General features: G+C 65.9%; 47 protein-coding genes (1 of these 47 only partly in view). 20 read left to right on the top strand and 27 right to left on the bottom strand.

Annotation, left to right across the window (positions count from 1 at the left end; translation table 11 throughout):
• On the bottom strand, window positions 1-1,181 hold the 5' portion of the coding sequence (locus ACEE23_RS08275) for an acyl-CoA carboxylase subunit beta (RefSeq protein ID WP_448872056.1). The gene continues 355 nt to the left of window position 1, outside the view; 1,181 of the gene's 1,536 nt are visible here — the first part of the coding sequence; the start codon lies at window positions 1,179-1,181; its stop codon lies beyond the left edge, outside the window.
• A gap of 428 nt (window positions 1,182-1,609) precedes the next feature.
• On the opposite strand from ACEE23_RS08275, the gene ACEE23_RS08270 reads away from it, so the two are divergent.
• Window positions 1,610-2,077 carry an LppP/LprE family lipoprotein gene (locus ACEE23_RS08270; RefSeq protein ID WP_448873573.1) on the top strand — a complete coding sequence of 156 codons (468 nt, stop codon included), beginning with the start codon at window positions 1,610-1,612 and terminating at the stop codon, window positions 2,075-2,077.
• 59 nt (window positions 2,078-2,136) lie between these two features.
• On the opposite strand, the gene ACEE23_RS08265 is transcribed toward ACEE23_RS08270, so the two are convergent.
• Window positions 2,137-3,753: an acyl-CoA carboxylase subunit beta gene (locus ACEE23_RS08265; protein ID WP_368520103.1), complete on the bottom strand. Its 1,617-nt coding sequence runs from the start codon at window positions 3,751-3,753 to the stop codon at window positions 2,137-2,139.
• A 459-nt stretch (window positions 3,754-4,212) separates the two neighbouring features.
• On the opposite strand from ACEE23_RS08265, the gene ACEE23_RS08260 reads away from it, so the two are divergent.
• The 3 genes from ACEE23_RS08260 to ACEE23_RS08250 are packed head-to-tail and all read left to right on the top strand — an operon-like array spanning window position 4,213 to window position 6,637.
• Window positions 4,213-5,397: a hypothetical protein gene (locus ACEE23_RS08260; protein ID WP_409338188.1), complete on the top strand. Its 1,185-nt coding sequence runs from the start codon at window positions 4,213-4,215 to the stop codon at window positions 5,395-5,397.
• Between the two features lie 41 nt (window positions 5,398-5,438).
• Window positions 5,439-6,041: a hypothetical protein gene (locus ACEE23_RS08255; protein ID WP_368521602.1), complete on the top strand. Its 603-nt coding sequence runs from the start codon at window positions 5,439-5,441 to the stop codon at window positions 6,039-6,041.
• 2 nt (window positions 6,042-6,043) lie between these two features.
• Window positions 6,044-6,637, top strand: a complete 594-nt coding sequence (locus tag ACEE23_RS08250) for a hypothetical protein (protein WP_368520105.1) — start codon at window positions 6,044-6,046, stop codon at window positions 6,635-6,637.
• A 2-nt stretch (window positions 6,638-6,639) separates the two neighbouring features.
• Here ACEE23_RS08250 and treS read toward each other — a convergent pair whose 3' ends face one another.
• The 5 genes from treS to ACEE23_RS08225 form a co-directional block, all read right to left on the bottom strand.
• Window positions 6,640-8,142, bottom strand: coding sequence for a maltose alpha-D-glucosyltransferase (gene treS, locus ACEE23_RS08245; RefSeq protein WP_368520106.1), 1,503 nt, complete (start codon window positions 8,140-8,142; stop codon window positions 6,640-6,642).
• Complete coding sequence (locus ACEE23_RS08240; protein ID WP_368520246.1) at window positions 8,139-8,423, bottom strand: hypothetical protein; 285 nt, start codon at window positions 8,421-8,423, stop codon at window positions 8,139-8,141. The genes treS and ACEE23_RS08240 overlap by 4 nt, the downstream gene beginning before the upstream one ends.
• Window positions 8,424-8,431: 8 nt before the next feature.
• Complete coding sequence (locus tag ACEE23_RS08235; RefSeq protein ID WP_368520107.1) at window positions 8,432-9,271, bottom strand: carbohydrate ABC transporter permease; 840 nt, start codon at window positions 9,269-9,271, stop codon at window positions 8,432-8,434.
• Window positions 9,271-10,332 carry a carbohydrate ABC transporter permease gene (locus ACEE23_RS08230; RefSeq protein ID WP_368520233.1) on the bottom strand — a complete coding sequence of 354 codons (1,062 nt, stop codon included), beginning with the start codon at window positions 10,330-10,332 and terminating at the stop codon, window positions 9,271-9,273. Before ACEE23_RS08230 ends, ACEE23_RS08235 begins: the two co-directional genes overlap by 1 nt.
• Window positions 10,333-10,646: 314 nt before the next feature.
• Window positions 10,647-11,924, bottom strand: coding sequence for an ABC transporter substrate-binding protein (locus tag ACEE23_RS08225; RefSeq protein ID WP_368520234.1), 1,278 nt, complete (start codon window positions 11,922-11,924; stop codon window positions 10,647-10,649).
• 195 nt (window positions 11,925-12,119) lie between these two features.
• On the opposite strand from ACEE23_RS08225, the gene ACEE23_RS08220 reads away from it, so the two are divergent.
• The 4 genes from ACEE23_RS08220 to purE all read left to right on the top strand — a co-directional run bounded on the left by ACEE23_RS08220 (window position 12,120) and on the right by purE (window position 15,650).
• Window positions 12,120-13,139: a biotin--[acetyl-CoA-carboxylase] ligase gene (locus tag ACEE23_RS08220; protein WP_368520108.1), complete on the top strand. Its 1,020-nt coding sequence runs from the start codon at window positions 12,120-12,122 to the stop codon at window positions 13,137-13,139.
• A gap of 54 nt (window positions 13,140-13,193) precedes the next feature.
• Window positions 13,194-13,664, top strand: a complete 471-nt coding sequence (locus tag ACEE23_RS08215) for a hypothetical protein (protein WP_368521601.1) — start codon at window positions 13,194-13,196, stop codon at window positions 13,662-13,664.
• An 88-nt stretch (window positions 13,665-13,752) separates the two neighbouring features.
• A complete protein-coding gene (locus ACEE23_RS08210; protein WP_448872060.1) occupies window positions 13,753-14,961 on the top strand; it encodes a 5-(carboxyamino)imidazole ribonucleotide synthase in 1,209 nt (402 codons plus the stop codon).
• Window positions 14,962-15,128: 167 nt separating this feature from the next.
• Window positions 15,129-15,650 carry a 5-(carboxyamino)imidazole ribonucleotide mutase gene (gene purE / locus ACEE23_RS08205; RefSeq protein WP_368520111.1) on the top strand — a complete coding sequence of 174 codons (522 nt, stop codon included), beginning with the start codon at window positions 15,129-15,131 and terminating at the stop codon, window positions 15,648-15,650.
• Between the two features lie 127 nt (window positions 15,651-15,777).
• Here the strand turns inward: purE and ACEE23_RS08200 are convergent, their stop codons facing one another.
• Complete coding sequence (locus ACEE23_RS08200; RefSeq protein ID WP_448872062.1) at window positions 15,778-17,337, bottom strand: DUF222 domain-containing protein; 1,560 nt, start codon at window positions 17,335-17,337, stop codon at window positions 15,778-15,780.
• 199 nt (window positions 17,338-17,536) lie between these two features.
• On the opposite strand from ACEE23_RS08200, the gene ACEE23_RS08195 reads away from it, so the two are divergent.
• Complete coding sequence (locus ACEE23_RS08195) at window positions 17,537-18,061, top strand: YdcF family protein (RefSeq protein WP_368520113.1); 525 nt, start codon at window positions 17,537-17,539, stop codon at window positions 18,059-18,061.
• A gap of 79 nt (window positions 18,062-18,140) precedes the next feature.
• On the opposite strand, the gene ACEE23_RS08190 is transcribed toward ACEE23_RS08195, so the two are convergent.
• A complete protein-coding gene (locus tag ACEE23_RS08190) occupies window positions 18,141-19,442 on the bottom strand; it encodes an RNase H family protein (protein WP_368520114.1) in 1,302 nt (433 codons plus the stop codon).
• Between the two features lie 449 nt (window positions 19,443-19,891).
• On the opposite strand from ACEE23_RS08190, the gene ACEE23_RS08185 reads away from it, so the two are divergent.
• Together ACEE23_RS08185 and ACEE23_RS08180 are read left to right on the top strand one after the other, a co-directional pair.
• The gene (locus ACEE23_RS08185; RefSeq protein WP_448872092.1) at window positions 19,892-21,055 is read left to right on the top strand and encodes an NRAMP family divalent metal transporter; all 1,164 of its coding nucleotides are present in this window, start codon (window positions 19,892-19,894) and stop codon (window positions 21,053-21,055) included.
• Window positions 21,056-21,139: 84 nt separating this feature from the next.
• Entirely contained in the window at window positions 21,140-21,943 is an 804-nt protein-coding gene (locus tag ACEE23_RS08180) for a putative hydro-lyase (protein ID WP_368520115.1), read from the top strand.
• A gap of 22 nt (window positions 21,944-21,965) precedes the next feature.
• Here ACEE23_RS08180 and ACEE23_RS08175 read toward each other — a convergent pair whose 3' ends face one another.
• The 4 genes from ACEE23_RS08175 to ACEE23_RS08160 form a co-directional block, all read right to left on the bottom strand.
• Window positions 21,966-22,580: a GntR family transcriptional regulator gene (locus ACEE23_RS08175; protein WP_368520116.1), complete on the bottom strand. Its 615-nt coding sequence runs from the start codon at window positions 22,578-22,580 to the stop codon at window positions 21,966-21,968.
• A 119-nt stretch (window positions 22,581-22,699) separates the two neighbouring features.
• Window positions 22,700-24,430, bottom strand: coding sequence for an acetyl/propionyl/methylcrotonyl-CoA carboxylase subunit alpha (locus ACEE23_RS08170; protein ID WP_448872065.1), 1,731 nt, complete (start codon window positions 24,428-24,430; stop codon window positions 22,700-22,702).
• A gap of 2 nt (window positions 24,431-24,432) precedes the next feature.
• Window positions 24,433-25,986 (bottom strand): 5-oxoprolinase subunit B/C family protein, encoded by a 1,554-nt coding sequence (locus ACEE23_RS08165; RefSeq protein ID WP_448872067.1) that lies wholly within the window; start codon window positions 25,984-25,986, stop codon window positions 24,433-24,435.
• Window positions 25,979-26,746, bottom strand: coding sequence for a LamB/YcsF family protein (locus ACEE23_RS08160; RefSeq protein WP_368520119.1), 768 nt, complete (start codon window positions 26,744-26,746; stop codon window positions 25,979-25,981). The genes ACEE23_RS08165 and ACEE23_RS08160 overlap by 8 nt, the downstream gene beginning before the upstream one ends.
• Window positions 26,747-26,908: 162 nt before the next feature.
• Here ACEE23_RS08160 and ACEE23_RS08155 point away from each other — a divergent pair, with 162 nt between their 5' ends.
• On the top strand, window positions 26,909-27,946 hold the full coding sequence (locus ACEE23_RS08155; protein ID WP_448872069.1) for a thermonuclease family protein: 1,038 nt from the start codon (window positions 26,909-26,911) through the stop codon (window positions 27,944-27,946).
• Window positions 27,947-27,952: 6 nt separating this feature from the next.
• Here the strand turns inward: ACEE23_RS08155 and ACEE23_RS08150 are convergent, their stop codons facing one another.
• Window positions 27,953-29,245, bottom strand: coding sequence for an Nramp family divalent metal transporter (locus tag ACEE23_RS08150; RefSeq protein ID WP_368521595.1), 1,293 nt, complete (start codon window positions 29,243-29,245; stop codon window positions 27,953-27,955).
• Between the two features lie 249 nt (window positions 29,246-29,494).
• Between ACEE23_RS08150 and dcm the strand changes: the two genes are divergently transcribed.
• Window positions 29,495-31,444, top strand: a complete 1,950-nt coding sequence (gene dcm, locus ACEE23_RS08145) for a DNA (cytosine-5-)-methyltransferase (protein WP_368521594.1) — start codon at window positions 29,495-29,497, stop codon at window positions 31,442-31,444.
• On the opposite strand, the gene ACEE23_RS08140 is transcribed toward dcm, so the two are convergent.
• Genes ACEE23_RS08140 through ACEE23_RS08115 form a run of 6 tightly spaced genes read right to left on the bottom strand, consistent with a single transcriptional unit; the run spans window position 31,441 to window position 40,134 of the window.
• Complete coding sequence (locus ACEE23_RS08140) at window positions 31,441-32,724, bottom strand: ATP-binding protein (protein WP_368521593.1); 1,284 nt, start codon at window positions 32,722-32,724, stop codon at window positions 31,441-31,443. The two genes, dcm and ACEE23_RS08140, sit on opposite strands and share 4 nt — an antisense overlap.
• A gap of 19 nt (window positions 32,725-32,743) precedes the next feature.
• Window positions 32,744-33,505, bottom strand: a complete 762-nt coding sequence (locus tag ACEE23_RS08135) for a hypothetical protein (protein WP_368521592.1) — start codon at window positions 33,503-33,505, stop codon at window positions 32,744-32,746.
• On the bottom strand, window positions 33,505-34,410 hold the full coding sequence (locus tag ACEE23_RS08130) for a hypothetical protein (RefSeq protein WP_368521591.1): 906 nt from the start codon (window positions 34,408-34,410) through the stop codon (window positions 33,505-33,507). The genes ACEE23_RS08135 and ACEE23_RS08130 overlap by 1 nt, the downstream gene beginning before the upstream one ends.
• Window positions 34,394-36,385 (bottom strand): hypothetical protein, encoded by a 1,992-nt coding sequence (locus ACEE23_RS08125; RefSeq protein ID WP_448872072.1) that lies wholly within the window; start codon window positions 36,383-36,385, stop codon window positions 34,394-34,396. Before ACEE23_RS08125 ends, ACEE23_RS08130 begins: the two co-directional genes overlap by 17 nt.
• Complete coding sequence (locus ACEE23_RS08120; RefSeq protein ID WP_448872074.1) at window positions 36,385-37,356, bottom strand: PD-(D/E)XK motif protein; 972 nt, start codon at window positions 37,354-37,356, stop codon at window positions 36,385-36,387. Before ACEE23_RS08120 ends, ACEE23_RS08125 begins: the two co-directional genes overlap by 1 nt.
• Window positions 37,357-40,134, bottom strand: a complete 2,778-nt coding sequence (locus ACEE23_RS08115) for a Z1 domain-containing protein (protein WP_368521588.1) — start codon at window positions 40,132-40,134, stop codon at window positions 37,357-37,359.
• A 226-nt stretch (window positions 40,135-40,360) separates the two neighbouring features.
• On the opposite strand from ACEE23_RS08115, the gene ACEE23_RS08110 reads away from it, so the two are divergent.
• Window positions 40,361-41,161 (top strand): (S)-acetoin forming diacetyl reductase, encoded by an 801-nt coding sequence (locus ACEE23_RS08110; protein WP_368521587.1) that lies wholly within the window; start codon window positions 40,361-40,363, stop codon window positions 41,159-41,161.
• Here the strand turns inward: ACEE23_RS08110 and rbsD are convergent.
• The 6 genes from rbsD to ACEE23_RS08080 form a co-directional block, all read right to left on the bottom strand.
• The gene (gene rbsD, locus ACEE23_RS08105) at window positions 41,158-41,532 is read right to left on the bottom strand and encodes a D-ribose pyranase (protein ID WP_070769273.1); all 375 of its coding nucleotides are present in this window, start codon (window positions 41,530-41,532) and stop codon (window positions 41,158-41,160) included. The genes ACEE23_RS08110 and rbsD overlap by 4 nt on opposite strands.
• 3 nt (window positions 41,533-41,535) lie before the next feature.
• A complete protein-coding gene (locus ACEE23_RS08100; RefSeq protein ID WP_368520125.1) occupies window positions 41,536-42,480 on the bottom strand; it encodes a ribokinase in 945 nt (314 codons plus the stop codon).
• Window positions 42,480-43,415 carry a D-ribose ABC transporter substrate-binding protein gene (locus tag ACEE23_RS08095; RefSeq protein WP_368520126.1) on the bottom strand — a complete coding sequence of 312 codons (936 nt, stop codon included), beginning with the start codon at window positions 43,413-43,415 and terminating at the stop codon, window positions 42,480-42,482. The genes ACEE23_RS08100 and ACEE23_RS08095 overlap by 1 nt, the downstream gene beginning before the upstream one ends.
• A 75-nt stretch (window positions 43,416-43,490) precedes the next feature.
• A complete protein-coding gene (locus ACEE23_RS08090) occupies window positions 43,491-44,405 on the bottom strand; it encodes an ABC transporter permease (RefSeq protein WP_448872094.1) in 915 nt (304 codons plus the stop codon).
• Window positions 44,406-44,482: 77 nt separating this feature from the next.
• A complete protein-coding gene (locus tag ACEE23_RS08085) occupies window positions 44,483-46,015 on the bottom strand; it encodes a sugar ABC transporter ATP-binding protein (RefSeq protein ID WP_448872077.1) in 1,533 nt (510 codons plus the stop codon).
• Window positions 46,012-47,022 carry a LacI family DNA-binding transcriptional regulator gene (locus ACEE23_RS08080; RefSeq protein WP_448872079.1) on the bottom strand — a complete coding sequence of 337 codons (1,011 nt, stop codon included), beginning with the start codon at window positions 47,020-47,022 and terminating at the stop codon, window positions 46,012-46,014. The genes ACEE23_RS08085 and ACEE23_RS08080 overlap by 4 nt, the downstream gene beginning before the upstream one ends.
• A gap of 167 nt (window positions 47,023-47,189) precedes the next feature.
• Here ACEE23_RS08080 and ACEE23_RS08075 point away from each other — a divergent pair, with 167 nt between their 5' ends.
• A complete protein-coding gene (locus ACEE23_RS08075) occupies window positions 47,190-47,720 on the top strand; it encodes a gluconokinase (protein ID WP_448872081.1) in 531 nt (176 codons plus the stop codon).
• A gap of 79 nt (window positions 47,721-47,799) precedes the next feature.
• Here ACEE23_RS08075 and ACEE23_RS08070 read toward each other — a convergent pair whose 3' ends face one another.
• Entirely contained in the window at window positions 47,800-49,194 is a 1,395-nt protein-coding gene (locus tag ACEE23_RS08070) for a GntP family permease (RefSeq protein ID WP_448872096.1), read from the bottom strand.
• A 263-nt stretch (window positions 49,195-49,457) separates the two neighbouring features.
• Between ACEE23_RS08070 and ACEE23_RS08065 the strand changes: the two genes are divergently transcribed.
• From ACEE23_RS08065 to ACEE23_RS08045, 5 genes are all read left to right on the top strand, one after another.
• Window positions 49,458-50,342 carry a PTS sugar transporter subunit IIA gene (locus ACEE23_RS08065; protein ID WP_368520130.1) on the top strand — a complete coding sequence of 295 codons (885 nt, stop codon included), beginning with the start codon at window positions 49,458-49,460 and terminating at the stop codon, window positions 50,340-50,342.
• Between the two features lie 4 nt (window positions 50,343-50,346).
• The gene (locus ACEE23_RS08060; RefSeq protein WP_448872083.1) at window positions 50,347-51,909 is read left to right on the top strand and encodes a PTS ascorbate transporter subunit IIC; all 1,563 of its coding nucleotides are present in this window, start codon (window positions 50,347-50,349) and stop codon (window positions 51,907-51,909) included.
• A 59-nt stretch (window positions 51,910-51,968) separates the two neighbouring features.
• Window positions 51,969-54,731, top strand: a complete 2,763-nt coding sequence (locus ACEE23_RS08055; RefSeq protein WP_448872085.1) for an FAD-binding and (Fe-S)-binding domain-containing protein — start codon at window positions 51,969-51,971, stop codon at window positions 54,729-54,731.
• A 61-nt stretch (window positions 54,732-54,792) separates the two neighbouring features.
• Window positions 54,793-55,980 (top strand): amidohydrolase, encoded by a 1,188-nt coding sequence (locus ACEE23_RS08050; protein ID WP_448872087.1) that lies wholly within the window; start codon window positions 54,793-54,795, stop codon window positions 55,978-55,980.
• 80 nt (window positions 55,981-56,060) lie between these two features.
• Window positions 56,061-57,071 carry an HNH endonuclease signature motif containing protein gene (locus ACEE23_RS08045; RefSeq protein ID WP_448872089.1) on the top strand — a complete coding sequence of 337 codons (1,011 nt, stop codon included), beginning with the start codon at window positions 56,061-56,063 and terminating at the stop codon, window positions 57,069-57,071.
• Window positions 57,072-57,486 lie beyond the last annotated feature (415 nt).

The following is a 57,486-nucleotide window of genomic DNA, read 5'->3' as shown; positions in this document are numbered from 1 at the left end:
TCGGCGAAGGCGAAGGCCAGCTTGTTGGCGCGGCGCAGTAGGCCGGCCTGCTCCTCGGCCGGCTGAGGCAGGAAGCCGGGCGAGTCGACGAACTCGATGATGGGGGTATTAAAGGCGTCGCAGGTGCGGATGAACCGGGCCGCCTTGTCGCAGGCCGCCCCGTCCAGGGTGCCGGCCAGGGCCAGCGGCTGGTTGGCCACTAACCCCACGGCGCGGCCCTCGATGCGCGCGAAGCCGGTCACGACGTTGCCGGCGAAGTCGGCCTGGATTTCGAAGAAGGAATCCGGATCCACCACGGCCGCGATGACCTCGGTGATGTCGAAGGCGCCGGTCTCCTCGTCGGGCACGATGGAATCCAGGGCGCGGGCGGTCTCGTCGACGTTGTCCGCGATGGATCCATGGGAGATCTCCGCGTCCGTGCGCGGGGCCTCGGCGCGGTTGTTGACCGGTAGGTAGGCCAGGGCGGTGCGCGCCAAGTCCAGGGCCTGGGCGTCGGTCTCCGCGATGAGGTGGGCGGTGCCGTTGGTGGCCAGGGCGTCCGCGCTACCGAGCTCCTCGGCGGTCGTCTCGGCGCCGGCGACCTCCTGGACCACGGCCGGGGCCGCCTGGTGCAGGGCGCCGCCGCGGGCCACGATGACCAGATCGGCCAGGGCCGGGGCGAAGGCGGCCATGCCCTCGTTGTCGCCGACCACGACGGCCACCTGCGGGATGAGGCCGGAGGCGCGCGTGACGGCGGCCATGATGCGCGCATGCATGCTCAGGCTGACGATGCCCTCCTGCACGCGCGGGCCCGCCGACTCGTGGATGCCCACCATGGGCACGCCGGTCTTCAGCGCCAGGTCGTAGAGCTTGCAGATCTTTTCCCCGGTGACCTCGCCCAGGGTGCCCTCGAAGACGGTGGCGTCCTGGCTGAAGACGCAGACGCGGCGGCCGTCGATGGTGCCGTAGCCGGTCACCACGCCGTCGGTGTAGGGGCGGTCGTGCTCGCGCCCGAAGTCGGTGGAGCGGTGGCGGGCCAGGGCGTCCGTCTCGACGAAAGATCCCTCGTCCAGCAGGTCGAGCACCCGCTGGCGGGCGTCGGTCGAGCCCTTAGCGCCGGTGGGCTGGCGGGACTCGCTCAGGCGGTTGTCCAGATCGGTGATCTTGCCGGCAGTCGTTTTCAGATCCGGTTTATCTGTCATAATCGCTTAGTCTACAACCTCTAAAAATAAAACAAACTCGCAGCCTGTGGTCTGCGGGCGGCGCCGAAGGTATCCTCGGCCCCTCCGGCTGCCTGGGTCCTCCCTTTTAGTCGGCGCCCGCCCCGTTTCTGTTAACACCTCGTGGCACCTCGACGACGTCCCTCCGGCACTGCGCCGGCATCCAACCAACATGGCGGCGACACCCAAGGGGCACCGCGCTGGCCTCCAAGCGGCACCGCTCCGACACATCTAAAAGACACCGTAGGGACAGCTTTCAGGCAGCTTTTTGTCATGGCATTGAAGCGGAAACGTTATTCGGGATCCATGGTGACCCATGTCATAATGGGGGCTATCCAGGAGTCTTGACGAGTCTAGGAGTGGCAATGTCCACCATGTGAGGAATACTAACCACCGGTATCGCCGGCGCCGTGTTTGCGCTGGCCGGATGCTCGGGCCTGAACGCAGACAAAGCCGATAATGAATCCGCCCCCGCCAGCGAGGCCCCCGTGGCTTCCGTCGCGGAGACCGACCCGGTCACTGCCAACGAACAGAAAGGCCAGGGACAGCAAGACCACGCCTCCCCGAGCGGCGAGGACGCCAACGGCGCCAACAACGCTGCGGGGGAGGCGGCCGTCACCGTCACCGGCGCGACGGCCTCATCGCCCTACCACATCATGCTCTTCCACCAGGGCGAATACCTGGGCACCGCGACCGTGGAGCCCTACGGCTTCGCCCCGGAGATTACCCGGGCCTCGGGCCGACAGGTGGATGTCACCTACCGCTGGCCGCAGGACGGCGACGCTAACGCCAACCCGACGGGCAGCTCGTTCGCGTCCTTTGCCTGGAACCCGGTAGCGGAAGAAATTGAGATGGCCGGCAACGTGCCGCCGGCCTAAAACAGGACCCCTTCCAGCAGTCCCCGCAACCGCCGCAGCCCGGCCCCGCCAGGGGCGGGCTAGAGCGGCATGTTGCCGTGCTTGCGGCTGGGCCGCGGCACGGACTTGTCGGCGTAGAGCCGCAGGTTCTTGGCCACCATGGCGCGGGTCTCGGACGGCAGGATGACGGCATCGATAAGCCCGCGCTCGGCGGCCTTGTACGGGTTGAGCATGTGGTCTTCGTACTCGCGCTCGAAGGACTTGGCCAGGGCCTGCTCGTCGACGCCCTTCTCGCGGGCGGCCTTGAGCTCCTTGCGGTAGATGAATCCCACGGCGCCGGCCGCGCCCATGACGGCGATCTGGGCCGTCGGCCAGGCGAGGTTGACGTCCGCGCCCAAGCCCTTGGAACCCATGACGCAGTAGGCGCCGCCGTAGGCCTTGCGCATGGTCACCGTGATCTTCGGGACGGTGGCCTCGCCGTAGGCGTAGAGCAGCTTGGCGCCGTGGCGCAGGATGCCGTCGTGCTCCTGGGACGCGCCCGGCAGGAAGCCGGGGACGTCGACGAGCATGACGATCGGGATGTTGTAGGCGTCGCAGGTGCGCACGAAGCGGGCGGCCTTCTCGGAGGAGTCGATGTCCAGGCAGCCGGCGAAGACCTGCGGCTGGTTGGCCACGAACCCGACGGTCTGGCCCTCGATGCGCCCGAAGGCGATGACGACGTTCTCGGCGCGCTCGGCCTGGATCTCCAGGTACTCGGCGTCGTCGGTCAGAGCGGCGATGACGTCCTTGACGTCGTAGGGCTGGGTGGGCGAGTCCGGGATGATTTCGTCCAGAGCCAGGTCGTCGACGCTGGTCTCGGTGACCGGCTCGAAGGGCTCGACGGGGCTGCGCTGCTGGTTGTTGGACGGCAGGTAGCCCAGCAGGTCGTGGACCCAGTCGAGGGCCTCCTCGTCGGTGGCGGCGGTGTAGTGGGAGTTGCCGGCGGAGACCATGTGGACGCCGGCGCCGCCGAGCTCCTCCTGCGTGATTTCCTCGCCCGTGACGGTCTTGATGACGTCGGGGCCGGTGACGAACATCTTGGATTTCTTGTCCACCATGACCACGAAGTCGGTCAGGGCGGGGGAGTAGGCGTTGCCGCCGGCGCAGGCGCCCATGATGACGGAAATCTGGGGCACGACGCCGGAGGCCTTGACGTTTTGGTAGAAGGTCTGGGCGATCCAGTCGAGGGAGACCGCCCCGTCCTGGATGCGCGCGCCCGCGCCCTCGTAGAGGCCGATGAGCGGGCGGCCGGTGGTCACGGCCAGCTCCATGATTTTGACCATCTTCTCGCCGTAGACCTCGCCCAGGGCGCCGCCGAAGACGGTGCCGTCCTGGCTGAAAATGCACACCTCGCGCCCGTCGATGGTGCCCCAGCCGGTAACGATGCCGTCCGTGGTCGGCCGCTTGGCATCCATCCCGAAGTCGGTGGTGCGGTGCTTGGCCAGCATGTCGGTCTCGACGAAGGATCCCTCGTCCAGCAGGTAGTTCAAGCGCTCGCGGGCGGTCAGGCGCTCCTGGGAGTGCACCTTCTCGAAGGCCTTCTGGCCCAGGGGTGCCTCGGCCTCGGCGCGGCGGCGTTTGAGCTCGGCGATCTTGCCGGCGGTGGTGTTGGCGTCGTTCAAGCTGTCTAGTTCCGTCAAATGTGAGGAAATGGTCATGTTCAGGGATGGTAGTGCGAAAAGTCCCCTCCATTCTAGACCCAACCGGCGGTAATTTTGCATGAGAAACCAAATCCGCAGCTCGCGCGTCAAATATGAGATTGTCCTCACGTTTCTTCCGGGTGCCCGGGCTGCCCCCATTAGGGGGAACTCGCCGCTGCCAATGTCGCTGCCGATGTCACCCCGCCGCTGGCCCAGCCCGCCGCCGGGGCGCTCCGGTTCAGCACGTGGTTTCCGCCTGCCCTTGCGCAGGAGCTTCCGGGAAGCTTAAAATCTCCGTATAGTTCAGTGAAGGGGTCTTGGGCCGCACTCTCAAGACAAGGAACCCTTATAGTGCACGCACCCAAGGCGTTAAACGTAGGGAAGAAGGGCTGGGCACGAGCAGCCGTCGCCATCGTCGCGGCGGCACTGGTCCCGCTGGTGGCCAGCCCCGCAGTTCCGGCACGGGCTGTTCCGCCCATGCCGCAGGGCTACCCTATTGCCAACCTCTACAAGTCCTGCGATGCCGCCGGCAAGAACAACCCGGAGCCCGAGTGGCGCTTCGGGGAGACCGGGCGTCGCTACCTCAGCGACGGCACGCTCCAATTCACCAACACCACCGATCAGGAAGTTCCCTACACCGCCGAGGTGGAAACGGGCACCAACCACGAGATCGATGCCAACTCCAAGGCCAAGCTGCCCAACGGTTGGAACACGACCGCCAAGTCCGACATCGGCCTGAAGATGACCAACGGCTGGCGCGACACCGAAACCTTCGGCCCGGTCAAGCTGGCCCCGGGCGAGTCCCTCCGCGTCGAGTACGGCGTCATTGAAAAAGACTTCATCTCCATGTTCGTCAGCTGCAACGACGGCCGCCTGGAAAACACCCCGGGCGCAAACGTCGTGCGCGGCACCGGCCCGGCTGAGCGCTACGCGTTTGCCTACATCATCCGGGCGGACGGCACCGTCTCCGATCTGGCCATGGAGATCCCCTCGCGATCCCCGGGCGCGAACAGCAAGCCCATCGACGGCACCTATACCTCCGTGTCTGGGCCCAGCCTGGAAAAGATCGCCGATCCGGCCCGCGACGAGGTCGTCGAACCGACCACCGAGCCGCAGCGCGAGGACGACTGGCCCAATGAGGGCGACGCCTGCGAGGCCGGCACCCGCACCTGGTACCCGCTGGACATCACCGCCGTCCAGCCGACCTACCGGAAGCCCGGCTATTCCACCGACTTCCTCAACTGGTCGAAGAAGGATTACGAGTACGCCCCGGTCACCGACTTCGTCGTCGGCGCGGAGCACCACCCGTACACCAACTGGCAGGGCAACCGCGGCGACATCCCGCGCGGCTGGCTCGAGTCCGTCGGCGCCGTCAAGCGCGCCTACATGCCGGTCGGCACGGAGCTGGGCCACGTGGACCTGGCCGCCGGGGAGCGCGTGCGCGTCGAGTACGGCACGACGATGACCCGCATCAACTACCGCGAAATCACCTGCGGCAAGGACGGCAAGTACAGCCTGACCTCGAACTACAAGCAGACCTCGGCGCCCAGCGGCTTCTGGGCCGAGGCCACCATCACCAGCCCGGGCGGGGCCAAGCGCACCGTCGACGTCACCCCGGACGAGTACCGGTCGCTGCCGGTGCCCACCCAGTCCACCTACTAACCCCAGGCCACCCAAAACCACATACTTCAAGGAGTTTCCTCATGCACGCATTCAACGCAATCTCTTCCCGCGCCCTCGCCGGCCTGACCGGCCTGGCCCTGGCCGGCGGCATCGTCGCCGCCGCGTCCGGCGCCCCGGCCGCCCAGGCCCTGCCGGCCCGCGACCTGGGCCCGGCCAACCCGACCGTCATCGGCGAGCAGTGCGCCAACCCGGGCGATACCGGCCAGACCGTCGACATCAAGCGCACCTACTTCGACGGCTCCGCCGGCACCTGGACCGTGTCCAACTACAACGATGAGCCGCTGCCAGTGACCCGCTCCATCAAGGAGACCAAGACCAAGACCTGGAACGTCTCTGCCGGCATCGACTTCAAGCTGCTGGATCTCATCAACATCAGCTTCTCCTCCAGCTACACCGACAGCCAGTCCTACGAGGTCGGTGAGCAGGTCGGCCCGTACGACATCGCCCCGGGCAAGACCGCGGTGCTCAAGGTCGGCTGGGTCGTCTCCGACTTCGAGGGCCAGAAGACCGTCTGCGGCTCCGACCACACCTGGCAGCCCAACGGCGGCAAGTTCACCGCCACCCTACCGAAGGAGCGCCACGTCCAGGTCTCCACCCGCGACAACACTGATTGGGGCGAGTAAGCATGGCGGGAAAGCGGCGCGCCGGACTCGCGGCGCTGTGCCTGCCGGTGGTGGTGGCGCTGGGCTACCCGGCATCGGCAGGTGCGGTCTCCCCGGCGGCGGATTTCGAGCTGCCGCAGCGCTGGAACGATGACTACGCCCCGGGATCGCACTGCGCGACGCCCGGTTTTATGGGCACCTACGTCTCCGCGCAGCGGCGTTGGTTCAAGCAGACCGATGCCACCAGCGTGGCCAACAACACCGACGGCCCGGTGCCGGTCAGCCACACCGTGACCCAGGCCCGCACCCAGACCATCGAGGTCGGCGCCGGGATCACCGGCGAGGGCGAGCTGGCCAAGGTGCTGACCCAGACCTACGGCTTCAACTACGTCTCCGAGCAGCACTGGAAGCTCAAGCAGAAGGTCGGCCCCTACACCCTGTCGCCGCAGTCGCAGGGCCAGCTGGTCTGGGGCTTTACGATGCTCGACGTCGACGCCCAGGACGTGCGCTGCAGCACCGACCAGGTCTGGGAGCCGACGGGCAAGCCCTACCAGGCCAGCGCCCCGGAGGCGAAGTACTCCGAGCTGCGGCTGGGCGATGCCCCAGACTGGGCCTAGCGCTAGCTCAGGTATTCGGCCGGCAGCCAGCTGTAGCCGTACGGCCCCAGGTCGACCGGTCCCAGATCCACCGGTTCGGCGGAGAAGTTGTGCAGGCACAGCAGGCCGCCGCGCTGGAAGCCCAGGACCACCTCGTGGCCCGTCTCGACGGGCTCAAACTCGGCCGTGCCCAGCTCGGGGTGGGCGTGCCGGGCGGCGATCATGCGGCGCACCGTGTGCAGCAGCGAGTCCTCGTTGTTGGCCTGCGCGGCCACGGAGGCCCCGCCGACCACGGCCCAGCGCTGCGGGGCGCGGGTGCTAAAGCCGGCGTGCTCGGTCTCGTCCCACTGCATCGGGGTGCGCACGGCGTGCCGGTCGGGCAGGGCCGGGTTGTCCAGCATTCCGATCTCGTCGCCGTAGTAAATAAACGGGGCGCCGGGCAGGGTGAACAGGAGCGAAAACATCAGCTCCACCTTGCGGCGGTCTCCGCCCATCAGCGGCATCAGCCGGCGGGCGATGCCTAGGTGGGCCCGCATGGCATCGTCCGGCAGGTAGGCCGCGTACATCTGATCGCGCACGGACTCGTCGACCATCTCCAGGGTCAGCTCGTCGTGGTTGCGCAGGAAGGTGCCCCACTGGCAGCTGGCGGGCAGGGATCCGAGATAGTCCATGATCTCATAGATCGGGGTGGCCGAGTTCAGTGCCAGCGCCTGGTAGAGGCGCGGCATGACGGGGAAGTTGAAGACCATGTGGAAGCGGTTGCCGTCACCGAAGAACTCGCGCGTTTCGGCCGGCGGCTGGTTGGCCTCGGCGATCATGACGGTGCCGGGGAATTCGGCATCGATAAGCGCGCGGATCTCCTCGATGAAGGCGATGGTCTCCGGCAGGGACTCGCCGCCCAGCCCGTCGCGCTCGTAGAGGTAGGGGATGGCGTCCAGGCGGAAGCCGTCGATGCCCTTGTCCAGCCAGAAGCGGATGACGTTTTTGACCTCTTCGCGCACGGCCGGGTTGTCGTAGTTGAGATCCGGCTGGTGGGAGTAGAAGCGGTGGAAGTAGTACTGCTCGCGCACCGGGTCCCAGGCCCAGTTGGACTCCTCGACGTCGGTGAAGATGATGCGGATTTCCGAGTAGCGGTTCGGATCGTCGCCCCAGACGTAGTAGTCGCCGTAGGGGCCTTCCGGGTCCTGCCGGGAGGCCTGGAACCAGCGGTGATCGGAGGAGGTGTGGTTCAGCGCCAGGTCGGTGATGATGCGCATGCCGCGGGCGTGGATGGCGGCGATGAGCTCCTCGACGTCTTCCATGCTGCCGTAGACCGGGTTGACCTCGTAATAGTCGGCGATGTCGTAGCCGTCGTCGCGCAGCGGGGAGGCGTAAAACGGCGGCAGCCACAGGCAATCGATGCCCAGCCACTGCAGGTAGTCCAGCTTCTCCGTCACGCCGCTGAGCGTGCCGATGCCCTCGCCCTTGCCGTCCTTAAAGGCGTGCACCAGGGCTTGATAGAAAACGGCGTTGTGGTACCAGCTCATGCTCGGTCTTTCTGTTGGGGAAGGGTGTTTCGGGGCGCGGTGTTGTGGGGCGCCGTGTTTTGGGCCGCGGTGTGCGGCTGGGTGCTCGGTCCGGTCCGGGCCAGGTGCGCGCGCTTGGCGCGGTAGATCCCGTACAGGGCCAGGCACAAGACCCCGGCTAGGAGGCCGGGCCAGATCGCCGGTTCGGGGCGGAAGAGGTTGACCACGGCCTGGAGGATAGCCAAGGCGGCGAAGAAGCCGCAAAACCCTAAGGCCGTGTCCCAGAGGAGGGAGTGGCGCATGCGGCCGCCTAGCCCTTGACCCCGCCGGCGGTCAGGCCGGCCACGATCCGGTGCTGGAAGATCAGGACCATGATGATGAGCGGGATGGTCACCAGGGCGCCGGCAGCCATGGTGGCCGCGTAGGGGTACTCGAAGGCCGAGGGCCCGGAGAAGCGCGCGATGGCCACGGTGACCGGCTCGGTGTCGGTGGAGGAGAGCTGGCGGGCCAGCATGAACTCGTTCCAGGTGGTGATGAACGCGATGATGGCCGTGGTGAACAGGGCCGGGGCGGCCAGGGGCAGCAAGATCATGCGGAAGGCCTGCGCCTTGGTGGCGCCGTCGACGCGGGCGGCCTCCTCCAACTCCCAGGGCAGCTGCCTAAAGAAGCTGAGCAGGGTGTAGATGGTCAGCGGGAGGGCGAAGGAGATGTTCGGGATGATCATGGCCCGGTAGGTGCCAATCCAGTCCAGGTCGCCGAAGAGCTGGAAGAGCGGGGTGACCAGCGCGATGGCCGGGAACATGGAGGCCGCCAGGATGACGCCGGTGACGATGCCCTTGCCCGGGAAATCGTAGCGCGCCAGGGCGTAGGCGGTGAACGCGCCCACCAGCACGGCCAGGGCGGTGGTGACCAGGGAGATGACCAGCGAGTTGGTCAGGGCCCCGAGGAAGTCGTTGCCCTTGTCGGTGGCCAGGGCGTCCCGGAAGTTGTCCAGGGTCAGGTGGGTCGGCCACGGGGTGGTGTCAAAGGTGTGGTCCTTGTGCCGCAGGGCGGTCACGACCATCCAGTAGAAGGGGGCCAGCCCCCAGAAGATGATGAAGAGGATGCCGGCGAAGTGGCCCACGGTTCCCCAGGAGATGCGCGATTTCATTACTTGGCCTCCTTCTTGGATTGGGCAGAGGCGGGTACGGCAGAGGCAGGCGCTGCCGACGCGGTGCTTGCCGATGCCGCTGCTTCCTCAGCCGCGGGCTCACCCGGGGCCTTCTTCCGGCCCCACGGCAGGTTTCGCCGTTTGCGGGGCTCCTCGGCGGTGCCCGCGATGTTGGCGCCCAGGAAGCGGATGAGGATGAAGGCGACGAAGAAGATGAGCAGGAAGATCAGGGTGGACAGCGCGGAGGCGGAGTTGAAGTTGCCCTGGCGCATGTCCTCGACGACCAGCTGGGAGATGGTGGCGGTCGGCGAGTTCGAGGAGCTGGAAATCATGATGACCGGCAGGTCGTACATGCGCAGCGCGTCGAGGGTGCGGAAGAGGATGGCCACCATCAGGGCCGGCCGGACCAGCGGCAGGGTGATGCGGGTAAAGATCTGCAGGCGGCTGGCGCCGTCCATGCGGGCGGCCTCGTAGACGTCCTTCGGGATCATCTGCAGGCCGGCGAGGATGAGCAGGGCCATGAACGGGGAGGTCTTCCACACGTCGGCGATGATGACGGCCAGCCGGGCGTAGAAGGGGTCGGTGGTCCAGGCGATGTCGGTGCCGAGCAGGGAGTTGACTACGCCCTGCGGGGCGAACATGAACTGCCACAGCTTGGCGGTCACGGCGGTGGGGATGGCCCAGGGGATGAGGACGGCGGCGCGCACGAAGCCGCGGCCGCGGTAGTTGCCGTTCATGATGAGCGCCATGGCCATGCCCAGGATGGTCTCGAGGGTCACGGTCACGACGGTAAAAAACAGCGTGATCTGCACGGCCGGCCAGAAGTCGGTCGCAATAACCCCGGGCGGGCAGGTGGCGGCCACGCCGGACGGCGACATGCACTGGTTGGTGATCCAGTACAGGTAGTTGTCCAGCCCGGCGAACTGGCCCTCGACGAAGAGCCCGGTGGTCGGGTCGAGCTGCCGGTTGCCCTTGAACGACAGGATGATGGCCCGGATGACGGGGTAGCCGATCACGATCGCCAGCACGATGATCGCGGGCGCGATGAGCCCGGCGGGCACCCAGGCCCGAGACTTGGGCGAGGGGCGGCGCCGTTGGGCGGTTTTCTCGGTCACGCGCTTGGCCTTTCTGATGTTTGCTCTACTGCTGCGAATTAACGCTGCGGCGAATCACCGCTGCTGTGCGGCGTGCAATGGTTTGCACTGAGGATGGCACTGATCATAACGCACGGCCCCGACGCAGCCTCGAAACTCGCCGTGTTCATACAAAAGCGAACGATGCCACCTCGCCGCACGGGAAGGGGCATCGTTCGCTAGGTTGGTGTCCGGCCGGGGCCGGGCGGGCCTGAGGCCTGGGAGGCTTAAGCCTGGGAGGTCTAGGCCTGGGAGGCAGACTCGATGGCGGCCTTCATGTCCTTGGTGGCATCGTCAACGCTCTTGCCGTCGGTGATGGCGGCGTAGGCGTTGTCCTGGATGGCCTTGGAGATGGCGGAGTAGAACGGGGAGACCGGACGCGGGGAGGCGGCCTCCAGGGACTCCTTCAGGGCCGGCAGGTACGGGAACTTCTCGATGAGCTCCGGGTCATCGTAGATGGAGGCCAGCACCGGCGGGAAGGAGGCCTCCGCGAAGGAGGTCTGGTTCTCCTCGTTGATGATGTACTCGATGAAGTCGCGGGCCGTGGCCTTGTACTCGGAGTTGATGTTGATGCCGTTGTTGTAGCCGCCCAGGGTGGACACGCCCACGCCGTCCTTGGCGACCAGAGGCTGGACCTCGAACTTGCCCTGGGTCTCTGGGGACTCCTCGGCGTTGGTGTACATGTACGGCCAGTTGATGGCGAAGGCCGACTTGCCCTCGGTGAACGCCAGGTTGGTCTCCTCCTCGGTGGCGGCGGTCGAATCCGGGGAGATGGTGCCGTCCTCGTAGGCGTCGACCAGGGCCTGCAGGCCCTCCTTGGCCTCGGCGGAGTCGACGGTGATGGTGCCGTCGTCGGCCAGGACCTTGCCGCCCCAGCCCTCGATGAAGCCGACGGTGTTGACGGTCAGGCCCTCGTACTGCTTGAGCTGGGTGGTCAGGCAGTCGGTGTCGTCCTTGAGCGCCTCGCAGGCGGACTTGACGTCGTCGAAGGTGGACACTTCCTCGGGGGCGAGCTCCGTGTTGCGGTAGAGCAGCTGGCCGTTGGTGTTCTGCGGCAGGGCGTAGAGGGTGTCGTTGTAGGTGGCGGACTCGACGGTGGCCGGCAGCAGGCCGTCGGTGTCGACGGCCAGGTCCTCGGTCAGCGGGGCGAGCCACTGGTTGGCGGCGAAGTCGGCGGTCCAGACGACGTCGAGGGCCATGACGTCGTAGTCGGAGTTGCCGGCCTGCAGGGACTGCACGAGGGTCTCCCGCTGGGCGTCGGCCTCACCGGCGAGCTCTTCGAGGGTGACTTTCTCCTCGGGGTGCTCCTCGTTCCACTTCTCGATGATGGGCTGGATCTTGTCCGTGTCGTTCTTGCCCATGGCGAAGGTGATGGGGCCACGGCCGTCGGTGTTCTCGGTGGCGGAACCGTCGGCGTTGGAGCTGCCGGAGTCGGAGCTGCAGGCGGTCAGCGCCAGGGCGAGGGCGGCGGTGCTGGCGATGACGCCGTTGCGCACGGTGCGCCGGGAAGGTGACTGCATCATAGTGATTTACCTTTCGGAAAACAGTAGGTGTATTTCAGGTTATATTCACCAACGTCCGGAAGAATAGTTTTTTGGGTTCTTGCCCCCACGCCGGGGGTAGTGGGCCCCGCGGCGCTCGCAGCCGCTGGGATCGCGGGCCCGGCGGCGCTCGCAGCCGCTGGGATCGCGGGCCCGGCGGGTATTGTTTGGGTTATGACTGAGCGAAACAATACTGAGCACAACGATGCCGTGCACCCCAGCAGTGATCTGGACCTGGACCGCATCCGCGCCGCGCTGTCCGGGCTTTACAGCACCGTCGACTACAAGGAACAGACGGGATCCACGAACACGGATCTGATGGGGGCTAACGATGTCGCCGACGGCACCGTCCTCCTCGCCAACGAGCAGGTCAGCGGCAAGGGACGCCTGGGCCGCAAGTGGGTCGCCCCGGCTGGCAAGCAGCTCATCTTCTCGGTCCTGCTGCTTCCGGATTCCCTCGAGCACCTGGGTACCCTGCCCCTGGCGGGCGGCCTGGCGGTGACCGACACCGTCGAGGGTTCCGTCCTGAAGTGGCCGAACGACGTCCACATCGACGGCAACAAGCTCTGCGGCATCCTCGCCGAAGCCGGCCCGGTCGGCGCCGCCTTCAAGTCGGGCGGATTTAAGACCGGCGAGTTCAAGGGCGGCGAGTTCAAATCGGGCAAGGCCACCGGCGAGTTCAAGTCCGGCGATGCTGAGATCAACAAGGCCGAGATCGACAAGGCCGAAATCAACAAGGCTGAGGTGGCCCCCAAGACCGAGGTCAACAAGGCAGAGGTCAACAAGGCCGAAATCAACAAGGCCGAGGTGGCCCCCAAGACCGAGGCCGGCGCCGCCCCGAGCGCCCGCGTCGTGCTGGGCATGGGCCTGAACGTCACCCTGACCCGGGAGGACCTGCCGATTGAGAAGGCGACATCGCTAGCGCTGGAGGGCCGCGACACGGACCGCACCCAGCTGGCGATTGACCTGCTGACCAACCTGCGCCGACGCATCGCGCAGTGGCAGAACCAGGACCCGCAGCTGATGCGGGACTACCGCGCGGTGTGCTCGTCGATTGGCCAGGAGGTGCGCTTGGAGGCGCCGACGGGTGATGTGGAGGGCATCGTCGAGGGCGTTGCCGACGACGGCCGCATCAACGTGGGCGGCGAGTACTACTCGGCCGGCGACGTGACCCACCTGCGGCCGCAGCGCTAGAAACCTCCACCGCCCTTCGCCGCCGATGCCACCCCAGGTAAGCTTTAGGGCGCTATGGGATATATGACGATGGGGCCCGGTGAGGCCAAGCGGGTCGACGTGACCGCGCCGTTCCGCACGCTCGTCTTCCCGCTGCTGGAGCTCATCCTGATTACGGGGGTGTGCTGGATAGCCATCGGCTGGCTGGACGCGCAGGGGGCGGACCTGCGCCTGCGCAACGCGCTGGTCGTGTTGTGGGGAGCGCTCAGCGTGTGGCGCTTCGTGCTGCCGGTGATCCGTTCGCGCCGGAAGCGCTTCATCGTCACGGACCGCCGCGTCATCGCCCGGGCGGCCCGCTTGGGCGGCCGGACGGATTCGATTCCCCTGCGCGACATCGTGGGCGCCCGGCGTCGCCGGGGCGGGATTTCGCTGGCGATCCGCGGCTACGACCAGGCCCTGTATTTCCCGGACGTGCCGAAGACCAAGAAGGTCGAGGCTGCCATCGGGGATCAGCTGCGGGCGCTGCGATCGCCCATCTGGCGCTAGCGGCCCGCTACTAGCTAATTGGGGTACCGTCATGCCCGGTTTCCTGGGGTGACACGCGAGCCGCCGGCGCCGCGCTAGGATTGAAAACGTGAGTGAACAAGCTGGAAATCCCCAAGCCCATGCCCCCGGTATGCCAGTGGTCACCGTCATTGGTGACGGTCAGCTGGCGCGGATGATGCAGACCGCCGCCATCGAGTTGGGCCAATCGCTGCGCCTGCTGGCCGGCAGCCCTGATTCGTCGGCAGCGCAGGTCTGCGCCGACGTGGTGGTGGGCGACTACACCGATTACGACGACCTGTTGCGGGCCGTCGAGGGCGCGGACGCGGTCACCTTCGACCACGAGCACGTCCCGAACAAGCACCTGGAGGCCCTCATCGAGGCCGGTTACAACGTGCAGCCGGTGCCGTCCGCCCTGGTCAACGCCCAGGACAAGCTCGTCATGCGCCGCCGCCTGCGGGAGCTCGGCGCCCCGGTCCCGGAGTTCGCCGAAATCACCAGCACTGACGATGCCACCTCTTTCTGGGCCGCCACCTCCGGCCAGGTTTGCTTGAAGGCCCGCCGCGGCGGCTACGACGGCAAGGGCGTCTGGTTCCCCTCCACCGAGGAGGAGCTGGTCAACCTGGTCAGCGAGCTCCTCGATGCCGGCACCCCGCTGATGGCGGAGAAGAAGGTCGCCCTGACCCGCGAGCTGTCCGCCCTGGTGGCACGCACCCCGTCGGGGCAGACCGCTTCCTGGCCGATCACCGAGTCGGTCCAGCGCGACGGCATCTGCTCCGAGGCGGTCGCCCCGGCCCCCGGGCTGAGCTCCGCCCTCGAGTCCCGCGCCTCCCAACTGGGCGTCCTGGTCGCCGAGTCACTCGGCGTCACCGGCGTCCTTGCGGTCGAGCTCTTCGCCTTCACCAACGATGCCGGCGAGGAAGACATCGCCATCAACGAACTGGCGATGCGCCCCCACAACACCGGCCACTGGACCCAGGATGGCTGCGTGACCTCCCAGTTCGAGCAGCACCTGCGGGCCGTCCTCGATTACCCGCTCGGGTCGACCACCCCGACCGCCCCGGTCACCGTCATGGCCAACGTCCTGGGCGCCGAGGAGGATCCGGAGATGCCGATGGCCCAGCGCGCCGTCGAGGTCCACCGCCGCTTCCCGCAGGCCAAGATCCACCTCTACGGCAAGGGCCACCGCCCGGGCCGCAAGATTGGCCACGTCAACCTGACCGGCCAGGACGCGGAGCAGACCCGGCACGAGGCCCGCCTGGCGGCCGGCTTCCTGGTCAACGCCCGCTGGGACGACTAGGCCACCGGGGCCCGGCAGCTTCTTTCGGGCCCCGCGCACCTTCACCCCGGCCTTCAGGCCCCGCGTACCTTTGCCCCGGCCTTCAGAACCTGGCCCCAGGATCCAGGCCCCAGGATCCAGAACCCAGCACCCAGAACCCAAAACTCACCAAAGGAGTGCCCCACAGCATGACCGCTACCCCAGAGAACACCCAGGCCCGCGTCGGCATCATCATGGGATCCGATTCCGACTGGCCCACCGTCGAACCGGCCGCCCAGGTGCTGGCCGAATTTGGCGTCCCCTTTGAGGTCGGCGTCGTCTCGGCCCACCGCACTCCGGAGAAGATGCTCGCCTACGCCAAGCAGGCCCACACCCGCGGCTTGCAGGCCATCATCGCTTGTGCGGGCGGGGCGGCCCACCTGCCGGGCATGGTCGCGGCGGCCACCCCGCTGCCGGTCATCGGTATCCCGCGGGCCCTGAAGGAGCTCGACGGCCTGGATTCCTTGCTGTCCATCGTCCAGATGCCGGGAGGGGTACCGGTCGCCACCGTTTCTATCGGCGGCGCCAAGAACGCCGGCCTCCTGGCCGTCCGGATCCTGGGCGCGGGCGATCCCCAGCTGATCGAGAAGATGAGCAAATACCAGCAGGACATGGCAGATTCGGTGGAGGAAAAGGACGCAAACCTCCGCCGGAAACTGCTGGGTGACTAACACGGAACCCACACGGATCTCACACGGATCCCATTGATCTAGCCGCGGGCAGGCTCCACTACCGGTATCCATGTATCCACTACAGACATCTACTACCGGCACTCACTACTGTTTCAACTAGGCCGTCTTAACTAGCGGCCGCGGTTTGCCTTCGGAGCTTATACCCGGCGGCCTCTTGGGCGGCGACTGATTCGTTGCATTCGACGTCGCTACTTCCGGGCCTGACGAACCCGACCCTTCCGCTGCGAGGATCCCTGGCCGCATGGCCCATGTTTCCTCTGCCATCTTGTCTGTCGTTGTTATTGACGTGATGGGAGCGGCATAACAATGTCAGATTGTGTATGTCCGTGACCCCGCCGTAGTACCAGGCCTGCAGATGGTGGACATCGCAGGCATTGGCGGCCCGGTCGCACCCGGGGTGGGAGCAAACCAGCTCGGAGGCAATCAGCGCCAGCTTCTGCATGAAGCTCGCCGTCCGCTTCGAGCGACCTAGCGCCAGCGGCTGGAAGTCCTCGCAGTCCATGATGCAGAGGTAATCACTAGCCGCGGCCCCGAGTCGGATAATGTCCAGCGGGGTCAGCGAGTGCCCGGTGTTGGTGGGCAGCAGGGAATCCGCCTTGAGGTTCTCGAAGTCCTCGACCGTTCCGGAGATGATGATGGAGCCCAGGCCGGGGTGCGCCTTCTCGCGCGAGCCGAGGTACTCCTGCAAAATTGCGGTGAACTGGTCCGCCATCCGCTGGCGGTAGTTACGCTTGTCTTCCTCCGGCGGCAGGTCCGGGGTGCCCGGACGCGTGGCGGTCGCGAAGGCCTGGCTCATCAGCGCCGCGGTGGCGCCATCCAGGTAACCGCTGACGTGGACGCCGCCGTCGGCATCCGCGGGGCTGAACTCCAAATGACGCTTGCGGGTGGCGGCGAACCGGTCCCGGTTGCCGAAGGGATCCCGGCTGCGCGCATTCGCCGCACGGACCTCGCGGCGCAACCACTGGGCGAAGTCCTTCAGATTTCGCTTCTTCGCCTCGTCGATGGCCTTGTTGCGCAGCTCGTTCGGGCCCGGGGTGGCGTGCGCGTTCAGGTGCTTGAGCTCGCGGTCGATGATGGACAGGTAGCGCCCGCGAAGAGCTTCCTTCTCCCGCAGCTTGCGCTGCGCCTCGGCGCGGGCCTTTTCCTCGCGTTCCCGGCGAATACGAGCCTCTTCTTCGGCCTTCCTGCGGCGCTCCTCGGCCTGCTTCCGGCGCTCTTCTTCTGCCTGTGCGGCGGCCGCAGCGTCCCCATCAGCAGCAGAACCGTCAGCCGAACCATCAGCGGCGCCATTGCCGGCGCCCGCTTCAGCATCCTCCGGCGGGTCCTGCAGGGGCGGCGGATCCGACAGGGGAGCGGTCCCGAAGATGGTCTGCCCGTTGCGGAGCCGGTCCTTCGCCTCACCGTAGGACAGCCCCAGCCGGTTCATCAGGTAGTCCATCGCCCGCGTGGAGTTGACGTGGCGCCCGGCGTCGTCGCGTTCGGCGATGAACGCGAAGGCGGCATCGATAGTAGTGATGGTGCCCGAGAGGGCAGCGAGCTTCTCGAAATAAGGGTAGATCTCACCAAAGTACACCGAGTCCACCTCCGTGACGGCGGCGTGCAGGCGGGAGTATGCCTGTTCGATTTCGGCTACACATTCGGCAATGGATTGCGTCGCTTTGGTCATGATCTTCACCCCCTTGAGGTGCTCGAACCTTTGTTCCTTACGACATCAATCCTATTCACGCAACCACCCCACGCAACCCCTAAAGCAAAACTTTGTTCTAGATGGTCACATTGTTAGTAAAACGGGGGTAACCTCTGGCAGAAATAGGCATTAACGGCGCCGAATGGGCCGCCAAATGCCCTCAAGTATCCTAATTCTTATGTTCAAAAACGACGGCGGAGAAGCCTCCCGGCGACCATCACTTGACCCGACGGCCCCCATCGTCGTCCTCGGCTCCCGCACCACCGCCGGCCGCCCCGAACCGCTGCTCCGCGCCCGCCTCGCCACCGCCGCCCGCCTCGCCGAGGCATACCCCCAAGCCCCCATCGTGGTCAGCGGGCACGGGGAAGCGCTCCCGATGCACAACTACCTCACCGCCCAAGGCATCGACCCGGAGCGCATCATCCTGGAGCCCCTGGCCACCAGTACGAACGAAAACCTCGAAAATTCCGCGCGCCTGGTACCCCGCGGCTCGACGATGACCGTCGTCACCAGCAACTTCCACATCTTGCGCACCCGTCTCTGGGCCTGGCACCTCAAGATTCCTATTCACACGGTCGCCGCGCCGACCCCGAAGGGCCACAAACTACAAAACTATGCCCGTGAGCTCGCCGCGACGCCGCATTCTGCGCTGCGCATCGCTTGGCGACGCCTCCGGCACCGCCTCGAAGGCCGCCCCGACTAGCCTCAAACTAGCCTCAAACAGGCCCCAAAGCAGGCCCCAAACAGGCCCCAAAACTGCCCCAGAACCAGCCCCCGAAAACCTAGGCCCCAGACCCCGCGCCCGGACTTCCGCGTCGGCGCCCACCGCGACGACGTCCCCCGCGGCGCCCGCCCCGTCGCCGCTTATTCCGCGCGCCGGAGCCAGACCCAGCACCAGCCCGAGACCCAGCACCAGCCCCAGACCCAGCACCAGCACCAGCACCAGACCCAGTCCCAGAACCGGACCGAGAACCAGCCTCAGACTCTCGCGTCACCGACTCGGGCAGGCGCGACGCAGCTCGCTTGTGGGCGTCCTTTGCGGCTTCCTGCAGGGCCTTATCGATGCCCTCTGCCAGGGTGTCGCGAACCTCCTTCTGCCGGTAGGCGATGGCGCGCAGCCCCATGATGGCGATCTTGTCGGCGGCGCGGTTGAGCGGGTCGCCGGAGTGTCCCATGACGCGGCGGAAGGTGATGCTGCGCTGCCCCTGGTTGTCCTTCCAGGCCTGCTGGAAGCGGGAGAGCGCGCCCGGGTGGATGCCGCGCCAGCGCTTGCCGAGCTTGCCCTGGCCGGTGATGTAATCGACGGCGCGTAGGGCGGCCTGGCTGTCGCTCTCGATGAGGACGTCGGTGGCATCGGTGTGCACGAGGTACTTCAAGGCCAGGGTGAGGGCCTCGAGCTCGAGCTCGTCCGTGGAGGCCTTCGTGCGGCGGGTAAGTAGCTGGTAGTCGCCGTTGCTGGCGACGAAACACGACGCGCCCTTGATGTTGGTGTCGGAGGAGGCATCGGTGGCGATGCGGGTGGGGGTGGCATCGTTAGCGTTAGAAAAGTCGGAGAACTGCGGCCACCAGTGAGCCTCCGTGGCGGGCGGGGGAGTGGGCTTGCGCTTGGGGGACTGCCCGTTGCGCTTGCCCTGGCGCTTGGCCTTGGTCTCCTCGACGGTGCGCAGCTTGCTGGCCCGCGGGCAGGCGCGGTTGTACTCGGAGAAACTGCCCGTGACCAGGTAGCCCTGCTTCTCCAGCTCCAGGCGCAGCGCCCCGCGGCGGCGGCCGACGTTGCACCATACCTTCTTCTTGGCGCCGTTGAAGCTGCGGATGCCGCTGATGGCGTCGTTGAGGTCGCGCATCACGGGCCCCACGGTGTCTTCCTCCGTGGTGCGCCCGGTGCGGACGAAGCGCGGGCCGGGCTTGGCATCCACGGCGATGACCCACCCGTTGAGCTTGCCCTCGGCGGCGGACTTCCAGGGGATGTCCCACATGGCGATGGCCACGTGCACCGGCGCGTTGTGCATTTGCGGGGTGACCTTTCGCGATCGGTAAGTACGCGATTCTGTACCTACCAGCGCGGCGAGATCGACGGGTTCCATGCCTACTAGTAAACCGTACGGGCATCCGGGCCCGTTCCCCGGGGTAGGCACTAACCTGCCAGCGCTCACCAACCGCCAACCAACCGCCCACCAACCACCAGCCAACTGCCTCCCCCGGGGTACCCACGATGCCCACGGGGTTAGGCGGGTGGGGTTCGCCTTTACATATTGTTCAACAACCCCCTAAGATGATGCGCATCACAAACCTGTGTGACCTATATCGCGGAGGGAAAACAATGAGTGCACAGACACCCGAATCCACTTCTCACACCGGCTCGACCCCAGGCCGGGACTCCAACCAGGGCCCCGCCCACAGCAACCAGAGCGACAACCAGGGCCCCGCCCAGGGTTCCGCCCAGGCCGCAGGCACCACCCAACCGGCTGCCGATGCCGCCGCCTCCCCCGCGGGCGCCAAGAAGAAGTCCCCGGCCTCGAAGGGGATTGGCGCCATGGCGGGTGCCATGTTCCTCATGGCGACCTCCGCCATCGGCCCGGGCTTTTTGACCCAGACCTCTGTCTTTACCGTCCAGATAGGCGCTGCCTTCGCGTTCGCTACCGCGGTGTCGATCATCGTTGACATCGCCATCCAGCTCAACGTCTGGCGCGTGCTGTGTGTGTCCGGCATGCGCGCCAACACCCTGGCCAACACGGTCCTGCCGGGGCTCGGCTGGGTGCTGGCCGCCTTCGTCTTCTTTGGCGGCCTGGTCTTTAACATCGGCAACATCGCCGGCGCCGGCCTGGGCATGAACGCCATGCTGGGCCTCGACGCCCGCTGGGGCGGCCTGATCGCCTCCGCCATTGCCATCTTCATCTTCCTGTCCAAGCGCGCCGGCATGGCCTTGGACCGGCTGGTGGCCGCACTCGGCGCCATCATGATCCTGCTCATGCTCTACGTGGCGATCGTCTCCCAGCCCCCGCTGGGCGAGGCCCTCAAAAACACCGTGGCCCCGGAGACCATCGACCCGTTTGTCATCACCACCATCATCGGCGGCACCGTGGGCGGCTACATCACCTTCGCCGGCGCGCACCGCCTGATCGACACCGGCTACTCCGGCGTCGAGAACGTCAAGAGCATCACCTACACCTCGGTCTCCGGCATCATCATCACCGGCATCATGCGCGTGCTGCTCTTCCTGGCCGTCCTGGGCGTGGTCGCCACCGGCGTCACCCTGTCTGAAGACAACACTGCTGCCGATGCCTTCCAGCACGCCGCCGGCGAATTCGGCCTCCGCGCCTTCGGCGTGGTCCTGTTCGCAGCCGGCCTGTCCTCGGTCATCGGCGCGGCGTACACCTCCGTGTCCTTCGTGACCTCCCAGAACTCCAGCGACAAGGTCCGCAACTTCGCCACCGTCGCCTTCATCGCCGTGTGTGCGGTGGCCTTCGTGGTGCTGAACTCCGCCCCGCAGACCCTGCTGATTTTCGCCGGAGCCATCAACGGCCTCATCCTGCCCATCGGCTTCGCCATCGTGATGTGGGTGGCCTGGCGCCGCCGCGACCTGCTGCAGGGCTACAAGTACCCGACCTGGCTGCTGGTCCTGGGCGTCCTCGCCTGGTTCCTGACCATCTTCATCGGCGTGATGGCCTTCAGCGGCATCGCCGCCCTCTGGTCCTAGGCGGCAGCACCCTAGTCCCAGCGCCCTAGGCCCAGCACCCTAATCCCAGCACCCCAGCGAAATAACAAGAAGGAAGGCCACCCCATGGCACCGGAAGGCACCCAGCAACTCAACCCGAATTCGACCCCGGCGGAGGTGCGCGCCTTCGCCCGCCACCACCCGCTGCCGACGACCTCGGGGCTGGCCCGCGGCTATATGCAGGCCAACCTGCTGGCCGTACCCCAGGAATACGCCTTCGACTTCCTGCTGTTCGCCCAGCGCAACCCCAAGCCGTGCCCCATCGTGGGCGTGCTGGAGGCCGGCCAGCACACCTCGGACCTGCTGGCCGGCGGGGACATCCGCACCGACATCCCGGGCTACCGCGTCTTCGAAAACGGCGAGCTAACGCAGGAAACTGCCGATGCCACCTCCTTCTACACCCCGGACATGGTCAGCTTCCTCATCGGCTGTTCCTTCACCTTCGAGACCGCCCTGCTGGACAACGGCGTGGAGATCCCCCACATCGCCCAGGACAAGAACGTGGCCATGTACCGCACGAATATTGCCACCAACCCGGCCGGGGTCTTTAGCGGGCCGATGGTGGTCTCCATGCGGCCTATTAAGGCCTCCCAGGTAGCCGATGCCGTGCGGATTACCTCCCGCTACCCCGGCGTCCACGGGGCGCCGGTGCACGTGGGGGATCCGGCGGCGATTGGCATCGATAGCCTGGACGCGCCCGACTTCGGCGAGGCCATCGACGTGCCTGCCGGCTATATCCCGGTCTTCTGGGCCTGCGGGGTGACCCCGCAGGCGGTGGTGATGAACTCGGCGCCGCGCCTGGCGATTACCCACGCGCCGGGGCAGATGCTGGTCACCGACGCCCGCGACCTGGGCTACCAGGTGCCCTAGGCCGCCGGCCTAAAACACGGCCTTAAACCACAGCCAGAATCTTCTCGCAGGTCGCGCGCAGCGTCGCGTGCGAGAGATCGGCGGCCGCGCGGCGCTCGCCGCGGGCGATAAGGCCGGCCAGCTGCACGTTGCCGTCGATGTGATCGGCGTGCAGCAGCGGGTAGCGGGGGATGACCAGCAGGAAGGTCAGGCGCATGCGCGCGAGCAGGTTGCCCATCTGCTCGTCCAGCGTGGGCGAGCCGAGCGCGGCCACCAGCGCCCGGTGGAAGCGCTGGTTGATGTTGGAGACCTCCTGGTGCTCGCCGCGGGCGGCGAAAGCGCGGGCGGACTCGGTCAGCGCGACCAGCGCGTCGGCGTCTGCGAACTCGCCCCACAGCACCCCGGAGGGCTCGATGGCGGCGCGGGCGCGGAAGAGATCCTGGATATAGGCGCGGTCCGGGGTGGCGATGAAAACCCCGCGGTTGGGGATGCGCTCCACCAGCCGCTCGGCGGTCAGCCGGGCGAAGGCCTCGCGCAGGGTGTTGCGGGAGCACTCGAAGCGCGCGGCCACCTTGACCTCGCTGAGCTGCTCGCCCGGCTGGTACTCGCCCCGGGAGATGGCGTCCCTAAGGTCCGCCGCGACGGTCTGAGAAAGCATGCGTAACAGTCTAATGCCGCACCCCCGGCTAGCAGGGCACTTTGGCCCTTCTGCTTGGCGGCACCGCCCCGCGAAAAGGGGGCCGCACTGCCGCCCGGGGGACGCGGCGGGGTAGGGGGTTAGTTGATGGTGGCGATGACGTCGTCGGGGGTGACGCGCTCGCCGGCGTCGATCTTGATGGAAATCGTGCCGGCGTTGGGCGCCTTGACCGCGGATTCCATCTTCATGGCCTCGATGGTGGCGATGGCATCGCCCTCGGCGACCTCGGCGCCGTCTTCGACCTTCCACTCGACCAGGTTGGCCTCGAACGGGGCGGTCACGGCCCCGGCGGAGCCGGCCTTGGCCTCGCCGCCGGCCGGCGCGGCGGAGCTAGCGGCCCCGGCGGGCGCCTGGAAGAACTCGACGGGCAGGCCGATGTTCATCAGCTTGCCGTCGACCTCGATGGCCACGGTGCGGCGCTGCGTGTAGATGGCCTCCACCTGCTCGGTCTGGTGGCCGGCGGACGGGCGGTAGTTGTGGTCCACCCAGTCGGTATAGACCCCCAGCTCCTCGCCGGTCAGGGCCGGGTTGTTGACCATGTCGCGGTGGAAGGGCAGCACGGTGCGCACGCCGGAGACGGTGAACTCCTGCAGCGCCTGCTGGGCGCGGCGCAGGGCCACCTGGCGGGTCGGTCCCCAGACCACCAGCTTGGCAATCAGGGAGTCGTAGTACGGCGGCACGATGGACCCGGTCCGCACGGCGGCATCGACGCGGATGCCGGGGCCGGTCGGCGGCTCGAAGGACACGATGGTGCCCGGGCAGGGGGCAAAACCGTTGAGGATGTCCTCGGCGTTGATGCGGAACTCGAAGGCGTGGCCGTGGGAGACCGGATCCTCCGCGAGGGAGATCTCCTCCCCGGCGGCGATCCGGAACTGCTCGGCGATGATATCCACGCCGGTCACGGCCTCGGTGACGGGGTGCTCGACCTGGACACGGGTGTTGACCTCCAGGAAGGAGATGGTGCCGTCCTCGGAGACGATGAACTCCACGGTGCCGGCGCCGGTGTAGCCGACCTTCTGGCAGATGGCGCGGGAGCCCTCGATGATGCCCTGGTACTGCTTCTCGGTCAGGTTCGGGGCCGGGGCCTCCTCGATGAGCTTCTGGAAGCGGCGCTGCGTAGAGCAGTCGCGGGTGCCCAGCACGCGCACGTTGCCGTGGGTATCCGCCAGGACTTGGGCCTCCACGTGGCGCGGGTGGACCAGGAACTTCTCCACGAAGCACTCGGCGCGGCCGAAGGCCTCCATCGCCTCGCGGCCGGCGGAGTTGAACGCGCCCTCGATCTCTTCCATGGTGTCCACGACCTTCAGGCCGCGCCCGCCGCCACCGTAGGCGGCCTTGATGGCGATCGGCAGGCCGTGCTCCTCGGCGAAGGCGCGGGCCTCCTGCCAGTCGCCGATGGGATCGGAGGTGCCCGGGGCCAGCGGGGCGCCGACCTCCTCGGCCACGCGGCGGGCGGCGATCTTGTCGCCCAGCAGGTCGATGGCGTCCGGATCGGGGCCGATCCAGGTCAGGCCGGCGGCGCTGACGGTGCGGGCGAACTCGGAGTTCTCCGACAGGAAGCCGTAGCCCGGGTGGATGGCGTCCGCGCCGGCGCGCACGGCGATGTCCAGCAGCGCCGGGATGTTCATATAGGTCTCACCGGCGGAGTTGCCCGGCAGGGCGTAGGCCTCGTCGGCCACCACGGTGTGCAGGGCGCCGGCGTCGGCCTCGGAGTAGACGGCGATGGAGCGGATGCCCAGGTCGCGGGCGACGCGGGCGATGCGCACGGCGATCTCGCCGCGGTTAGCAATCAGTACAGCAGAAATGGCCATGGTTAGTTGACTCCTGAGACTAGTTCGAAGCGGACCCGGGCCCCGGGCGGGAGCTGGGCGGCAATATCAATATCTTCTTCCAAGACGGTGGCGACGACGGGGTAGCCGCCGGTCACGGCGTGGTCCCGCAGGAAGACCACGGGCTTGCCGTTCGGCGGGATCTGGACGCTGCCGGCCACCATGCCCTCCGAGGGCAGCTCGCCGTCGACGACGCGCTCGATGGTGGCATCCCCGGCCAGGCGCAGGCCGACGCGGTTCGAGTCCGAGGTGACGGTCCACTCGGTGTCCAGGAACTGCTGGACGTTCTCGCCGAACCAGTCGTGGCGCGGGCCCAGCGCGCAGCGCAGCACGCCGGTGGTGGTGCCGTTGTCGTCGCGCACGCGCAGCGGGTTGGACAGCTGGGCGTCGGTCATGGCGTTCGAGCGCGGCAGCACGCCGATGACCTCGCCGGCGCGGACCGGGTCCGGCCCCAGCCCGGAGAGCACGTCCGTGGCGGAAGAGCCCAGCTCCGTGTCGGCGATGATGCCGCCGCGGATGGCGATGTACGAGCGCATGCCGGTAATGGCCGGGCTGACGGTCAGGGTGGTGCCGGCGGTGACCAGGATGGGCCGGGCCAGCTGCAGCGGGTATTCGCCCACGCGCACCACGGCGGTCGCGCCGGTGACGCAGATGACCGTGTCGGTCAGCGCCTTGAGCTGGATGCCGCCGATGTTTTCCAACACCGTCGCATTGCGCGGGTTGCCCACCGCGATATTGGCGGTGGCGGCCGCCGCGCGGTCCGCCGCACCGGAGGGGGTAACCCCCAGGTCGCCGCGGCCCGGCCGGCCGAGGTCCTGGTACAGGGTCAGCAGGCCGGCGTCCTCGACCTCCATGCGGGGCAGGCGCGCCGGGGACTTCTTGGCCCCGTCGTGGTCGCGGGTCAGCTCGGGCAGCTCGCGCACGGCGTTGTAGCGCACCCGGTCGCCGGGCTGGACCAGCGCCGGCGGCTCCGCGTGGGACTCCCACATCGGGGTGTTCGTGGTGCCGATGAGCTGCCAGCCGCCGGGGGACACACGCGGGTAGACCGCGGAGAAATCGCCCGCGATGCCTACTGCGCCCGCCGGCACAGCCGTGCGCGGGTCGGGGCGGCGCGGCACGGCCTTGGCCTGGCTGGGGTCCTCCGGCGCGCAGTAGGTGAACCCGGGCGCGAAGCCGCCGAAGGCGGCGGTCCAGGTGGTGGAGGTGTGCCAGTCGATGAGCGCTTGCTCCGACATGCCGAGTAGCTCCGCGGCGTCCGCCAGGTCCTCGCCGTCGTAGCGCACGTCGATGTCCACGGTGCGCGGCTCGCGCCGGCCCGCCTTCGTGGGCTGGAACTCGGCCAGCTGCTCGGCGGCGAGCTCGGCCGCGCGCGGGGCGTCGAAGGTGACCAGCAGGGTGGTGGCGGCGGCGATGCAGTCGACCTGGTGCGGCAGCGGGTGCGCGGACAGCTCCGCGTGCCAGCTCATGACCTGGTCGAGCCCGTCCAAGTCGATGAGCATCGCGCGCGTGCCGACCGGGTGGATGGTGGGGTTAGACATCGAGGAAGCTCCGAATCTCCACGCCTTCCTGGCCCAGCAGGTCCACGACGCCGCGCAGCAGCTCGACGGCGCCGGGGGAGTCGCCGTGGGTGCACACGGACTGGGCATCGACGGCCAGCTCGGTGCCGTCGTAGGCGGTGATAGAGCCGGTGCGGGCCACCTGCAGGACGCGGTCGGCCACGGCCTGCGGGTCGTGCATGACCGCGTGGGCCTCGCGGCGGGAGACCAGCGTGCCGTCGGCGTTGTAGTTGCGGTCGGCGAAGGCCTCGCGCACCACGGTCAGGCCCTGGTCCTCGGCCATGTCTACGGCCACGCCGCCGGGCAGCAGCATCAGCGGCAGGTCACCGAAGGCGCGCACGCCGTCGATGACCGCCTGGGCCTGGGCCTTATCGTGCACGATGGTGTTGTAGAGCGCCCCGTGCGGCTTGACGTAGCGCACCCGGGTGCCGGCCGCGCGCGCCAGGGCCTCCAGCGCGCCGATCTGGTAAGTAATCTCATCGGCCAGCTCCGCCGGGGCGTAGTCGATGAAGCGGCGGCCGAAACCGGCGGCATCGTTATAGCCCACGTGCGCGCCGATGACCACGTCGGCGCGGGCCGCGGCCTGGACCGTCTGCGCGATTGAGTGCGGGTCCCCGGCGTGGAAGCCGGTGGCCACGTTGGCAGACGAGACCAGCTCCAGCATGGCCGCGTCATCGGCCACGGGGTTGCCGGCGGTCGTCTCACCCAAGTCTGCGTTGAGATCAATAACAAGCGAAGACATCAACACCATCCCTAAAATTGTTGAACAATCTGATGGATCCAGTGTAGCGCGCGTCACGTCGATTTGTGAATAGGGTTACGTTTCACGGATTCCCCGACTACCCCCACAGCCCCGGCGGGCTAAGATCTGAAAGATTTTGTACTTACAGAAAGGACCTGCGCAATGGGTTTCGGGAAAGCGCTTCTGGGTGTGGGCGGGGTGGCCCTCGCCGCGGTCGCCGGGGTGGCCATCCTGGGCGGCGGGGAAGAGGAAACCACCGTCAACCGCGTCATCGACGGCGACACCATCGACGTGCACACCGCCGACGGCGACAAGCGCGTCCGCCTGCTCAACATCGACACCCCGGAGCTCGCCCGCGACGGCCGCCCCGCCGACTGCCTGGCGGAGGAAGCCCGCGATTTCCTGGCCGATCTCCTGCCCGCCGGCACCGCCGTGCGCCTGGAATACGACGTCGAGCACCAGGACAAATACGGCCGTGAGCTGGCCGGCGTCTTCCTGGACGATGAGCTGGTCAACGCGCGCATCGCGGAGGAAGGCCTGGCTGCGGCCATGGTGGTCGGTGAGAAGCGGAAGTTCTACCCGCCCGTCCAGGTGGCCGTCGATGCCGCCCAGCAGGACCGCCGCGGCATCTTCGACGTGGATCCCGAGTGCTTCGCCACCGACGGTGGCGAAGCTGCCACCGCGCTGAGCTCGTCCCCAACCACGACCTATGGTTCCGGCGACGAGGTAGCTGCCATCGACAAGCTGCTGGCCGGCACCGCCGCCCGCCGCGCCGATCTGGACGCCATCGAGGGCGGCGCCCGCAACGCCTTCTACGGCACCTACCTGGTCGATCGCCTCAACACCATCCTGGCCGAACGCCGCGCCGAACTCGACGAGGCCGAGGAACGCCTCCACGATGAGCGCGCCGACGCGGTCGAGAAGGCCGAGCGCGACAAAGAACGCCAGGAAGAAGCCCACCGCCTAACCAACGAGTCCGCCCGCCCCAACACCGCCGATTACCCCGCGCCGGCCAACCCCGCGCCGGCCAACGATGCCCCGGCCGCACTAGCTCCCGCCGCACCAGCCCCCGCCGCACCCGCGCCGGATACCTACAACGGCTGCCGCGCCTACGGCGGAAACTACGCGCTGACCTCGGTGGACAACCAGGGCCGTCCGTACGCCAAGATTGATTGCTCGACCAAGGTGCAGATTGGCTAGGGGCCTTTAGCTAAAGAGTCCGGCGACCTGGGTGATGCACAGGTAGACAAAGGCGACGGAGATGACCGCCATGAGGGTGTTGACAATCCAGCCGTTGCGCCAGCGCTTCGGCGTGAGCTTCGTGTTGAGCAGTACCAGGAGGGTCAGCCCCAAGAAAGGCATGAACAGCGCGCCGAGGACCCCGTAGGTGATGATGAGTCCGGTGGGCTTGCCCAGCAGCAGAAGTAGCATCGGCGGGAAGGTCAGCCAGACCAGGTAGGCGCGGTAGTACCTGCCGCCGGTCTTGGTGGATGGGTCGTCCTGCGGCAGCTTCTTGAGGTGGCCGATGTAGTCGGCGAACATCAGGGACACCCCGTTCCACACGCCCAGGCAGGAGGAGAACGCGGCGGCGAAGAAGCCGACGATGAAGCCCTTGGACAGGACGGTCCCGTAGCGGGCCTCCAGGACGTCGGCCATGTCGACCAGGCCCTCGTCGTTGTCGGAGACCGCCACGTTGGCGCTGTAGAGCAGTTCCGCGCCCAGCACCAGCATGGCGAGCACGAAAATGCCGGTGACGAGGTAGGCCACCGAGTTGTCCAGGCGCATGACCTTCATCCACTTCGGGGTGTACCACTTTTTCTCGCGCAGCCAGTAGCCGTAGGCGGCCAGGGTAATAGTGCCGCCCACGCCGCCGGCGATGGAGAGCACGTAGACGAACGATCCATCCGGGACGGTGGGGACCAGTCCGGCGATGATCCCGGGCAGGTTGGGCGCGGTAATCGCGGCGACGCCCACGACGGTGACGAACATGATGCCCACCAGCACCGCGGAGATCCGCTCAAAGAGCTGGTAGCGGCCCAGCCACGTCAGCGCGAAACAGACCAGCCCGGTGCCGATGGCCCACATGTTCAGGCTCGTGCCGGGGAAGAGGGCGGACAGCGCCAGGCCGGTGCCCGACATCGCCGCGGCCCCGTAGACCAGCCCCCAAATCACGATGTACGGCGCGAAGTACCAAGTCGTCCACGGGCCTAGCTCCCGCCAGCCGTGGAAGATGGTATTGCCCGTGGCCAGGCTGTAGCGGCCCACGCCCTCCACGAGCACGATCTTCATGAACGTGCCCAGGATGACCGCCCACAGCAGCGCAAAGCCGTAGCGCTGGCCCGCAATCATCGTGGCCACCATGTCCGCCGCGCCCACGCCGGTGGCCGCCGCCACCAGGCCGGGCCCCACCAGGGTCCAGCGAACCTTCTGTTGGCCCTCATCAGCAGCCGGCGAGCCACCGGACGCACCAACCGGACGGGCAGCAGGGTCAGCTTCCATGACGCACTCCTTCACGGGCGACACTAGGGAACAGTGATGGAAGTCACTGTACTCCGATGTGCCGTGCGTCACGTTAATTTTTGGAAGAAAGTTAATTTTTCTTTCCCGGCACGGGGGATGGGCAGGTGAGCTCTTCGGCCAGGTCACAGCGCTAATCGCTCGTAATGAGAAGAATTATCGCAGCTTAATGGAGATTTTTGGGGGCCTGGGGATTTCGTTTCTAGGGAGAATATCGCTACATTAGTTTGGGTGAAGGCGAAAGATGAGTATGCGGTAAAGCAAGTACGGGGACCGTACGTGAAGCTTCCGCCGCACCCTGCGCACTGCGAAACTGAGCAGGAGCTTATTGAGTACTGCGCGGGGCGCCGTGCCGAAGGCGCCATCTTGGGTATTGATTTGTTCTGTGGCGCCGGCGGACTCAGTCAGGGGCTGACCGATGCCGGCATCGAAATGGTCGTGGGAGTTGACCACTACCAGTACGCGGTAGAAACCCACGCCGCACGCTTCCCCGGTATGACCGTGTCATGGGACATGTCATCCAAGGAGAGTGTGGAGCGAATTGGCTCTCTCATGAAGGAAGCAGGCATCGAGGTATTGGCAGGCGGCCCGCCTTGCCAGCCATTCTCTAAAGCCGGCCGTAACGGCATCCGTAACCTCATCGAAAAAGGTCTGCGCGATCCGGAGGATCAGCGTCGCAACCTGTGGCGCGCTTATCTGGAAGTCGTGCAAATTGCACAACCTCGCGCCGTGATTATGGAAAACGTCCCGGACATGGCTTTGGACAGTGAGATGTTCATTATCCGAAGCATGATTGAGGAACTAGAGCAGCTCGGATACAGCGTCGAAGAGCGTGTACTCGATGCGTGGCGCTACGGCGTACCGCAGTTCCGGCAGCGTTTGATTTTGGTCGCGCTGCGAGGCGGGGTCGAGTTCGCGTGGCCGGCGGAAGCCTCGAAGAAGGTCTCCGTCTGGAACGCCATCGGCGATATGCCGTCCGTCGAAGGCGGGTGGCGTCCGGAGGGTGGCGCCGAGGGCTGGATCGAATACGACGGCCCGCGCACGGATTTCCAGAAATACATTCGTAGGAACGTGCCGGCGGAAGAGGCGAACCGGCTCTACGACCACATCACTCGTCCGGTCCGCGAAGATGATCGGGTCGCCTTCGAATTGATGACGTCGGAAACGAAGTACTCGGATCTTCCCGAGCATCTGCAGCGCTATCGATCCGACATTTTCAACGATAAGTACAAGCGTCTGGACGAAAACGACCTGTCGCGGACCATTACCGCACACATCGCTAAGGATGGGTACGGCTTTATCCATCCCCGTCAGCCGCGGACACTAACGGTCCGAGAGGCCGCACGCCTCCAGACCTTCCCAGACGATTTCCGTTTTAGCGGTCCTCCCAGCGCCGCCTTCAAACAGATCGGCAATGCCGTGCCCGTTCGTTTGGGGACCGCAGTGGGTACCGCAGTCTTAGATTCGCTAGCCGCTGACAACCGCGTGGAGTGGTCTTCGAAGGACACCTCGGCCGCGCTGGCCGAGTGGTACCGAAACACCAACGAGCGCGACCTGACTCAGCCATGGCTTCGCTCGGGCAACCGGTGGCTCGTTTTGCTGGGTGAGATTTTCCTGCAACGAGCTCAGATGACCGAGATTCGAATGCTGTGGCCGCTGATGGAGTCCCTTCCACAGTGCACCAAGAAGGTGGCCCCTCCGGAGACGACGATCGAGACCATCTGCGATGTATTCCGCGGGCCTCGCTACGAGGTGCGCCGGAAGAAATTCCGTTCGGTATGCGAGGAAATCTCGAAAAATCTCTCTGAGTTCTGGGCACCGGAAATCGATGAGTCGCTGTTTCCGAGTCTGAAGCCGGTTGAGCGCTCCACGCTGGAGTTAGCCGGCAGCGAGCAGACCGCCGAGGAGCGAAGCAGTGAGGCAGTAATCGTCGCTAAAGGCGTGCTCCGCGTTACCGGGCGTTTTCAAGGCTACGACGCCGAGACCCGGAACAAGCAGTCGGACGGGCGACTCAGCATCGCCCGCATGCTCGGCCTGAACACGGATTCGCGTGATGCCATCTTAGGACTGTATGAGTTGGCCCGGACGGTATGCACCACGGAAGCCCCGCGGTGCTTCGATTGTCCGTTGCAGAAGTGGTGTGAGTACGAGAAGGCGTACGCACCTGCCACCTTGTACTAATTAAAGCCTAGATACTCCGCTACTTCGGGAGCTTCCTTCTTAAGGAGGTCAAAAACCTCGTTGAGGGCCTTAGCGTGGCCGGTCCGCGCGGCCGCAGCGCGCAGGTTGAGGCCGATGGTTTGGCCCGCCTCGTAGCCACCGAAGTCGTGCTTTTGCATCTGCTCGATCGGCTCAGGCTTCACGTGGCGAGCTTCGCCCTTGCGGTAGGCGGCGTCAGCGGCGATGCACAGCTCGTTGACTGGGCGAGTCAGCATCTTTTTGAGCTCGCTGGGCAAGGTGACGCGCATCTTCGCGACGTTGATATTGAAGGCCTCGTCCAAGGGCGTATCGAAGTCCAGCGAAGCGCGGGCGAGCTTCAAGTGCTCGTCGATAGTGCGGATGCCGCTCCAACCGCCCCACTGCACAAGGCGATCGGCGCGGTAGATATAAAGGCCCTGCTGCTTGTTCCATTTGTCAACGCCGGACGCGTCGTCAAAGGCCTGGCGCGAAGAGAACTTGTCGCGTTGCGGCAGCAGGAAACGACGAAGCGTGACGGTGCCGAGACTATCGCCATGCTCGAGCTCGAATTCATTGGTCTCGAACTCGGAGGTTTCTTCTTCGTGTCGGACGAAGGGATCCCACGGCTGCAAAGATTTGCCGTTGACCGAGATAGTGACCTGCTTGAAGGCCTCGCCGGATAGGAACCGGTGGAAGACCATCGAGAGGTACTTTTCTAAGCGGGGACCGAGGTTCTCAATGCGACGGCGGCCCCAGCCGCTCTCGGGGGACTTCACTGGCAAAAGGCGGTCCAACTTCCGCCAGGTAATAACGGTGCCAGTCGGGTAGGCGAAGCGTTCTAGCGCTTCAGCGGTTTCTTCCTCGTCTGTGTAGTCCAAAATCGACCACTGGTCGGTCGATTGCAGGTAGTCGAGATCGAGAACGCGGCTTTCTCCCTCGCCTTCTTCCTTGCGACTGACTACTTCGACTCGCCTGCACTGGGAAAGAGACGCGGTCTTGAGACCCAAACCGTAGCGGCCGAGGTCGCTGCGTTGGTAGCTTCGGCGAGTACCGAAACGCATCGCCTCGTTCAGCTCTTCGCCATTCATCCCATTCCCGTTGTCGGTAATGGTGAGGTAGGAGTTGCGCCCTTCGAAGAAGATATCGACGTCGATCTGGGTAGCTTTAGCTGCGATCGAATTGTCAATGAGGTCTGCCACGGCAGATTCAAAGCTGTAACCGATGTCCCGCAGGGAACGGCTCAATCGGCTGGCAGAGGGGGCTACAGATACCTTTGTGCTCATGTGTTTGTCTGATGTACTTCTAACTACTCGACTGGGAGGCGACAAATTGCTCGCACGATTGGCGAGCAATATCGCTAAACAGTGTAGTTAACTCTTCTTCCGTAAAGTATTCGAAGTTCAAAAGGGGTAAGTGCTTGCGAACGTTGAGAGAGATCGCTCGCATCAACTCGGACCGGGGTTGATCATCGAATTCTTTGGCCACGTCCAAGAAAGACTGCGCGATCGCCCGGGCGACGAGAGGATTGCCGGAAAGTCCCGGGCGTTCCATGAGGGCCACGGCCTCGTCCTCACCGAGTTGTCGGTTGAGTTTGCTGCCTAGAGTTACTTCACGCCACCAGAGTTTGCGGAAGACGTTGCGGTCCGTACCGAGCCAACGCTCGAAGGTGAGCTTCTTGGCGTCGTTCGGATAGCGCCATGCCGCGATATCCGGCATGACAACCAGCGTGAGGAAATTCCAGATTTCTCGGTTCGCTGCCTCGGCGGGTAGAAGATCCATTGATTCATCCAGGACTTCGGACACCCTTTGGTCGAAGGTGCGCCGAGCATTCTTAGAGGATTGCCCGGGAAAGCCTTGTGCCTGGGCAACTGCCAGAACTTTCGAGCGCAGCTCTTGGAGTTCCTGGCGGGTCACGAAGCCCGTGGCTACTGCGTCGTGGAAGGCCATCTCATGGTCGAAAGCTACCAAGGACTGAATGTCGTTGATGCTTTCCATGTTGTTCATCTCGGTGATGATGGTGATGGCTACGGCATCCGTAAGGCGCGGATAGTAGGAGATTGCCATTATTTGAGCTCCTGGAAAATAAAGGCTTGAACTGTCGCGGTTAAGCGCGAGAAATCATTGGGAATCTCGCTAATGGATTCCCCGGGGAAGAGGGCGTGGGCCAAGTTGAAGATCGTTTCCGCGGTAGAACCGGGGAACAATGCATCCTCTTGGATTTCTGCATATTCGGGCAGTTCGCTGCACCGCAGCAAGAGCTGGGTCAAGATATCGCTTTGCAGGTGGGCCTCCCACAAGGCTTTCTCTTTCGCCGGCGCCTTTTCCAGCATCCGCAAGCTCAGTGGGTTGTTCGTGTTAATGAACACGCGAATGCCAGCCTGCACCGGAATCAGCAGGGAACCATCGATCTGGATACGCCATGGCGCGTGAGCCGGCTCGATGACCTGTTCCTTGAAGTCAACCGGAGTGATCGTCATCTGCGCGGCGTCGCCTTCTAGGCGGGCTCGGTAAACCGCGCTGCTCCACATGCGGGCACCGCGTTGCTCGGCGGTAATCGCATTGTTCAGCGGCGCACCGGGGCGTTCGAGGCTGATTAGGATCTGGCACTGCAGTTCCCCGCCGAGGAGCAGGTTATCCATCTCGAAAGATACCGAGTTAGACCCATCTTTCAAGGGGAGCGCGGGACTCGCGCCCTTCTGCTTCGTCTTGCCACAGAACCAGTACAGCTGGCTATGGAAGACAGGCTTCTGCGTAGCCTCGGCGGACGGGTCGAAGCCACATGCCTTAGTGAACTCGTTCAAGTCCACGTCAAAGGCTGCTTGGACTTCCACCTCCGACTCGTAGTTCCAGTGGGTAGCGCTGGGGTCGGATTCCTCATACTGGTCGCCGTCGATAAAGAAATCGAGGTTGAGGAGATCAACGGCCTCCTGAGGAGGGCGAAGGTAACCAAAACTAGTTTGCTTCGACATCGTCGGCCTCCTCTTCGTCCGCGCCAATCTGGTATTCGAAGTCAGTGTTCAGGGAGACTGCTGTGTTAACCGGCTGGTAGACCTTCACGTAGAACGTCGTATCGGTCTCACTGAGAACCTTCCTTGTCCAATCGGAGTCAGTCTCGATCAGAAGCTCGGACTCGCCGGCGTCGCTCGCGATGGATTGGATATAGGGCGTGTCAGCACCCACCTCCACGAGTCTGTCGAAGATGTTGCCCCTGTCGGAGTCGACGGTTGGCTTGAAGAAGATCTCGGCCGGAAGCAGACGCTTCGGCACGGAGACATCTACCTTGAAGGTACAAATGGTCTGGCCGTCGATGTTTTCCAAGCCGGCGACCGTGATATCCGTCGAAGCCTTGTTCCGCGACTGCGTCGGCTTCCCAGTGGGCCTTTTCTTTGGCTGCTTGAACTTCGTGCGGACGCCCGAACCGCCTTGCGCGTTGGCGATGAGTGAGCCGAACGAATCCGCCAGCTGCGACGTGGCTTTGAAGTGTCGGGCCTTGGAAGCGTTGGGGCCGGCCAGCTCGATTTTCCACGTCAGTTCCTTGAGCCGGGTCTGGAAGACCCGGACAGGGTTATTAGTGCTCTTCCAGAACTCGCGGAGCAAGTCGTAATCGTGCGCGATCGTCTCCGGGTTCCACTGGTGGTGAGCAGCTGGTTCGCTGCGCGCGAAGATCTTGTCGGCTTCGGGATCGGCGACGAACACACCGCAGTAGGCAGCACCGTCCGGGGAGACGGAAGCTGGGTAGTACTCGACAACCATCCGCGGATTACGGATCGTGGCGATGTGGTGGGAGATAGTCTCCTCCACGATGGTTTCGGATTCCTCGACTGGCGAATGCAGGTTGATAGTGGACAAGATTCCGAGAGTTTTCTTCGGTTTCTTGCCGGCCAAAGTAGTAATTCGACCGCGGAAGTGCTTGTCCCACTCGTTGACCGTGGGGTTCTGCGCACTGATTGCTTCGACGTATGCCTCGACGAATTTCGAGAGGGCCTTGTCAGATTGCGGGTTCACCAACGGAATTTCCGAGCCGTTGTGGTTTACCCGGAATTCAATCGGATCCAGACCGGTGTCAATGGAGAGCATATGCGGCCACGCCCACCGAGTCAGCGAGCGCGAGATTTGCTGCATGACGGTCTCTGTCGCAGACCCGTCACTGGGGACGGGCGCGTCCGTCGACATGTCCGGACTGAGGATCATGATGGACGTGCCTGAGGGGCGGTCCTCGCTGAAGTACGTATCCAGACCAAGGCGTTCCGCTAGGGCATCGGCGTGCTCCCCGACGAAGGGTTCGGCGAACTCAGTGTGGTCCTTCCCCGTGTCTTCGAAGGCGCGCTCGCCCCACCAGTGACGGCCCGTGTAGGCCACGCCGTTGTGGTGGAAATCGTCCGAGTTGGCCATGGCAATAAGGCGGCTTACTGGGCGATTGTTCTCGTCAACCGTGCGGGTATAGACGACAATCGTGTTCGCTTCGCTCACGATATAGAAGACGCCTTTGCCAAAGCCGTAGGTACCGCCGGCCAGCTCCTTGGAGTCACTGCGGCCGATGTTGCGCACGAAAGAGTTGAAATCGGTAGGCCCCTGGGAAGCACTGGTAGCACGGCTGGGGCCGCGCAGCCCGTAGGTGCCGGCGTCGCTGACGCACAGGACCGAAAGGGAATCTACCCGGAAGGCATTTTCCAGGCTCGGGATGCCGATGAAGTCGTTGCCGAAAACATCATTGCGCAGGGTAGTTACTTGGTCGGGCTCGAGATCGCGGTAGTCGATAGCGAAGGTGACGCCGTCGTCATGTGAGGTCTGATCGCGAGCGTCCCAGCTATTTTGTAGGGTCTCGCGGGTGAACATGTCCCACGCGGATAGAGACTGGCTCTTCATAGTCCGCGTGACGGAGTTCGCATAGACGTCGCCGGATGGGTCGAACGGCTTTTTATGGTGGAAAGGGGCAGTAGTCATTAGATAAGAGTCGTGTCCTCGTGACCGGGTAAGGACTTGGGGTCGGAAAGATCTAGAGTGAACTGGAGATTAGCGATCCGGTTTTCGGCTTTTTCTAGATTAACGTGCGGAAACTCGTCGGTGACCTCAAACTGGAACGCGTCGATTGAATTGAAAGAGAAAAACGCTTCCGGCTCTCGGAGCGAGGCGTAATCAATTCCGAGATTATGCAGCTTCTGCCACAGCAAATCCACTTTCATCTGCGGATGCTCGGCAAGCTTCTTCACGAGTACCGGGACCGACAGTGCGCCGTCCGGGTCTCGCTGGTAGCGGCGAAACACGAGATGCAGTGACTTATCCTGGGTTCGCTCTAGCTGCGTTGCGCCATGGATGGTGGTCTGCATGTGGTTGACGGACGCGGCTGCCTTGCACTCAATCGAATACTCGGGGAATTCGAAGTCGTGTTGGGCATTTTCTGGGCCTACCCAGCGATCAATGGCCAAATGGTTGCCTTCGTCCAGGAGCTTATTGAGGACCTCGAGCTCGCAGAGTAGTCCCAGTTGTTCCTCCAAGGAAAGAGAACGAAGGGGAGCGGGAGAGAAGAACCTCCGCCACCGCGACAACAGCGCAGCGACATCCGCGATGGCGGCATTTGGCGTGGTGTCCAGGTACGCCAAGACTTCGTCGGCAAAGACGTAGAACATCTCGACCTGCGAGGGGTCGTGGAGATCGAGATTCGCATACTTCGAGCCACGGTGGTCCGACCCCTTAAGGTTCAGCAACGAAAGGTGGATAGCCTTGCTGCGCGTATCGGCACTGAAGTATTCCACCTCATGCGGGGTAAGAGGGATCACTAGCCCGATGCGACCGTCAGGAAACGAGCAACAGCTAACTTCCCCTGCCTCGACGAAAACTCCTGAACCGAACAAAGTCAGGTCGTCGCTTTCAGAGATCGTCCGGAACAGGCTTTTTGCGTTGGACAACTGCGCCATTTATTCGGCCTCCTGCTCGGGGATAGCGTCGAGCTCTTCTTCAGCTTCCTGGATCCGCTGGTAGGTTTCCTCGTCTCGATACTCGGGTGCCTGGACGTAATTTACCTCGGCTTCCGGACCAGACGAGGTCGGGAAGAAGATACCGAGACCGATGGGCACGTCCACGGCGTCGAGATCCTTGCGTCGGTAACTCGGGCTGATCAATTGGCCAGCCTTGGCGCCAGACTTGTGTACGTAGTCCTCCGGCTGGGAGGTCTTCGACTGCGGGTCAATGGCGTAAAGCACGAGGTGCGCGATGTCGGAACCGCGGTAATCCTCTTGGACCTGGAGATAGGCGTACTCTGCTGCGCTGTCATTGTCCTTACGGATCTTCTTCACGGCGTCATTGCGCTGCTGCGAGTCGATTTCCAAGGAATTCAAGCGATCGAGCGGGCCCACCAGGGTCTTGATATTGGCGACTTCGGGCTTGGAGTTGAGCGTCATCTGGGAACGGGTGACGAGGTTCAGCGGCTGCTCGAGGCCCAACTCGATGTTGTGCGATGCGGAAGAGTCAGAAGGCTTCTTACCGTAGAAGGAGATATCCCACCTGCGGATGGAACCAGACTCGTGCTCGCCGCTGATGTACTTGCGCAAAAGCTCCGCGTTGTTCTTGCCCAGATCGGACTCTTCGTAGATGGTGTACCGGTCTAGGAAGTCCTCAATCACGGAGGGTTCTGCCTCCCGGAACACTGAGGTGCCGTTGGGCTTCTGGTCTTCTTGTAAGCCGGCTTGCTTCAGATCGTTAACAAGCCCACGCGCGGCGTCAATGTTGTTCTGGAGCCAGGCGGAGTTCTTGTGGCGGAACAGGATTGTTTGGACCTTCTGGCCCGAATAGCTGATGTTTGCAGGGCGCGAGGCCTGCTGCTTCGCGCGTGCGGTGACCAGCATAGAGGGGTGGGTGCGGATGCGCGCCTGGAAATCAAGGGGAGTGATGCCCTCGCGGGCGTAGCGGGATAGGTCGGAACGCAGGTCGGCTTCCACGAGCGCTAGGTCCCGGAACCAGCCTTCGAGTTCCTCAGTCATCCAGATACGCGGCAGGTCTTCGTAGCCCTTGCGGAAACCGAACCAGCGACCCATCTGCAGCAGCGTGTCATACGCCGTCGCGTTACGAATGAAGTAGCTGGACACGAGCCCTTCGAGCGTGAGTCCACGGGCCAGGGTATTGCCGCCGACAGCGATGACGGTCTGCGGTTCATCTTCAGAGTAGGACAGTCGCTCGTCGGATACCCCGTTGTCCATGATGACCTTGACTTCATCCATGACCTGCGGCAGGTACTGGGCGACTTCCTCGAAGGGCTGGTGAGAGGTGGTCCCCGCAGAGTCGGTGACTAGCTGTACTTCCTTGATTTCAGTTTCCCAGAGCTTACGGAAATCCTCTCGGTTCTTTCCGGAGTTGAAGTGGGTCTTTAAGATGCGCACGTGCTCATCGAGAATGTCTCGGAGCATCTCGTGGGCAACCGTCCTTACTGCGGTGTGGACGAGCATGGAAGAGTGCTTGGACTCTCCGTCGCGGGCCCGGCGGGCTGCGGTTGCTAGGAAGAACCACTTGATTGCGGTATCCAGGGAGTCAGAGACGTACGGCTCCCATTCGCTCAGCGCGTCTTTACGGGTAGGAGCTTGCGTGGCCGGAACCTCTTCCTCAGGGATGGTCCGGATCATGTTCAGACCGTCGTGGACCTCGTCGTCTTCACCGTGCAAGAGAGAGCGACCGAAGACGTCCTCCGTGCCGAAGTAGCCCTTGGGCTTGGGTAGAACGTGGATGAAGTCCTTGGGGTAGATATCGTCCGAGACGTTCGGGTCCACCAGAATATTGGCGAACGGGGTGGCGGTATAGGCCACGTAGGCGGTCTTGCGGTTACGCAGGAGCTGCCGGATCTGCGCGTTGATCTTGGAAGCCTCTTCCTTGGCGGAAGAGGAGACGTTGATGCTGGCCTGATCCGACTCGTCGTCGATAATCAGGATCGGCGTCTCGTTGGTCACCTTGCCACCGCTCTGCAGGTATTCATTCAGCGAGCGCAGGATGTGGCCGTTTTTCTTGACGATCGCGATGGAACGCATCTCTTTGCTGGAGAGAATGGTCTGCGCGTTCTGGAGGTTGGCCTTGGCCCGGGCCGCGTCGAAATCGTTGTCCTGATCCGTCAGACGGTGCCAGTTCTGATCATCAATGAGCTGTTCGTCTAGGCGCTCTTGGGTTTGCTTGCGCAGGTTGTCGGTCATACCGGCGAGGACGATGATGAGGCGGTAACCGACGTCGGCAGCCTTGGCGATAAGTGAGATGAAGTTGGTGGTTTTGCCACTCTGGACGTAGCCGAGGACCAAGCCGCGTACGTCGAATTCATCCTCTCCCGGAGGACGCAGGGACGCCAGAACCGTACCGGATGCGGCATCGACCTCTTCGAGGGCGTCGCCTAGCTTCGGGCGCAGAATCTCCCGGACGTGGGGCCAGTAGACATGGTGCTCTTCGTCGACTCCGGCGTACCAAGTGCCGTGGTCGCGTTCATTGGTGAGAAGAGTGTCCATGGGGGCGTACCTCGCGACGCGCCCTACCGACATGAGGTAACGGCTCTGGGCTTCCTCGAGGATGTCCTCTGGCGGTGCGGCGTACGGGTTTCGACGAATCAATTCGGCGATCGCCGGGATTGAGTAGCCCGAGTTAGATTGTCTACGGAACTCTTCGACGAAATACTCGATGTCGCTTTCGCGCTTCTGGTCCTCGATGTTCAAAAGCTGGCCTTTCATCGGTGGAAACTTGTATCAAAAACTATACCGGTGACAGGGGACACTAGAACTAGATAAATTCGAACAAAAAGACCCAAAAACAATCGGACATAGGGTTAATTTCATGAGAAATGCCTGTTCGTAGCTAATGTTGATGCCGTTTTTGCTGGTGCGGAGTAGGCTAATGGATGAGCACATTCAGAAGTTTACGTTGGATTCCAACGTGCTGGACTTAAGGAGAAAACCAATGTCTGCTCAAGCTACGGAACGCGTAGAAAACGGCAAGGTCGCCCTGATGATCGGCGGCGGCCAGGGAATCGGTGAGGCGGCCATCAAGCGCCTGCACCGGGATGGCTTCCGCGTCGCGGTGGGGGACCTGAACCTGGACACCGCGCAGAAGGTCGCTGAGGACCTGGGCGGCGAGGCCGCCGGTGCCATCGCCATCGAGGTCAACGCGGCGGACGGGGACTCGGTCTACGCGGCGGTGGACCAGACCGTGGAGAAGCTCGGCGGCTTCGACGTCATCGTCAACAACGCCGGCATCGCGCCGCAGATCGATATCCTCGACGTGACCGAAAAGGACATCGACACCATCTACGACATCAACGTCAAGGGTGTCATCTGGGGCATCCAGGCCGCGGCGAAGAAGCTGCGCGAGCTGGGCCACGGCGGCAAGATCATCAACGCCGCCTCCCAGGCCGGTGTGAAGGGCAACCCGGGTATCCCGCTGTACACCTCCACCAAGTTCGCCATCCGTGGCCTGACCCAGACCACGGCCCAGGACCTGGCTGACGACGGCATCACCGTCAACGCCTACGCCCCGGGCATCGTCCGCACCCCGCTGATGGAAAAGCTCGCCCAGGACCTGGCGAAGAGCAACAACCAGCCGGAGGAGTGGGGCTGGGAGCAGTTCACCAAGAACATCACGCTCAAGCGCCTGTCCGAGGTTGAGGACGTCGCCAAGGCGATTTCCTTCCTGGCCGGCGAGGACTCGGACTACGTCACCGGCCAGACCCTAGTGGTCGACGGCGGCATGGTCTTCCACTAAAAGGCGACGCCACTGCGGAAAATCGCATTAGCAAACGGGGTAGTCTCCCCGGTGCGCACGATGAACCGGCACTCCGCGAGCCGGTTCTTCAGTGTTTCGTGAGTGGTCTCCCGGACGGGCACGTTCGGGAGTAGCTCGCGGATTTCGCGTGGGGTGCTGTCGGCAATCGCGACGGCCTCCACGACCACCTCGTTGAGGATGGCTCGGGCGACGTCCGCGAAGCTCGGCACGCCGAAGACGAGGCTCAAATCGATGACCTTCACGCCGTCCGGCAGCGGCAGGCCGCAGTCGCCGATGGCGAAGGTATCGGTGTGGCCCAGGCGGCTAATCGCCCAGGTCAGCTCGGGGTTCAAAATTCCTTGTTTACGCATGTTTTAAACCTGTGGTAGTTCCGCGTCCAAGCCGGGGTAGGACGGCTGGGCGCCAGCAGAAAGGGCAGCAAAAGCGCCGACGCGGGCGGCGTGCCGGGCGGCATCGTTAAGCGATGCCCCGGCCAGCAGCCGGGCCACCAGCGCGCCCGTGAAGGCGTCGCCGGCGCCGGTGGTATCCACCGCGTGGATGCGCGGGGTGGGGATATCCGTCAGGCCGGAACCATCACCCACCAGGGCGCCCTGGGCGCCGAGGGTGAGCACGACGCTGTTAAAGCCGACCTCCAGCAGCGCCTGGACCAAATCGTGCGGGTCCGCCGAGGCTACCGGCGCGCCCAGCTGGGCCAGGACCAGGTCGGCCTCGTGCTCGTTGACCACCAGCGGGTCCGCGCGCAGCAGGCTGTCCCGGTCGACCTCAATGACCGGCGCCAGGTTGACCACCAGCCGGTGGGCGTGCCGGGCGGCCGCCGCGAAACCTTCCGCGGGGATTTCGCCCTGCAGCAGGACGATGTCGGCTGCCGCCACCGCGGAGGAGTGCGCGTCGACGTAGCCGCCGTCCACGGTGGCGTTCGCGCCGGGGATGACCACGATGGTGTTCTCCCCGTCCGCGCTGACCGTGATGACCGCCAGGCCCGTCGTCGTGGAGGAGCGGGTCGCGACGTGCTCCAGGTTCACTCCGCTGCTGTGCAGGTGGCTCATCGCCGGGGCGGAGTAGGGGTCGTCGCCGACCGCGCCGACGAAGTCCACGTGCGCGCCCTGCAGCGCGGCGGCCACGGCCTGGTTGGCGCCCTTGCCGCCGGCCAGGATGCCGCCGCCGCTGCCCAGGAGGGTCTCGCCCGGGTGCGGGTGACGGTCCACGCCCACCATGAGGTCGGCGTTGATGGAGCCCACGACGGCCAGACGGCCGGGCTGGGCGGACGCGGTGGACGGGGTGCTGGTCGGTTCAGTCATTATTTGTACTCAGCTACGTTCTGCTCGGTGACGGTGACAACTTCGACCGGGATTTCGGCTTCCGGGTCCTCGCCGTTCAGGATAGCAGCGGCCTGCTCCACGGCCTTGGCGCCGAGCTCGTCCGGCAGCTGCGCGATGGTGCCTGCCAGGGTGCCGTCCTCGATGGCCTTGATGCCGTCCTCGGTGCCGTCGAAGCCGAAGACCTTGACCTCCTTGCCGGCCTTCGCGCCCAGGGCCTCGATGGCGCCGAGGGCCATCTCGTCGTTCTCGGCGAAGACGGCCTTGACATTCGGGTGGGCCTGCAGCAGGTTGGTGGTCACGTTCAGGCCCTCGGTGCGGTCGAAGTTCGCGGTCTGCTTGGCCGCGACCTTGATCTTCGGGTACTTCTTCAGACCCTTTTCGAAGCCCTCGCCGCGGTCGCGGGAGGCCGAGGAGCCGGAGATGCCCTGCAGGACGAGGATCTCGCCCTCCTCGCCGATGGACTTAGCCAGCGCGTCGGCAGCCTGCTCGCCGCCGGCGACGTTATCGGAGGCCACAAAGGAGGCGACCTCACCGGCATTCGAGGAGCGGTCCACCGCCACGACCGGGATGTCCGCGGCGTTGAGCGACTGGACGGCCGAGCCCACGGCGTCGGAGTCGGTCGGGTTGACAATCACCACACCCGCGCCGGAGGTCTCCGCGTTCTTCAGCTGGTTGGTCTGGGTGGACGCGTCGTCGGAGGCGTCCTGGACGTCCAGGTTGATGCCCAGCTCGTCGGCCTTTTCCTGGGCGCCGTCGCGCAGCTCGACGAAGAAGGGGTTGGTCTGGGTCGACAGCGCCAGGGTGACGTTCTCGCTGGCGGCCTCGCCGCGGTTGCAGGCGGCAACGGACAGCGTCAGCGCGGCGACGGAGGCCACGGCCAGGGACTTGCGGATAAGGGTCCGGGATGCAGACATGAGGTTTTCCTTTACTTCTTCTGCGGCGACGGCGGGGTGTATTCCCGCGCGCCGCCGGGGGGAGGGGGAGAGTATTTAGTTAGCGGTCTTGTTACGGATGACGTCGAAGCCCACGGCCAGGGCGATGACCAGGCCGATGACAATCTGCTGCCAGAAGGAGGAGACGTTGAGCAGGTTCAGCCCGTTGCGGATGACGGCCAGCAGCAGCGCGCCGACCAGGGTGCCGGTGGCCTTGCCGGCGCCGCCGGCTAGCGATGCCCCACCGATGACCACCGCCGCAATCGCGTCCAGCTCGTAGCCCACGCCCGCCTGCGGCTGCGCCGTGGTCAGCCGGCCGGCCATGACCAGGCCGGACAGGGCGGCGAAGAGGCCGGACAGGCCGAAGACGGCGACCTGGATCTGGCGGACCGGCAGGCCGGACAGGCGCGCGGCCTCCAGGTTGCCGCCGATGGCGTACATGGAACGCCCTAGCACGGTGCGCTCCAGGATGAACCAGCACACCAGGCCGGCGATGACCATCATGACGATCGGGATGGGAACCCCGGCCACGGTCGAGCCCATCCAGTTGACGGCGTCGGCGGTCGGCATCGGCGAGCCCTGGGAGATGACCAGGGTGGCGCCGCGGGCGATCGACATCATGGCCAGGGTGGCGATGAACGACGGGATCTTGCCCCAGGCCGTCGCCATGCCGCAGATGACGCCGGCCAGCAGGCCGGTGAGCAGGCCGAGGATGAGCGTGACCCAGCCCGGCAGGCCGGTGTTGACGAAGAAGGAGGCCGAGACCATTGCGCCCAGGGCGGCGACGGAGCCCACCGACAGGTCGATGCCGGCGGTGATGATGACAAAGGTCATGCCGAAGGCCAGGATGGCCACGGTGGCGGCCTGGATGCCGATGTTGACCAGGTTGTTGACGGTCAAAAAGTGCGGGGTGGCGATAAACAGCGCCACGCACAGGACGATGAGGCCGACAAGCGCGCCGTTGTTCATCATCCAGTTGGATACCCGGTGCCAGCGGCTCGGGCCCGACGGGGCGCCGGCGGGCGCGCTGGCGGCGGTAGCGGTGGTGGTCATGAGGCGATCTCCTCAAAGTCGTGGGGGTTTTCGGTAATCGTGCTGGTGACGTTGGATACGGCGAGGGTCATGACCTCGTCCTGGGTGGCGGTCGGCGGCAGCTCGCCGGCGATCTTCCCGCCGGAGGCCACCAGCACCCGGTCGGACATGCCCAGCACCTCCGGCAGGTCGGAGGAGGCCATCAGGACGGCCCCGCCGGCGGCGGTGACCTCGTTGATGATGCGGTAGATCTCCACCTTCGCGCCGACGTCGACGCCGCGGGTGGGCTCGTCGAGCAGCAGCACGCGGGAGCCGGCCAGCACCCAGCGGCCGAAGACGGCCTTTTGCTGGTTGCCGCCGGACAGGTCCCGGATGGGCTGGTCGATGTCGGCCATGCGGATGCGCAGCTTCTCGGCCACCTCGCGGGCGCGGGCCTTCTGGCCGCGCCGGTCGGCGAGCCCGGCCTTGCTGGTCTTATTCAGTGTCGCCAGGCCGAGGTTCTCGCCGATGGTGGCGTCCAGGATGAGCGCCTGGGACTTGCGGTCCTCGGGCACGTGCCCGATGCCGGCGCGGATGGCGGCGGCGATATCGCCCAGCTTGAGCTTTTTCCCGGCCACGCGGACCTCGCCGGAATCTACCTTGTCCGCGCCGGCGATGGCCCGGATGATCTCCGTGCGGCCGGCGCCGACCAGCCCGGCCAAGCCGACGACCTCGCCGGCGTGAACGTCGAAGCTAACGTCCGAGAAGCTGCCCTGCGTGCTGAGGTTTCGCACGCTGAGCAGGGCCTTACCGGCCGCCTCCGCCTCGCGCGGGTACTGGTTGTCGATGTCGCGGCCGACCATCAGGCGGACCAGCTCGGCCTCCGGGGTGTCCGGGCCGACCTCGGCGACGACGTTGCCGTCGCGCAGCACGGAGATGGAATCCGCGATCCGGGCCAGCTCCTCCAGGTGGTGGGAGATAAAGACCATCCCGACGCCCTTGGCGCGCAGGTCCTCCACCACGGCGAAGAGCTGGTCGATTTCCTTGCCGGTCAGCGCGGCGGTGGGCTCGTCCAGGATGAGCAAGCGCGCGTTCATCGACAGCGCCTTGGCGATCTCCACCAGCTGCTGGCGGGCGATGCCCAGCTCGCCGACCGGCGTGTCCAGGTTGACGTCCAGGCCGATAAGCCGCAGGGCGGCGGCCGCCTCGTTGCGCAGGAATTTCTTGTTGACTAGGCCGAAGCGCGAGGGCGTGCGGCCCAGCATGATGTTTTCGGCCACGGACATCGTCGGCACCAGGTTGAGCTCCTGGTGGATGGTGGCAATGCCCAGCGCCTCCGCCGCCTTCGTGTTCGGCAGCTGGACCTCGGCGCCGTCGACGAGGACGCGGCCGGTATCCGGCTGGTAGACGCCCGACATCATCTTGATGAGCGTCGACTTGCCGGCGCCGTTCTCGCCCAGCAGCGCGTGCACCTGGCCCGCGCGCACGTCGAGGCTGACGTCGCGGATGACGTTGACGGGTCCGAAGGATTTGTTGATTCCTTCCAGCCGCATGATGACCGGGTGGTTCATCGCGGCACCTCCTGGAGATAGTGTTCGGTCGATTGACGGGTGATAAGCCGGGTCGGCAGGGTCACGTCCGGCGGGGACATGCCGGACAGGGCGGCGACGAGGGTATCGGCGGCGCGGTAGCCCAGCTGGGTCACGTCCTGGTCGATGACGGTCAGCGGCGTGGGCTGGACCCGCATATAGTCCAGGTCGTCGAAGCCCACCAGCGCCAGCTGCTTACCGATGCGCACCCGCTCCCGGTGGCAGTACTCCAGCGCGCCGAGGGTCATCATGGAATCGCCCGCGATGACCGCCGTGCACCCGGCCTCCCACAGCTCGCGCGTGCCCGCGATGCCCTGCGAGACCTCGAAGCCGCCCTGGTAGACGTGCTCGCCGCCGATGCCGAGGCGGTCTACCGCCGCACTAAAGGCCGCCCGGCGCTCCGCGCCGGTGGACAGCTCCTCCGGGCCGGCCAGGTAGCCGATGCGCCGGTGCCCGCGCGCGTAGAGCAGCTCCACCGCCGCCGAAATCCCCGGCTCCGGGTTGGAGACCACCGTCGGCAGGTCGGATCCGGCAAGGGAGCGGTCGATGAGCACGACCGGCGTGCCGGCCGCCTTGACCGCGCCGAGCAGGGAGAGCGCGTCCGCGGTGGGGACGACCAGCATGCCGTCGACGTTCTGCTGCGACAGCGTGGTCACCGCGTTGCGCAAGAGGTTCGAGTCCTCCGAGTAGGAGGTGATGATGGTGGCCAGCCCGTTGGCGGTCGCGCGGGCCTGGACCGCGTCGGCCATGGTGGCGAAGTAGGGGTTGAGCAGTGTCGGGATGACCAGGCCCAGCGTGTAGGTGCGCGCGGTGCGCAGCCCGCGGGCCTGGATATTCGGGTGGTAGTTGAGCGCCTGGGCCGCCCGCTCCACGCGCTGGCGCGTGGCCGCGGAGATGGAGTCCTTGCCGGCCAGCGCGCGGGAGGCCGTGGACACCGAGACCCCCGCGGCGAGGGCGACGTCTTTCAGGTTGGCGCTGTGGGCAGGCATGGTAGGGGCGGACCTTCTTCCCGGTCGGAGGGGGAGGGGTGCAAACGATTGCTGCAAACGTTTGCATTGTGGTTTGCGGCTAAATTTACGACGTTTGACCGCGCCCCGTCAAGTGCCCCTGCTCACCTTTTGCTGGCCGCGCAGGTAGCGCCACTAAACTCGGGAGAATGACAAAGAGTTCCTACCACGTCGTCATCATGGGTGTTTCCGGCTCCGGCAAGACCACCGTCGGCCACAACGTCGCGGCGCTGACCGGCCACGCCTACCGCGACGGCGACGACATGCACCCGGCCGAGAACATCGCCAAGATGTCCGCGGGCACCCCGCTCAACGATGCCGACCGCTGGCCCTGGCTCACCGCCATCGGCACCTGGCTGGCCGCCCAGCCCGCGGGCACCATGGTCGGCTGTTCCGCGCTCAAGCGCTCCTACCGCGATCTCCTGCGCGAGCACTGTCCCGATGTCATTTTCGTGCACGTGGCCGGGGAATTCGACGTGCTGGCCGAGCGCATGCAGCACCGCGCCGGCCACTTCATGCCGGCCTCGCTGCTGCAGTCCCAGTTCGACACCCTCGAACCGCTAGAAGCCGACGAGGCCGGCGCCGTCTTCGATGTCGACCAGCCGGAAGAAGAAATCGCCCGCCAGGTGGCGGACTACCTCACCACCGGAGTCGGAGAAGGCTTACGCAGCCAGGCATAACGTCGCGCCCGAGCCGCGGGCCCCAGCCGGCCCGCGAGAATTCCGCGGCACCCCCGAGCCGCGATTACAATCCGGCTCGCTAGAAGGCCGCGGCGACCCCGAAGAGCACCAGCGCGAAGACGAAGCCGATCACGCTGATGAGCATCTGGTTGACGGTCCAGGTGCGCAGCGTGGTGGCCACGTCCATGCCCATCAGGCGGCCGACCAGCCAGAAGCCCGAGTCGTTGACGTGGCTGCCGAAGACCGAGCCCGCCGCCGTCGCCAGCACGATGAGCGCGAGCTGGACCTCGTTGAAGCCGCCGGCCTCGACCGCCGGGACCATCAGCGCGGCGGCCGTGGTCAGCGCGACCGTCGCCGAGCCCTGCGCCAGGCGCAGCGCCACCGCGATGAGGTAGCAGGCCAAAATCACCGGGATACCGATGCCCGACAGCGAATCCGCCAGCGCATCCCCGATGCCGGAGGTGCGCAGCACCCCGCCGAACATGCCGCCGGCGCCGGTAATGAGTACCACCGAGCAGATCGGCCCCAGGGAGGACTCCATCGCCTTTTCCATCGCGTTCTTGTCCACCCCGCGGCGCAGGCCCAGGATCGCCATCGCGGCGAAGGTGGTAATCAGCAGCGCGATGGGGGTCTGGCCCACCATGATGAGTACCTGCGCCCAGGTGGCCTCGCCGTCGATTGTGCCGGCCGCCGCCAACGTGTTCAGCCCCGTGTTGCAGAAGATCAGCACCAACGGGATGAGCAGCACGGAAATCACTGCCGCCGGGGAGGCCGGGCGGTGGGGCATCTCCGCTTCCTTCACGGCCGGGCCGGTGAGCATCTCGGTCACGCCGAAGGGGAATTTCTTACCCAGGAAAAGCCCCAGGCGGTAGCCGGAGAAGTACCACGTCGGGATGGCGATCAGCAGGCCGAGCGCCAAAATGAGCCCGATGTCCGCGTTGAAGAACTCCGCGGCCGCGACCGGGCCCGGGTGCGGCGGCAGGAAGACGTGGGTGACCGAGAACGCGCCGGCGGCCGGGATGCCGTAGGCCAGCACCGGGCCGTTGAGCCGGCGCGCCACCGCGAAGATGACGGGCAGCATGACCACCAGGCCGGCGTCGAAGAAGATGGGGAAGCCCATAATCAGCGAGGCGATGCCCAGCGCCAGCGGCGCGCGGTCTTCGCCGAAGCGGGCCACGAGGGCATCGGCGAGCGACTTCGCGCCGCCGGAGGCCTCCACCAGCCGCCCGATCATCGCGCCCAGGCCGACCAAAAGCGCCACCGATGCCAGCGTGCTCCCGAAGCCATCCGTCATCGTCTCGACCACCCCGGCGATGGGCAGCCCCGCCGCCAGCGCAGTCAGCGCCGACACCGTTACCAGCGTGACGAAAGCGTGCACGCGGAAATAGATGACCATCACCAAAATCAGGGCGATGGCTGCCACCGCGATGCCCAACAGCGGGCCCGCGCCCAGCGTCGGCTCCCACGTGTCCATAGTCTCCATTGGACAAACCTCTTTTCCTAGGTGGTTTGTGTAGTTAGGGGGAAGGCTCCGGTCGCCGTGGGCGGGCACGGGGCCAATACCTCAAGTTAACACGCGCACCCCCGCATTCAGGGTGTCGGTGAGCTTGGGAAACAACACACCTGCGGGATTTGCTTTTTGGGTCCGCGGCGTGCCGGTTGCTAAATTCAGGTGTAAATACCGCAGGCCGGCGCCCTAGTTGACGCTGACGGATTCGACAACTGCAAGGAGAAACCATGTCCAAACTAGGAGCCCTACTCGCGCCCGGGGGCGTGGAGCTGGACGCGCCTGCCGCGGACTGGCGCGCCGCTATCACCCGCGCCGGCCGCCTGCTGGAGGCCAGCGGTTCCGCCACCGCCGACTACACCCAGGCGATGATCGAGACCGTGGACAACAACGGGCCCTATATCGTCGTCGCCCCCGGCTTCGCCTTCGCCCACGCGCGGCCCTCGGAGGCGGTCCGCCACACCGCCATCAGCTGGGTGCGCCTGGCCGAGCCGGTCCGCTTCGGCCACGGCACCAACGACCCGGTCACCCTGGTCGTAGCCCTGGCTGCCCGCGACGACTTCGCCCACACCCGCGCCATGAAGGAACTGGCCCGCGTGCTCGGCGATGCCGACAAGCGCGAACTCCTCGACGTCGTCACCTCCGAAGGCCAGCTGCGCAACGTCCTGGACGGCTACGTGCCCACCGCCGCCGCCAACGCCATCGCTATGCGCCGCGAGCGCGAGGCCCGCGAGGCCGAAGAGACCGCGGCGGCCGCCGCAACCGGCGCGGCGGTCCCCGCCGCGCGCCCCGACGGCACGGTCGAGAGCAAGGGCAAGATACTTACCGTCTGCGGCAACGGGCTGGGCACCTCGCTGTTTTTGAAGAACACCCTGGACGGCGTGCTTGACGAGTGGGGCTGGTCGCCGTATTTCACCGTCGAGGCCACCGATACCATCTCCGCGAAGGGGCGCGCCAGCGAGGCCGACGTCCTGCTGACCTCCGGCGAGATCGCCGCCGCCCTGGGCGACGTGGGGGTGCCGGTCTACGTCATCGACAACTTCACCTCCGCCGCGGAGCTCGACCGCGCGCTCCGCGAAATCTACGACATCCCCGCCGCACAGGAAGGCCGGTAAAAACATGAACATCCTGGTAGACGCCGCCAATTTCGTGGTCAATGAGATCCTGGCCGTGCCGGCCTTCCTCATCGGCATCATCACCGCCATCGGGCTGGCCGCGCTGGGCCGCGGCATCGGCCAGGTGCTGGGCGGGGCGATCAAGGCCACGCTCGGCTTCCTGCTCATCAACGCCGGCGCCGGGCTGGTCACCGCCTCCCTGGAGCCACTCGGCGTCATGATCACCGGCGCCACCGGCGCGCACGGGGTAGTGCCGACCAACGAGGCCATCGTGGGCATCGCCCAGCAGCAGTTCGGCAGCCAGGTCGCCTGGGTGATGATCCTGGGCTTCGTGGTCTCCCTGCTGCTGGCCCGGTTCACGCCGCTGCGGTACGTCTTCCTGACCGGCCACCACGTGCTGTTCATGGCCACCCTACTCACGATGGTCTTCGCCCCGGCCGGCTATCCCGCCTGGGTGGTCATCGTCTTCGGCGCCGCCCTGTTGGGCATCCTGATGGTCTCCCTGCCGGCCATCGCGCACCCCTGGACCTGGCGCATTACCGGCGACGACTCCGTGGCCATCGGGCACTTCGGCGCCGCCGGCTACGTCGCCGCCGGCGCGGTGGGCAAGCTGGTCGGCGGCAAGCGCAAGCCTTCCGCCTCCACCGAGCAGCTCCACCTGCCGGAGGGCCTGCGCTTCCTGCGCGATTCCATGGTCGCCACGGCGCTGTCGATGGCGCTGATGTACATCGTGCTCGCCCTGCTGTTCCTGGCCCGCGCCGGCGACGAGGCCTTCACCGCCTTCGAGGACGGCGCGACCGGGGTGGGCAACTACCTCATGCAGTCGCTGACCCAGGGCCTGCAGTTCGGCGTGGCCGTCGCCGTCATCCTCTTCGGCGTGCGCACCATCCTGGGCGAGCTCGTGCCCGCCTTCCAGGGGATTGCCGCCAAGGTCGTGCCCGGCGCCATCCCGGCCCTCGATGCCCCCATCGTCTTCCCATACGCCCAAAACGCCGTCCCGGTCGGCTTCCTGACCTCCTTTGCCGGCGGGCTGGTCGGCCTGGCGGTCCTGTCGCTGTGGCTGGGCCCGGCCTTCGGGGTCGCACTCATCCTCCCCGGCCTCGTCCCGCACTTTTTCACCGGCGGCGCCGCGGGTGTCTACGGCAACGCCACCGGTGGGCGCCGGGGCGCGGCCGCCGGGGGCTTCGTCAACGGCCTGCTCATTACCTTCCTGCCGGCCTTCCTGCTGGGCGTTTTGGGCTCCTTCGGCTCGGCGAACACCACCTTCGGCGACGCCGACTTCGGCTGGTTCGGCATGCTCATCGGCTGGGCGTCCGCGCCCGGCGGGGTAGTGGGACTCGTCCTGGTCGGCCTCGTCGGTTTGGCCGTGCTGGGGCTCGGCTGGTTCTGCCAGGTCCGGCTCGTCGACGCCCACTGGGACCCCACCCCGCACCGCCCCGCGCCAACCGCGCACGACGATGCCGCCGGCGCAGGCGCCGCCACCGATGCCCGCCGCGGCACCTGGCGGCACTACCCGCGTATCACCCCGCCGGCGGGAGCGCCGAAACCACCCGCGCCCCGGAACTAGCCCCGTTCTAACCCCCTCCTTACTTGCGGGGGTGTTCCGGCGGGCGTGCAATTAAAGGCATGAGCCTCGACGTCAATACCGCCCTGATCGATCGCGTGGCCGCGGCCAGCGATGCCTCCCACTTCCTGTTCACCCCACAAGCCGTCATCGAAGCCAAAAACGCCGATGACGTCGCCGCCGCCTTCCGCGCTGGGCGCGCCAACCACATCCCCGTGACCCTGCGCTCCGGCGGCACCTCCCTGGCCGGCCAGTCCGCCGGCGATGGCTACCTGGTGGACGTGCGCAAGCACTTCCGCGGCATCGAGGTCCTCGATGGCGGCGAGCGCGTGCGCGTCCAGCCCGGCGCTACGGTCCGCCAGGTCAACGCCCGCCTGGGGCTCTACGGCCGCAAGCTGGGCCCGGACCCGGCCAGCGAATCCGCCGCCACGATGGGCGGCGTGATCGCCAACAACTCCTCCGGCATGGCCTGCGGCACCGAGCTGAACACCTACCGCACCCTGGAGTCGATGACCCTGGTCCTGCCGTCCGGCACCGTCCTGGACACCGCCCGCCCGGACGCCGACCAGCAGCTGGCCCAGCAGGAGCCGGAGCTTTTCGAGACCCTCCAGCGCCTGCGCCGCCGCGTGGTGGACAACCCGGCCTCGGTGGAGAAAATCACCAAGCACTTCAGCCTGAAAAACACCATGGGCTACGGCCTGAACTCCTTCCTGGACTATGAGACCCCGGCGAAGATCCTGGAGCACCTCATCATCGGCTCGGAGGGCACCCTGGCCTTTATCGCCGAGGCCGTCTTCCGCACCGTGCCGATTGCCCGCCTGACCACCACCTCCGTGGCCGTCTTCCCGGACGTGGACGCCGCCACCCGCAGCCTGCCGGACCTGCTGGATACCGGCGCGGCCACCCTGGAGCTGATGGACTCGGCCTCCATCCGTGTGGGGCGCACCTTCGACAAGGTCCCGGAGGCGATTACCGGCTTCGACGTCGACTCCCAGGCCGCCCTGCTCATCGAGTACCACGCCGACAGCGAGGACGAAATCAACGCCAAGGAGCAGGCCGGCTCGAAGCTGCTGGCCGAGCTCAACCTCCAGTCCCCGGCGCAATTTTCCGCCGATGCCGCCACCCGCACCGCCGCCTGGAACTTCCGCAAGGGCCTCTACGCCCAGGTCGCGGAGGCCCGCCCGTCGGGCACCACGGCGCTGCTGGAGGACATCGTCGTGCCGGTCGCCGACCTAGCGGACGCCTGCGCCGGCCTGCAGGACATCTTCGCCCGCTACTCCTACGACGACGCCGTCATCTTCGGCCACGCCAAGGACGGCAACATCCACTTCCTGCTCACCGACCGCTTCGAAGGCGACGAGGCCATCGGCCGCTTCAACAACTTCAACGAGGACATGGTCTCCCTGGTCCTGGAAGCCGAGGGCAACCTCAAGGCCGAGCACGGCACCGGCCGCGCGATGGCGCCGTATGTGCGCCGCCAGTACGGCGACGAGCTCTACGCCGTCATGCAGGAGCTCAAGCGCGCCTGCGACCCGGGCAACACCATGAACCCGGGCGTCATCCTCGACGACGACCCGGACGCCCACGTCAAAAACATCAAGCTCAACCCGACCGTCGAGGAAGAGATCGACCGCTGCGTGGAGTGCGGCTACTGCGAGCCGGTGTGCCCGTCGCGGGATCTCACGCTCACCCCGCGCCAGCGCATCGTGGTCCGCCGCGCCCGCCAGCGCGCCGAGGAGGCCGGTGATAACGCCACCGTCGCCGAGCTCGACGAGGCCTACCAGTACGAGGGCATCGAGACCTGCGCCGTCGACTCCATGTGCCGCACCGCCTGCCCGGTGGGCATCGACACCGGCAAGTTCATCAAGCGCCTGCGCCGCGAGCAGGCCCAGCCGGTCCTGCAGGCCGGGTGGAAGGCCGCGGCGAAGGGCTGGCCGGTGGTCAGCGAAGGCGCATCGGTGGCGCTGACCGGCGCCCACTTCCTGCCGACCTCCCTGGTCAAGGCCGTCACCGACGTCGGCCGCCGCCTGGTCGGCTCCGACGTCATGCCGCAGTACCAGCCCGAGCTGTCCAAGGGCGGCAAGCCGCGCGCCCGCCTGGGCCGCCGCGTCGGCGACAACCGCGCCGCCGTGACCGGCATCTTCCTGCCCGCCTGCGTGAACACCATGTTCGGCCCGCAGGGCGACGGCCCCGGCGCCACCGATGCCTTCGTCAACCTCCTGGAGCGCGCCGGGCTGGCGCTGGAGGTGCCCGGTGGCATCGACAAGCTCTGCTGCGGCACCCCGTGGTCGTCCAAGGGCCTAAGCGAGGGCCACGACGTGATGGAAAAGCGCGTCGTGGACACCGTCGTGCCGCTGACCGACGGCGGGAAGCTGCCCGTTATCGTCGACGCCTCCAGCTGCACCGCCGGCTTCCGCGACCTGCTGGAAGCCCACGGTGTCACGGTTATCGATGCCATCGCCTTCACCGCCGAGCACATCCTCCCGGCCCTAGATGTTGCCCACCCCGCCGAGTCCGTCACGCTGCACCCGACCTGCTCCGCCTTCCAGCTGGGGCTCATGCCCGACCTGGAAAAGGTCGCCGGGGCCGCCGCGCGCGAGGTCAACGTGCCGACCGCCTGGAACTGCTGCGGCTACGCCGGCGACCGCGGCATGCTCCACCCCGAGCTGACCGCGTCCGCCACCCGCGCCGAGGCCGCCCAGGCCAAGGAATTCGGCGCCCAATACCACGCGTCGACCAACCGCACCTGCGAGCTGGGGCTGACGCGGGCGACCGGCTCCGACTACCACCACATCCTGGAGCTGCTGGACAAGGCCAGCCGCTAGCGCGCGGAGTTTCGGCGTAGGCTGGCTCCGTACGTTCTAGTGAACCGGAAGGAGCCAGCCCATGGCAGTAGGGGACATCGTTAGCGGCTACGACGGGATTCGGGAGAAGCAGGAGGCGCTGTACGTCGACCTGCACCAGCACCCCGAACTCAGCATGGAAGAGGAGCGCACCCGCGGGATCATCGCGGACAAGCTGCGCGAATTCGACTACGACGTCGTGGAGGTCGGCGGCGGTGTCGTCGGCGTCCTAGAAAACGGCGACGGGCCCACCGTGATGCTGCGCGCCGACTTCGATGCCCTGCCCATCCAGGAGGACACCGGCCTCGAGTACGCCTCCACCGTCGACGGCGTCATGCACGCCTGTGGCCACGACTCCCACGTCGCCGCGCTCATGGGCGTGGCCGCCCTCATGAAGGACGCCACGGATGCCTGGTCCGGCACCCTGGAAGTCCTCTTCCAGCCCGGCGAGGAAACCGCCGAGGGCGCACAATCCATGGTGGACGCCGGCGTGGTGGACAAGGTCGCCAAGCCGGACGTCATGCTGGGGCAGCACGTTTTCTGCAGCGTCGTGCCCGCCGGCAGCGTGGCCATCAAGCCGGGCCCGGTGCTCTCGACGGCCACCAGCGTGACCGTCAAGGTCTTCGGCGCCGGCTCCCACGGGTCCATGCCGCACTTAAGCGTCGACCCGGTGGTGCTGGCCAGCTCCATTGTGATGCGCCTGCAGACCATCGTCTCCCGCGAGCTCAACCCGAGCGAGTTCGGCGTGGTCACCGTCGGCTCCGTCCAGGCCGGTTCCAAGGCCAACGTCATCCCCTTCGACGCCACGCTGAAGATCAACATCCGCGCCTACGACGAGGACGTGCGCGACAGGATCATCGCCGCCATCGAGCGGATCGTGAAGGCCGAGTGCGAGGCCGCGCGCTCGCCGAAGGAGCCGGAGTTCAGCTTCTCCGACCGGTACCCGCTCACCGACAACGACGCCGAGGTGACCGCCCGCGTGCGCGAGGCCCTCGAGGAACACCTGGGCAGCGACCGCGTCCAGGACGCCGACCGGTTTACCGCCTCCGAGGACTTCTCCGTGGTCGCCGACGCCTTCGGCACTCCGTACTGCTACTGGATCTTCGGCGGCGGCAAGGAGGGCGAGGAGATGCCGAACCACAGCCCGTTCTTCGCCCCCGTCCAGCAGCCGACGCTGCAGACCGGCACCGAGGCCCTCATCACCGCCGCTTACGCCTGGTTGGGCAAGTAGTTGCCCCGCCCCGGTTGCGGGGTGGTGGGGTCTGCCTTAGTGTGTGGGGCATGACATCGGGGGATTGTTTTTCTAGGTTTGTGGCTGCCGTGACCCAGCCCGGCATTGAGATCGTGGAGGGGGCTTGGCACGCTGACTGGGATGCCGAGCGCGCCGCCGCCGGCTCCGGCCGCGACGAGTTGGAGCGCCTCTTCGATTTGGCCGGGGTGTTTTTCGGCCCGGTCAGGCACGCGGGCCGCCAGCGGCGGGTGCGCGCGAATGCCGCCCGCCACGGGCACTGCCTGCCCGTGCTGGATGTGCTGCGCGGGGTGCTGCGGCGGGTGAAGAACAAAAACGATGCCTGGCGCATCATGGAGGAGCTGTCTGCCCAGCCGGTTGGTGCCCAGGAGATGGCCGCCACGGCCCGCCGCAAAATCCAGGAGGCCCGGCCTGCCCCGACGCCGCAGCCGGGGGTGATCTACCGCCGTTCGGCTGAGGGGTTGTGGTCGATGCGCCTTATCGCCGACGCCGGCCTCGTCGCCGATATCAAAGCCCAAGTCCGCACCGTCGAGGATGCCCGCGCTGTCTTCACCGACGGCGACGGTGATGGTGCTGGTGTCGGCGGTGGGGTGCGCGCGTCGGTGACCACCAACGTGGTACTCAATCTCAAGGATTTCGGGCACTTGGTCGGTGGCAAGGATGCCGCGGATATTACCGTGCAGTTGACCAACGGCGCGGTGATTAGTGGTGCGGAGTTGGTGACCCGGGTGTTTGAGCAGGTCGGCTACGTCGGGGTCTTCGACCCGGTGGCCGGGCCGGTTAATTGTTACCGGGATGAGCGTTTGGCGTCCTGGAAGCAGCGGCGTTTGGCTCTGATGGAGCATCCGGTGTGTGCCTGGCCGGGGTGTTTGGCCGGGGCCGATGAGTGCCAGGTCCATCACCTGCAGTCCTGGGACTCAGGTGGCCCGACGAATGCGGCGAACCTGGCCACGTTGTGTCCGCACCATAATGGTGCCAACGAGGATGGGCCGGGCCCGGCGCAGACTCGGGGCCGGATGGCTAGGGTTGGTGGCCGGGTGGTGTGGATACCGCCCGAACGCGTGCCGGCTTAAATCGCCGGCGTCCCACCCTGCGGCCAAAACTAGCGGCCAGGTCAGCGGCTAACTCGGCAGCAGGCCAGCACCCTGCAGCCAGCCCGGCTGCCAATTTGGCAACGGCAAAATGCGCGCGGTTAGCCCGGCGGGAAACGCGCAGCTAAGCAGCAAGAACACCGCGACAAGAACACGCGAAGAGGCGTCCACGGAACACACCGTGAACGCCCATTCAGCGTGCCTACTCGGCGTACCAAGGTTGTGAGCCTGCGCTGCGCGACTGGGGTGTGCGCCGAGGCGGCGCGCCTAGATTGCGCACCTAGATGGTTCTTACGGAAATCAGTAGGCGGAATCAGTAGTGAGGTTACCCTCGAGTAGTGGACACCCTATTAGTACGGATCTTGTGTCCGTAGGAGAGGATGTTCATTGTGAATTC

Source organism: Corynebacterium sp. 32222D000AT, assembly GCF_053546955.1.
This window is presented reverse-complemented; position numbering and strand designations above follow the sequence as displayed.

Coding starts and splice junctions, on each gene's coding strand:
- ACEE23_RS08115 (WP_368521588.1), bottom strand. CDS start 40,134: ATGAAAGGCCAGCTTTTGAACATCGAGGACCAGAAGCGCGAAAGCGAC.
- ACEE23_RS08155 (WP_448872069.1), top strand. CDS start 26,909: ATGGGTTTCGGGAAAGCGCTTCTGGGTGTGGGCGGGGTGGCCCTCGCC.
- ACEE23_RS08135 (WP_368521592.1), bottom strand. CDS start 33,505: ATGGCAATCTCCTACTATCCGCGCCTTACGGATGCCGTAGCCATCACC.
- ACEE23_RS08165 (WP_448872067.1), bottom strand. CDS start 25,986: ATGTCTAACCCCACCATCCACCCGGTCGGCACGCGCGCGATGCTCATC.
- rbsD (WP_070769273.1), bottom strand. CDS start 41,532: ATGCGTAAACAAGGAATTTTGAACCCCGAGCTGACCTGGGCGATTAGC.
- ACEE23_RS08250 (WP_368520105.1), top strand. CDS start 6,044: ATGGCGGGAAAGCGGCGCGCCGGACTCGCGGCGCTGTGCCTGCCGGTG.
- ACEE23_RS08190 (WP_368520114.1), bottom strand. CDS start 19,442: ATGGAACCCGTCGATCTCGCCGCGCTGGTAGGTACAGAATCGCGTACT.
- ACEE23_RS08050 (WP_448872087.1), top strand. CDS start 54,793: ATGGCAGTAGGGGACATCGTTAGCGGCTACGACGGGATTCGGGAGAAG.
- ACEE23_RS08130 (WP_368521591.1), bottom strand. CDS start 34,410: ATGTCGAAGCAAACTAGTTTTGGTTACCTTCGCCCTCCTCAGGAGGCC.
- ACEE23_RS08260 (WP_409338188.1), top strand. CDS start 4,213: ATGCCGCAGGGCTACCCTATTGCCAACCTCTACAAGTCCTGCGATGCC.
- ACEE23_RS08140 (WP_368521593.1), bottom strand. CDS start 32,724: ATGAGCACAAAGGTATCTGTAGCCCCCTCTGCCAGCCGATTGAGCCGT.
- ACEE23_RS08195 (WP_368520113.1), top strand. CDS start 17,537: ATGTTCAAAAACGACGGCGGAGAAGCCTCCCGGCGACCATCACTTGAC.
- ACEE23_RS08080 (WP_448872079.1), bottom strand. CDS start 47,022: ATGCCTGCCCACAGCGCCAACCTGAAAGACGTCGCCCTCGCCGCGGGG.
- ACEE23_RS08235 (WP_368520107.1), bottom strand. CDS start 9,271: ATGAAATCGCGCATCTCCTGGGGAACCGTGGGCCACTTCGCCGGCATC.
- purE (WP_368520111.1), top strand. CDS start 15,129: ATGACCGCTACCCCAGAGAACACCCAGGCCCGCGTCGGCATCATCATG.
- ACEE23_RS08215 (WP_368521601.1), top strand. CDS start 13,194: ATGGGATATATGACGATGGGGCCCGGTGAGGCCAAGCGGGTCGACGTG.
- ACEE23_RS08075 (WP_448872081.1), top strand. CDS start 47,190: ATGACAAAGAGTTCCTACCACGTCGTCATCATGGGTGTTTCCGGCTCC.
- ACEE23_RS08175 (WP_368520116.1), bottom strand. CDS start 22,580: ATGCTTTCTCAGACCGTCGCGGCGGACCTTAGGGACGCCATCTCCCGG.
- ACEE23_RS08240 (WP_368520246.1), bottom strand. CDS start 8,423: ATGCGCCACTCCCTCCTCTGGGACACGGCCTTAGGGTTTTGCGGCTTC.
- ACEE23_RS08150 (WP_368521595.1), bottom strand. CDS start 29,245: ATGGAAGCTGACCCTGCTGCCCGTCCGGTTGGTGCGTCCGGTGGCTCG.
- ACEE23_RS08055 (WP_448872085.1), top strand. CDS start 51,969: ATGAGCCTCGACGTCAATACCGCCCTGATCGATCGCGTGGCCGCGGCC.
- ACEE23_RS08070 (WP_448872096.1), bottom strand. CDS start 49,194: ATGGACACGTGGGAGCCGACGCTGGGCGCGGGCCCGCTGTTGGGCATC.
- ACEE23_RS08200 (WP_448872062.1), bottom strand. CDS start 17,337: ATGACCAAAGCGACGCAATCCATTGCCGAATGTGTAGCCGAAATCGAA.
- ACEE23_RS08160 (WP_368520119.1), bottom strand. CDS start 26,746: ATGTCTTCGCTTGTTATTGATCTCAACGCAGACTTGGGTGAGACGACC.
- ACEE23_RS08225 (WP_368520234.1), bottom strand. CDS start 11,924: ATGCAGTCACCTTCCCGGCGCACCGTGCGCAACGGCGTCATCGCCAGC.
- ACEE23_RS08170 (WP_448872065.1), bottom strand. CDS start 24,430: ATGGCCATTTCTGCTGTACTGATTGCTAACCGCGGCGAGATCGCCGTG.
- ACEE23_RS08060 (WP_448872083.1), top strand. CDS start 50,347: ATGAACATCCTGGTAGACGCCGCCAATTTCGTGGTCAATGAGATCCTG.
- ACEE23_RS08180 (WP_368520115.1), top strand. CDS start 21,140: ATGGCACCGGAAGGCACCCAGCAACTCAACCCGAATTCGACCCCGGCG.
- ACEE23_RS08125 (WP_448872072.1), bottom strand. CDS start 36,385: ATGACTACTGCCCCTTTCCACCATAAAAAGCCGTTCGACCCATCCGGC.
- ACEE23_RS08185 (WP_448872092.1), top strand. CDS start 19,892: ATGGCGGGTGCCATGTTCCTCATGGCGACCTCCGCCATCGGCCCGGGC.
- ACEE23_RS08085 (WP_448872077.1), bottom strand. CDS start 46,015: ATGAACCACCCGGTCATCATGCGGCTGGAAGGAATCAACAAATCCTTC.
- ACEE23_RS08090 (WP_448872094.1), bottom strand. CDS start 44,405: ATGATGAACAACGGCGCGCTTGTCGGCCTCATCGTCCTGTGCGTGGCG.
- ACEE23_RS08095 (WP_368520126.1), bottom strand. CDS start 43,415: ATGTCTGCATCCCGGACCCTTATCCGCAAGTCCCTGGCCGTGGCCTCC.
- ACEE23_RS08120 (WP_448872074.1), bottom strand. CDS start 37,356: ATGGCGCAGTTGTCCAACGCAAAAAGCCTGTTCCGGACGATCTCTGAA.
- ACEE23_RS08065 (WP_368520130.1), top strand. CDS start 49,458: ATGTCCAAACTAGGAGCCCTACTCGCGCCCGGGGGCGTGGAGCTGGAC.
- ACEE23_RS08110 (WP_368521587.1), top strand. CDS start 40,361: ATGTCTGCTCAAGCTACGGAACGCGTAGAAAACGGCAAGGTCGCCCTG.
- ACEE23_RS08220 (WP_368520108.1), top strand. CDS start 12,120: ATGACTGAGCGAAACAATACTGAGCACAACGATGCCGTGCACCCCAGC.
- ACEE23_RS08265 (WP_368520103.1), bottom strand. CDS start 3,753: ATGACCATTTCCTCACATTTGACGGAACTAGACAGCTTGAACGACGCC.
- ACEE23_RS08255 (WP_368521602.1), top strand. CDS start 5,439: ATGCACGCATTCAACGCAATCTCTTCCCGCGCCCTCGCCGGCCTGACC.
- treS (WP_368520106.1), bottom strand. CDS start 8,142: ATGAGCTGGTACCACAACGCCGTTTTCTATCAAGCCCTGGTGCACGCC.
- ACEE23_RS08100 (WP_368520125.1), bottom strand. CDS start 42,480: ATGACTGAACCGACCAGCACCCCGTCCACCGCGTCCGCCCAGCCCGGC.